Annotated in this window: 54 protein-coding genes, 1 tRNA gene and 1 riboswitch (1 of these 56 running past the window's edge); of the genes, 17 read left to right on the top strand and 38 right to left on the bottom strand. The window is 26.6% G+C overall.

What is annotated here, in order from left to right:
• On the bottom strand, nt 1-444 hold the 5' end (the start) of the coding sequence (locus Q0J69_RS07825) for a hypothetical protein (protein ID WP_297205848.1). It extends 972 nt beyond the left edge of the window; 444 of the gene's 1,416 nt are visible here — the first part of the coding sequence; it begins with the start codon at nt 442-444; the stop codon falls past the left edge of the window.
• A gap of 15 nt (nt 445-459) precedes the next feature.
• Nucleotides 460-1,935, bottom strand: a complete 1,476-nt coding sequence (locus tag Q0J69_RS07820) for an MBOAT family O-acyltransferase (protein WP_297205845.1) — start codon at nt 1,933-1,935, stop codon at nt 460-462.
• 210 nt (nt 1,936-2,145) lie between these two features.
• On the opposite strand from Q0J69_RS07820, the gene Q0J69_RS07815 reads away from it, so the two are divergent.
• The 3 genes from Q0J69_RS07815 (at nt 2,146) to Q0J69_RS07805 (ending at nt 5,278) form a co-directional block, all read left to right on the top strand.
• Nucleotides 2,146-2,655, top strand: coding sequence for a hypothetical protein (locus Q0J69_RS07815; protein ID WP_297205842.1), 510 nt, complete (start codon nt 2,146-2,148; stop codon nt 2,653-2,655).
• A 57-nt stretch (nt 2,656-2,712) separates the two neighbouring features.
• Nucleotides 2,713-2,834: riboswitch (TPP riboswitch) on the top strand.
• 133 nt (nt 2,835-2,967) lie between these two features.
• A complete protein-coding gene (locus Q0J69_RS07810) occupies nt 2,968-4,575 on the top strand; it encodes a peptide ABC transporter substrate-binding protein (RefSeq protein ID WP_297205839.1) in 1,608 nt (535 codons plus the stop codon).
• A 40-nt stretch (nt 4,576-4,615) separates the two neighbouring features.
• Nucleotides 4,616-5,278: a TenA family protein gene (locus Q0J69_RS07805; protein WP_297205836.1), complete on the top strand. Its 663-nt coding sequence runs from the start codon at nt 4,616-4,618 to the stop codon at nt 5,276-5,278.
• A 56-nt stretch (nt 5,279-5,334) separates the two neighbouring features.
• Here Q0J69_RS07805 and murB read toward each other — a convergent pair whose 3' ends face one another.
• The 3 genes from murB to Q0J69_RS07790 all read right to left on the bottom strand — a co-directional run bounded on the left by murB (nt 5,335) and on the right by Q0J69_RS07790 (nt 7,784).
• Entirely contained in the window at nt 5,335-6,240 is a 906-nt protein-coding gene (murB, locus tag Q0J69_RS07800) for a UDP-N-acetylmuramate dehydrogenase (RefSeq protein ID WP_297205833.1), read from the bottom strand.
• Nucleotides 6,241-6,388: 148 nt separating this feature from the next.
• Complete coding sequence (locus tag Q0J69_RS07795) at nt 6,389-6,904, bottom strand: BspA family leucine-rich repeat surface protein (protein ID WP_297205830.1); 516 nt, start codon at nt 6,902-6,904, stop codon at nt 6,389-6,391.
• A 4-nt stretch (nt 6,905-6,908) separates the two neighbouring features.
• Complete coding sequence (locus Q0J69_RS07790; protein ID WP_297205828.1) at nt 6,909-7,784, bottom strand: segregation/condensation protein A; 876 nt, start codon at nt 7,782-7,784, stop codon at nt 6,909-6,911.
• 125 nt (nt 7,785-7,909) lie between these two features.
• Here Q0J69_RS07790 and Q0J69_RS07785 point away from each other — a divergent pair, with 125 nt between their 5' ends.
• Nucleotides 7,910-8,890: a Gfo/Idh/MocA family oxidoreductase gene (locus Q0J69_RS07785; RefSeq protein WP_297205826.1), complete on the top strand. Its 981-nt coding sequence runs from the start codon at nt 7,910-7,912 to the stop codon at nt 8,888-8,890.
• Nucleotides 8,891-8,925: 35 nt separating this feature from the next.
• Here Q0J69_RS07785 and Q0J69_RS07780 read toward each other — a convergent pair whose 3' ends face one another.
• A complete protein-coding gene (locus Q0J69_RS07780; protein ID WP_297205824.1) occupies nt 8,926-10,002 on the bottom strand; it encodes an ankyrin repeat domain-containing protein in 1,077 nt (358 codons plus the stop codon).
• 210 nt (nt 10,003-10,212) lie between these two features.
• Between Q0J69_RS07780 and Q0J69_RS07775 the strand changes: the two genes are divergently transcribed.
• From Q0J69_RS07775 to Q0J69_RS07765, 3 genes are all read left to right on the top strand, one after another.
• The gene (locus Q0J69_RS07775) at nt 10,213-10,650 is read left to right on the top strand and encodes a hypothetical protein (protein ID WP_297205822.1); all 438 of its coding nucleotides are present in this window, start codon (nt 10,213-10,215) and stop codon (nt 10,648-10,650) included.
• Nucleotides 10,651-10,745: 95 nt separating this feature from the next.
• The gene (locus tag Q0J69_RS07770; RefSeq protein ID WP_297205820.1) at nt 10,746-11,213 is read left to right on the top strand and encodes a TspO/MBR family protein; all 468 of its coding nucleotides are present in this window, start codon (nt 10,746-10,748) and stop codon (nt 11,211-11,213) included.
• A 96-nt stretch (nt 11,214-11,309) separates the two neighbouring features.
• The gene (locus tag Q0J69_RS07765; RefSeq protein WP_297205818.1) at nt 11,310-13,538 is read left to right on the top strand and encodes a glycoside hydrolase family 2 TIM barrel-domain containing protein; all 2,229 of its coding nucleotides are present in this window, start codon (nt 11,310-11,312) and stop codon (nt 13,536-13,538) included.
• 50 nt (nt 13,539-13,588) lie between these two features.
• Here the strand turns inward: Q0J69_RS07765 and Q0J69_RS07760 are convergent, their stop codons facing one another.
• The 7 genes from Q0J69_RS07760 to Q0J69_RS07730 form a co-directional block, all read right to left on the bottom strand.
• Entirely contained in the window at nt 13,589-14,542 is a 954-nt protein-coding gene (locus tag Q0J69_RS07760) for a peptidylprolyl isomerase (protein ID WP_297205816.1), read from the bottom strand.
• A 67-nt stretch (nt 14,543-14,609) separates the two neighbouring features.
• Nucleotides 14,610-15,020 carry a rhodanese-like domain-containing protein gene (locus Q0J69_RS07755; protein ID WP_297205814.1) on the bottom strand — a complete coding sequence of 137 codons (411 nt, stop codon included), beginning with the start codon at nt 15,018-15,020 and terminating at the stop codon, nt 14,610-14,612.
• Nucleotides 15,021-15,100: 80 nt separating this feature from the next.
• Complete coding sequence (locus tag Q0J69_RS07750) at nt 15,101-15,607, bottom strand: GNAT family N-acetyltransferase (protein WP_297205812.1); 507 nt, start codon at nt 15,605-15,607, stop codon at nt 15,101-15,103.
• 78 nt (nt 15,608-15,685) lie between these two features.
• A complete protein-coding gene (ruvA, locus tag Q0J69_RS07745) occupies nt 15,686-16,270 on the bottom strand; it encodes a Holliday junction branch migration protein RuvA (protein ID WP_297205810.1) in 585 nt (194 codons plus the stop codon).
• A 3-nt stretch (nt 16,271-16,273) separates the two neighbouring features.
• Nucleotides 16,274-16,483 carry a heavy-metal-associated domain-containing protein gene (locus Q0J69_RS07740; protein ID WP_297205807.1) on the bottom strand — a complete coding sequence of 70 codons (210 nt, stop codon included), beginning with the start codon at nt 16,481-16,483 and terminating at the stop codon, nt 16,274-16,276.
• A 68-nt stretch (nt 16,484-16,551) separates the two neighbouring features.
• Entirely contained in the window at nt 16,552-18,315 is a 1,764-nt protein-coding gene (locus Q0J69_RS07735; protein WP_297205803.1) for a HAMP domain-containing sensor histidine kinase, read from the bottom strand.
• A gap of 15 nt (nt 18,316-18,330) precedes the next feature.
• On the bottom strand, nt 18,331-19,014 hold the full coding sequence (locus Q0J69_RS07730; protein WP_297205799.1) for a response regulator transcription factor: 684 nt from the start codon (nt 19,012-19,014) through the stop codon (nt 18,331-18,333).
• A gap of 236 nt (nt 19,015-19,250) precedes the next feature.
• Between Q0J69_RS07730 and Q0J69_RS07725 the strand changes: the two genes are divergently transcribed.
• Nucleotides 19,251-19,676: a metal-dependent transcriptional regulator gene (locus tag Q0J69_RS07725; protein ID WP_297205796.1), complete on the top strand. Its 426-nt coding sequence runs from the start codon at nt 19,251-19,253 to the stop codon at nt 19,674-19,676.
• Nucleotides 19,677-19,718: 42 nt separating this feature from the next.
• Here Q0J69_RS07725 and lysA read toward each other — a convergent pair whose 3' ends face one another.
• From lysA to Q0J69_RS07685, 8 genes are all read right to left on the bottom strand, one after another.
• The gene (gene lysA, locus Q0J69_RS07720; protein ID WP_297205793.1) at nt 19,719-20,957 is read right to left on the bottom strand and encodes a diaminopimelate decarboxylase; all 1,239 of its coding nucleotides are present in this window, start codon (nt 20,955-20,957) and stop codon (nt 19,719-19,721) included.
• An 18-nt stretch (nt 20,958-20,975) separates the two neighbouring features.
• Entirely contained in the window at nt 20,976-21,884 is a 909-nt protein-coding gene (locus tag Q0J69_RS07715) for a divergent polysaccharide deacetylase family protein (protein ID WP_297205790.1), read from the bottom strand.
• 58 nt (nt 21,885-21,942) lie between these two features.
• Nucleotides 21,943-22,224 (bottom strand): hypothetical protein, encoded by a 282-nt coding sequence (locus Q0J69_RS07710; RefSeq protein WP_297205788.1) that lies wholly within the window; start codon nt 22,222-22,224, stop codon nt 21,943-21,945.
• A gap of 16 nt (nt 22,225-22,240) precedes the next feature.
• Entirely contained in the window at nt 22,241-22,936 is a 696-nt protein-coding gene (locus tag Q0J69_RS07705; protein WP_297205786.1) for a metallophosphoesterase, read from the bottom strand.
• Nucleotides 22,936-24,102, bottom strand: a complete 1,167-nt coding sequence (locus tag Q0J69_RS07700) for an HPr family phosphocarrier protein (RefSeq protein WP_297205784.1) — start codon at nt 24,100-24,102, stop codon at nt 22,936-22,938. Before Q0J69_RS07700 ends, Q0J69_RS07705 begins: the two co-directional genes overlap by 1 nt.
• A 23-nt stretch (nt 24,103-24,125) precedes the next feature.
• On the bottom strand, nt 24,126-25,637 hold the full coding sequence (locus Q0J69_RS07695) for a GTPase (RefSeq protein ID WP_297205782.1): 1,512 nt from the start codon (nt 25,635-25,637) through the stop codon (nt 24,126-24,128).
• 294 nt (nt 25,638-25,931) lie between these two features.
• Complete coding sequence (locus tag Q0J69_RS07690; RefSeq protein WP_297205779.1) at nt 25,932-27,035, bottom strand: DUF697 domain-containing protein; 1,104 nt, start codon at nt 27,033-27,035, stop codon at nt 25,932-25,934.
• 98 nt (nt 27,036-27,133) lie between these two features.
• The gene (locus tag Q0J69_RS07685; protein ID WP_297205776.1) at nt 27,134-28,270 is read right to left on the bottom strand and encodes an HPr family phosphocarrier protein; all 1,137 of its coding nucleotides are present in this window, start codon (nt 28,268-28,270) and stop codon (nt 27,134-27,136) included.
• 433 nt (nt 28,271-28,703) lie between these two features.
• On the opposite strand from Q0J69_RS07685, the gene Q0J69_RS07680 reads away from it, so the two are divergent.
• Complete coding sequence (locus Q0J69_RS07680) at nt 28,704-30,302, top strand: helix-turn-helix domain-containing protein (protein WP_297205773.1); 1,599 nt, start codon at nt 28,704-28,706, stop codon at nt 30,300-30,302.
• 62 nt (nt 30,303-30,364) lie between these two features.
• Here the strand turns inward: Q0J69_RS07680 and Q0J69_RS07675 are convergent, their stop codons facing one another.
• The 3 genes from Q0J69_RS07675 to Q0J69_RS07665 form a co-directional block, all read right to left on the bottom strand.
• A complete protein-coding gene (locus Q0J69_RS07675; RefSeq protein ID WP_297205770.1) occupies nt 30,365-30,976 on the bottom strand; it encodes a DUF1318 domain-containing protein in 612 nt (203 codons plus the stop codon).
• A 21-nt stretch (nt 30,977-30,997) separates the two neighbouring features.
• Nucleotides 30,998-34,264 carry an AsmA family protein gene (locus Q0J69_RS07670; RefSeq protein ID WP_297205767.1) on the bottom strand — a complete coding sequence of 1,089 codons (3,267 nt, stop codon included), beginning with the start codon at nt 34,262-34,264 and terminating at the stop codon, nt 30,998-31,000.
• Nucleotides 34,265-34,354: 90 nt separating this feature from the next.
• Nucleotides 34,355-35,992, bottom strand: coding sequence for a peptidase (locus tag Q0J69_RS07665; RefSeq protein ID WP_297205765.1), 1,638 nt, complete (start codon nt 35,990-35,992; stop codon nt 34,355-34,357).
• A 149-nt stretch (nt 35,993-36,141) separates the two neighbouring features.
• On the opposite strand from Q0J69_RS07665, the gene Q0J69_RS07660 reads away from it, so the two are divergent.
• Nucleotides 36,142-36,224, top strand: a tRNA-Tyr gene (locus tag Q0J69_RS07660).
• A gap of 41 nt (nt 36,225-36,265) precedes the next feature.
• Nucleotides 36,266-36,589, top strand: a complete 324-nt coding sequence (locus Q0J69_RS07655) for an STAS domain-containing protein (RefSeq protein ID WP_297205762.1) — start codon at nt 36,266-36,268, stop codon at nt 36,587-36,589.
• Here the strand turns inward: Q0J69_RS07655 and Q0J69_RS07650 are convergent.
• The 8 genes from Q0J69_RS07650 to Q0J69_RS07615 form a co-directional block, all read right to left on the bottom strand.
• A complete protein-coding gene (locus tag Q0J69_RS07650; protein ID WP_297205759.1) occupies nt 36,579-37,586 on the bottom strand; it encodes a (Fe-S)-binding protein in 1,008 nt (335 codons plus the stop codon). The two genes, Q0J69_RS07655 and Q0J69_RS07650, sit on opposite strands and share 11 nt — an antisense overlap.
• Nucleotides 37,587-37,595: 9 nt before the next feature.
• Nucleotides 37,596-38,276 carry a TIGR04283 family arsenosugar biosynthesis glycosyltransferase gene (locus Q0J69_RS07645; protein ID WP_297205756.1) on the bottom strand — a complete coding sequence of 227 codons (681 nt, stop codon included), beginning with the start codon at nt 38,274-38,276 and terminating at the stop codon, nt 37,596-37,598.
• 11 nt (nt 38,277-38,287) lie between these two features.
• Nucleotides 38,288-38,953, bottom strand: coding sequence for a TIGR04282 family arsenosugar biosynthesis glycosyltransferase (locus Q0J69_RS07640; RefSeq protein ID WP_297205753.1), 666 nt, complete (start codon nt 38,951-38,953; stop codon nt 38,288-38,290).
• Nucleotides 38,954-38,956: 3 nt separating this feature from the next.
• Nucleotides 38,957-39,358 (bottom strand): hypothetical protein, encoded by a 402-nt coding sequence (locus Q0J69_RS07635; RefSeq protein ID WP_297205750.1) that lies wholly within the window; start codon nt 39,356-39,358, stop codon nt 38,957-38,959.
• 21 nt (nt 39,359-39,379) lie between these two features.
• Nucleotides 39,380-40,081 (bottom strand): YdjY domain-containing protein, encoded by a 702-nt coding sequence (locus Q0J69_RS07630; protein ID WP_297205748.1) that lies wholly within the window; start codon nt 40,079-40,081, stop codon nt 39,380-39,382.
• A gap of 76 nt (nt 40,082-40,157) precedes the next feature.
• Nucleotides 40,158-40,808, bottom strand: coding sequence for a YdjY domain-containing protein (locus Q0J69_RS07625; protein WP_297205746.1), 651 nt, complete (start codon nt 40,806-40,808; stop codon nt 40,158-40,160).
• A 48-nt stretch (nt 40,809-40,856) separates the two neighbouring features.
• Nucleotides 40,857-41,534 (bottom strand): VTT domain-containing protein, encoded by a 678-nt coding sequence (locus tag Q0J69_RS07620; RefSeq protein ID WP_297205743.1) that lies wholly within the window; start codon nt 41,532-41,534, stop codon nt 40,857-40,859.
• Nucleotides 41,518-42,267, bottom strand: a complete 750-nt coding sequence (locus Q0J69_RS07615; protein ID WP_297205740.1) for a TVP38/TMEM64 family protein — start codon at nt 42,265-42,267, stop codon at nt 41,518-41,520. The genes Q0J69_RS07620 and Q0J69_RS07615 overlap by 17 nt, the downstream gene beginning before the upstream one ends.
• A 379-nt stretch (nt 42,268-42,646) precedes the next feature.
• Between Q0J69_RS07615 and Q0J69_RS07610 the strand changes: the two genes are divergently transcribed.
• The 6 genes from Q0J69_RS07610 (at nt 42,647) to mtnK (ending at nt 48,885) form a co-directional block, all read left to right on the top strand.
• Nucleotides 42,647-43,075 (top strand): rhodanese-like domain-containing protein, encoded by a 429-nt coding sequence (locus Q0J69_RS07610; RefSeq protein ID WP_297205738.1) that lies wholly within the window; start codon nt 42,647-42,649, stop codon nt 43,073-43,075.
• Nucleotides 43,076-43,242: 167 nt separating this feature from the next.
• The gene (locus Q0J69_RS07605) at nt 43,243-44,619 is read left to right on the top strand and encodes a sodium:solute symporter (RefSeq protein ID WP_157145092.1); all 1,377 of its coding nucleotides are present in this window, start codon (nt 43,243-43,245) and stop codon (nt 44,617-44,619) included.
• Nucleotides 44,616-45,548, top strand: a complete 933-nt coding sequence (locus Q0J69_RS07600) for a hypothetical protein (RefSeq protein WP_297205729.1) — start codon at nt 44,616-44,618, stop codon at nt 45,546-45,548. The genes Q0J69_RS07605 and Q0J69_RS07600 overlap by 4 nt, the downstream gene beginning before the upstream one ends.
• Nucleotides 45,549-45,567: 19 nt before the next feature.
• Nucleotides 45,568-46,521, top strand: a complete 954-nt coding sequence (gene arsS / locus Q0J69_RS07595; protein WP_297205726.1) for an arsenosugar biosynthesis radical SAM (seleno)protein ArsS — start codon at nt 45,568-45,570, stop codon at nt 46,519-46,521.
• Nucleotides 46,522-46,584: 63 nt separating this feature from the next.
• Nucleotides 46,585-47,619, top strand: a complete 1,035-nt coding sequence (gene mtnA / locus Q0J69_RS07590) for an S-methyl-5-thioribose-1-phosphate isomerase (RefSeq protein WP_297205723.1) — start codon at nt 46,585-46,587, stop codon at nt 47,617-47,619.
• Between the two features lie 3 nt (nt 47,620-47,622).
• Nucleotides 47,623-48,885, top strand: coding sequence for an S-methyl-5-thioribose kinase (gene mtnK / locus Q0J69_RS07585; protein ID WP_297205721.1), 1,263 nt, complete (start codon nt 47,623-47,625; stop codon nt 48,883-48,885).
• Nucleotides 48,886-49,051: 166 nt separating this feature from the next.
• Here the strand turns inward: mtnK and Q0J69_RS07580 are convergent, their stop codons facing one another.
• The 6 genes from Q0J69_RS07580 to Q0J69_RS07555 form a co-directional block, all read right to left on the bottom strand.
• Nucleotides 49,052-49,957: an Rpn family recombination-promoting nuclease/putative transposase gene (locus Q0J69_RS07580; RefSeq protein ID WP_297205719.1), complete on the bottom strand. Its 906-nt coding sequence runs from the start codon at nt 49,955-49,957 to the stop codon at nt 49,052-49,054.
• A 117-nt stretch (nt 49,958-50,074) separates the two neighbouring features.
• Nucleotides 50,075-51,730, bottom strand: coding sequence for an ankyrin repeat domain-containing protein (locus Q0J69_RS07575; protein WP_297205716.1), 1,656 nt, complete (start codon nt 51,728-51,730; stop codon nt 50,075-50,077).
• Nucleotides 51,731-51,858: 128 nt separating this feature from the next.
• The gene (locus Q0J69_RS07570; RefSeq protein ID WP_297205713.1) at nt 51,859-53,790 is read right to left on the bottom strand and encodes a hypothetical protein; all 1,932 of its coding nucleotides are present in this window, start codon (nt 53,788-53,790) and stop codon (nt 51,859-51,861) included.
• A gap of 122 nt (nt 53,791-53,912) precedes the next feature.
• Entirely contained in the window at nt 53,913-55,892 is a 1,980-nt protein-coding gene (locus Q0J69_RS07565; protein ID WP_297205710.1) for a hypothetical protein, read from the bottom strand.
• 134 nt (nt 55,893-56,026) lie between these two features.
• A complete protein-coding gene (locus Q0J69_RS07560) occupies nt 56,027-56,923 on the bottom strand; it encodes an Rpn family recombination-promoting nuclease/putative transposase (RefSeq protein WP_297205707.1) in 897 nt (298 codons plus the stop codon).
• 100 nt (nt 56,924-57,023) lie between these two features.
• On the bottom strand, nt 57,024-57,671 hold a 648-nt coding region (locus tag Q0J69_RS07555), incomplete at its 5' end, for an ankyrin repeat domain-containing protein (protein WP_297205704.1).

The raw sequence follows: 57,671 nt of genomic DNA, 5'->3' as shown, positions 1-57,671 counted from the left end.
AAAGATACATATATTTTTAGGTGAACTTATAATTATGCTATTTATTTTATCAAAAGAAAACTTTAGTTCATAATTATTTTTTATAATTCCTGAATAATCTGCATATTCATCATTAAGTGTTGTTGTTAATGCATCTAAAACTATTAATTTAGGTTTTTGTTTTTTTAAAGCTTCTTTTAAATAAAAATAAGTATTCCATAAAGGCTGTATACTACCTCCAAAATTAAATGAAGATATACCATATAGTTTGTATAAATAAAAAGAATTTATATTTACATAAGAATGACTGCTTCCTAATAATAGAACATCTATAGAATTATTTTTTAATTTATAAAATGAATCAAATAGATAAAAATATTTAAATTTTAATACATTGTTTACAGCATAAAGCAGTACAAAAAATATCAATACAAAAGAAATTATCTTTATAATTTTTATTTTCATAAATAACTCACATTATTAAAATTGGAAATATATAAACTGTTTAGGGTCAAAGCCTGCTCCGTACTTACCGTAAACAATTATGTAAAAAATCAAAAATAACATAACAAACCATCTGAAATATAGATTCTGTTTACTTAGAAATACAAATATGCTTTCTTTTCTTATATAATTTATTAAATCAAAAGATATCAGTATGAATAACGCTATGATTAAAATGTTCATCTCAAAAATATCTAATCCTAAACTATATAAAGTACCGTCAAACAATGTCCATAAATCTATTCTTGTAAATATTCTTTTTATATAATGTATGGCATCATGTATAGTTTCCGCCCTGAAAAATATCCAAGCTAAATCTACTATGATAAAAGTAATTATTATTTCTATTAAGGCAAAACTGAAAGCATTTGTTTTTATTTTGAATCTATTTAAATATTTTTCTTTTATATGTTTTAACTGTTCTTCTATTATGTGAAATATACCATGAATAGCTCCCCAAGCTATGAAGGTAAAATTAGCTCCATGCCATAAACCGCTTACTAGAAATGTTACTAATATATTAAAACTCTTTCTTATATTTGAACATCTATTTCCGCCTAAAGGTATATAAAGGTAATCTCTAAACCAAGTAGATAATGATATATGCCATCTGCCCCAGAACTCCTTTATACTTCTAGAAAAATACGGGGTATTAAAATTCTCCATCAAATTAATGCCCATAACTTTAGCTGTCCCTATTGCTATAAGTGAGTAGCTTCCAAAATCGCAGTATATTTGTATAGCAAAAAATACTGCTGCCAAAATTAAAGCCATACTGTTGTATTCATAATAGCCATTAAAAACAGTATCTACTAATATTGCTGCTCTGTCTGCTATTACCATTTTCTGAAAATAACCGAAAAGTATTAAGGTTAGCCCTTCAGTTATTCTGTCATAATCAAATCTTTTTATTTTTTCTAAATTCTCCATTTGAATAAGCAAATTTTTAGAACGCTCTATAGGTCCAGCAACTAACTGTGGAAAGAATGATACGAACAATGCATACTTAATAATATTTTTTTCAGGTTTTATCTCACCTCTGTAAACATCTATAGTATAACTTAATGCCTGAAAAGTATAAAAAGATATTCCTACTGGAAGTATTATATCAAAAGGCTTATTTATTAATTGTATATTTACTGCTGACAAAACTATATTTATATTCTGAAGCAGAAAATCAAAATATTTGAAGAATATTAGAATTGCTAAGTTGATAATAAAACTAAATGCTACAACAGTTCTTTTATATTTTAATTTCTCTATTAATACACCGCTTAAAAAAGTTACTATAGTAGAAGTACCCATAAGAAGAGCATATTTAGGATTCCAAAACATATAAAATGTATAACTTGCTATAAATAAACAAATATATCTGTACTTTTTTGGAAATATCCAGTATAAAATTAATGTTATTGGAAAAAATATCATAAACTCTGTGGAATTAAATAACATTATTTAACTCCCAGAAAAAAAATGCAAAAGTATTCTATTCTATTTGGTTTGGTTTGGTTTGGTTTGGTTTGGTTTGGTTTGGTTTAAATATACAAATACTCATGATAGAAAGTTATTATATATTATAACAAATAAAAATCAATTAAAAATACTTGATTTTTTTTATTTATCATGTACATTATGATTCAATATCTAAAATGGACTTAATTTATGAAAAATAAAAAAACTATTTTTATGTGCTTGCTTCCACTATTATTTATAGTAATATTATTAATGGTATTGTCATATTTAGGAAGTATTTCTAGAACTGGATATTTAAATAAAATAAAACTAATTGAAAATAATACATATACTTTTAGAATAAGCTATTATGATAAAGTTTTTAGAAATAGTGATATTTATGATGTATATTTAGATATTCAAAAAACCATTAATGATAATAACTTTATAAAAAATATTAAAATTGGTAAAAAAGGAAGCCCTTTCGGTACATTTATAACTGATAAAGCTATAGATACAGAAAAAATTGATAATATAAAATATACTCTAAAAATAAAGGACGCAATGTATTTATATGCTCTTATAATATATTTATTTTATATATTTTTATTTTATTGTATTTCAATAGTAAAAGAAAATAAATTAGTTTTAATATCGGCATCTTTATTAATTATAATACAAGTATTTATGTATTTATCACTATATAGTTATTTTAGATAATTTTATAAATTGTTATATATAAGTATTGATAAAAAAATAAAAATGCTGTATCATTTTCAGCATAAATCGGGGAGCTTGAAAAGGCTGAGAGGAAGTTTACATAATTTTAGCTATTATAAACTTCGACCCTTATAACCTGTTTGGGTAATGCCAGCGTAGGGAATTATCTCTTTTATTATTTTTTTACTTTTCTAAAATTATTAATAAAATGAGACCTTTTCTAAAGTTGGTCTTGTTTTATTAAAAAATATCAAGCAAGACAAAACAAACGGCGTTATAAAAATCTCTATTTGTTAATATAAGGAGCTTTTTATGACTTCAATACAAAAATTTATTATTATATTATTTTTATTTGTATCGTTCATATCTTGTAAAAAACAAACGAAAAATATCAAAGATGAGATCACTGTAAATTTGGGCTATGAACTAAAAACTATAGACCCAGCATTGAATTATGAAACCTATGGATATATTTATATCAATCATGCATTTGAGGGACTTCTTAATAAAGATATAAACGGCAATATTGTAGAAGGAGTTGCTGAAAAATGGGATATAAGTGATGATAAACTGACTTATACATTTTATTTAAGGGATAATGCAAAATGGAGCGATGGTAAAAAAGTAACGGCTGATGATTTTGTATATTCTTATAGAAGGGCGGTTGATCCTAAAACAGCTTCCCCATTGAGCTATTTAATGGAATATATAAAAAATGCCAAAGACATAATAAGAGGCAAACAAAGTGTAGAAAATCTAGGAGTTAAAGCAATAAATGAAAATACGTTGGTAATAGAACTTGAAAAGCCTACAATATATTTTATTGATTTACTTGCATCAGGAGGCGTGTATATGCCTGTGAGAAAAGATATAATAGAAAAATATGGCGACGATTGGACTTGGAATCCTGATACTTATATAGGTAACGGTGCTTATAGAATGACAAAAAGAAAACCAGACGAGATTCTAGTTTTTGAAATTAATACTAATTATTGGAATTATACAAATCAGGTAGCTAAAAAAATTAATTTTGTTTTGATAGCCGATGAATATATTTCACTTAATGCTGTAAGAACAGGAGATGTTGACTTCTCTATAAATGCTCCGCCTATTGGAGAGATAGAAAACCTTATAAAAGAAAATCTAATGGCAGTAAGCGATATTATAGGCACTTATTATATAGACTTAAATACTAAAGATAAAACACTATCTGATAAAAGAGTAAGAAAAGCATTATCACTAGCAATAGATAGAAACTATATAGTATCGAATATAGGATATGGAAAACTAATAGCAGCAGAAGCATTTGTTCCTCCAGCAGTGAAAGGACTTGAAAAATCATTCAGAGAAGAAAGCAGCAACTATATTATAGCCAATAATTATAATCAAAATGTTGAAGAGGCAAGAAGATTATTAGCTGAAGCAGGATATCCAAATGGAGAAAACTTCCCTATATTAGAGCTAAAAGTATCATCAGGGTTTTATACTACTGTTATGGAAGCAGTACAGCAAATGTGGAAAGAAGCACTTAATATAGAAACAGCTGTGAGAACAGAAGAATCAAAAATCACTCTTCCTTTTAGAGAATCTGGAAATTATCAAATGGCTAGAACTAGCTGGACAGGTGATTATAATGATCCACTTACTATGCTTCAAATTATGATAAGTGATAGCGATATAAATTACGGAGGCTTTTCTAATGAAAGGTATGATTATTTAATAGATTTTGCCATTACTGCCACAAATGCAAATAAACGAATGGAGGCATTGAAAGAAGCAGAATCTATACTTTTTGAAGAAGTGCCTATTATACCTTTTATATACAGGACTGACTTTTTGGTAGTAAACCCTAAATTAAAAAATTATATTGATGAGCCTTTGGGAAGATATAAGTTTAACTATGCATATATAGAAAAATAATATTTAAAAATTTAATAATTTATAACAAGAGGAGAATAAAATGAAATTTTCGGAAATGGTTTGGAAAAAAAATGAAGGGCTATATAAAAAAATAATTAATATGCCATTTAACAAAGAGCTTATGGAAGGCTCTTTGGATAAAGAAAAATTTGCCTATTATATAGAACAGGACAGCATATATTTAAAATACTATTCTAAAGTATTAGCCACGATATCTTCAAAAATAAATAATAATGCAGACTATGCTATGGCTTTTTTAAAATCATCTATGAATGCATATATAGTAGAAGAGGAAATTGTACATAAATATTTTAGAGATACTTTTAAATTAAAAAATACAAATAAAATTACAACTTCAAACCTAGGTTATACAAGTTTTTTAATTAATACAGTTCACACAGAATCTTTTGAGGCAGCTGCTTCTTCAATACTTCCATGCTTTTGGATATATAATGAAGTAGGTAAACACATAAAAGAAAATGCAAAAATAGAAAATAATCCATACAAAAACTGGATTGATGCTTATGCTGATGAAGAGTTTTCAAAATCAACAGAAAATATGATTAAAATTATTGATGATTTGTATAATAATGCTTCCAATTATGTTAAAGAAAAAATGATAATTTCTTTTGACATAGCTTTTGTTTGGGAGTACAGATTTTGGAATGACGCTTATAATTTAGATGATTTTTATAATGTATAAAAATAATTTTAAATAAATTGATTAAATACGCCTCTATGTGTTGTTATACATAGAGGTTATAATTTTTCATTTTCATCATTTGATACTATTCTAACTTCAGCATTCAAAAGAATACCTTTTTGATTATAAACTTCTTCTCTTACTTTTCTCATAAGATTTAGTATATCTTTTCCTGAAGCATTATTATAATTAACTATAAAATTGGCATGATAAGGTGAAACCATAGCACCTCCTAATTTAACTCCTTTCATATTGACAGAGTCTATAACTTTTCCAGCTATCATATTTGTTTCGTAATCATTTAAAAATGTACTTCCTGCTGAAGGGTATTTAAATTGATTCTTAGTTTTTCTGTCTTTTAAATATTTATTCATTTCTGGCTTAATCAATTTTTTAGAACCTTTATTTAATTTAAATCTTACATCCAATATAATATATTTTTTATCTTGAAAAATACTTTTTTTATAAGCGTATTTGCACTCATCAATACCAATATGCATATATTCTATGTTATCATCTATTATTCCAACACTGTCTATGAATTCAGATACCGAATGTTCATAGCATCTTGCATTCATATAAGCTGCTCCTCCTATGCTTCCAGGGAGTCCGTATAAAAACTCTAATCCTGTAAAAGCATTTTTATAAGCATATTTTACAACATCAATAACATCAGCTCCAGAATATGCTAAAATATTATGAGATGTATGCTCTATTCTGCTGAAGAAACCTGTATAAATAATAGGAAACTTTATTACTTTATCTAAAAATAATGTATTGCTTCCGCCTCCTAAGATGATATATCTTTTATTATTATCATTTAAATATTTAATCAAATCTATAAAGCCGTTAATAGTTTCTGGTATATAAAATTCCAAAGCCTTGGCATTAACTCTGAATGTATTATACTTTTTTAATGAAACATTCTTTCTGCTTAAAACACCCTTAATAGATTTTCCCATATACAAAATTCCTGTATTATTTATTTTTCATAATAATAACAAATTTTATAAAACATTACAATATAGATTGATTATATATATTTTTTAGTTTTTCTAATTTAAATATTATCATTCATTATTATTTTGTTATTTAAAATAATAATTAGCTTTAATTAAATTTCCCGTACCATATAGGAAATTTTTTAAGAGATGTATTAATAAAAATATCTTTAATATCAGCTTCTTTATTTATTTTCCAAGCATTCAAATCCTGATTGAAATTTACAGCATTTTTAAACATGCATATCATAGATTTTACATTGCATACATTCCATTTATCTAAAGACCGATTAAAATTTTCAGCTCCATAAAACATATAGCTCATATCTATTACATTAGAAACGTCCCAATCATTAATATTTATATTGAAATTTTTTATACTATGAAACATTGATTTCATTGTTAAAACCTTGGAAGTATTCCATTTCTCTATACCTGAAAAATCTAATCTTATAATATAATTTTCATATTCACTGTAAGAACCTTCAAAACATGCAAAATTAGGCTTATCAAAAAGCATAGACATATCAGTTATTAAAGAAGTATCAATATCGCCTAAATATATATTATTGTTTTCTATCAAACTTCTTAATTCTATTTTGTTTTTTGGTATATATTTTATCATTGTGTTAATTATTTTCTTTTTTATTATCAGACATATTATTTATTTCTTGTGTTTCATTATCATTTTTTTCATCTTCTTTTTTAGGCATGAAACGCTCATCTCTTTTAAATACATAAATTTCTTTGAATTTCATTTCTTGTTTAAGCAGAATTTCTTTTTCTTTTACAAGTTCAAGCATAGCTAAAAAGAATGTAACAAGCTGTCTTTTAGTAACTCCGTCTTTAAATAATACTATAAAAGGAAAAAAAGCTGTTTCTGATAATTTTATGCGTATCATATCAATTGCATTATCTATATGGAAATTTGACATCCCTGAAAGTACAGCTAAATCTGTTTCAGGTACAAACTGCACTTTTGTAAAAGCATAAACTAAATCATAAAGAGTAATATCCTTCCAAGCAACTTCATTGTCTTCAATAGATTCGATATTTTGGAAAAATTTAACCCTTTCTGTATCCTTACGCTCAAATATAGAGTCCGATACATCCTGAAGCCTGTCAAGTTCTTCCGAAACCATCTTGTATCTTTGAAACTCAAGCATCTGTTCTACTATTTCAAATTTAAGTCTGTCTGTAAACTTATCATCATCCATATCATGGGGAAGAAGCATTTTTGATTTATATAAATGGAACTCTGAAGCTACAACTAAAAAATCTCCTGTGGAATCTAAGTTTAATGCTGCCTGTGTTTTTAAATATTCTACGAATTGATCTATAATTTCTAGTATGGACACTTCATATATATTTTTTTCGCTTCTTTTGAGCATATCAAAAAGTATAGAGAGAGGTCCTTCATAATCTATACTGGATAATGAAACAGTAAATTCCTTATAATCAGGCTTATTATTTTCTTGTTTAGTTTCGTTTATATTCTCTTCCATAATAGGATATAATATATTATTAAAAAGATAAAAATTCAAGTATATGTTTTTTAATAATATTGACAATAAATCAAATTCTAATATTATTTTAATAATAAAAATGTATTCTAGTAAGGGGTAATAAAATGAAAAAAATAAATATAGGCTTTATAGGAGCAGGGCATATAGCAGAATCTATGGCTAAAACTATTTCAAAAATCAAAGAAGTAGAATCTTATGCCGTAAGTGCTAGAGATTTAAAAAGAAGCAAGGCATTTGCCAAAAAGTACGGATTTAAAAAATTTTACGGCTCTTATGAAGAAATGCTTAAAGATGAAAAGATTGATTTAGTTTATATAGCAACACCACATTCACATCATTATGAACATATAAAACTATGCTTAAACAATAATAAAAATGTAATATGTGAAAAAGCATTCACAGTTAATACTAAACAGGCAAGGGAAGTTTTGATACTTGCTAAAAAGAAAAAACTTTTACTTGCTGAAGCTATTTGGACTAGATACATGCCTAGCAGAAAAATCATTAATGACACTATAAAAATCGGAATTATAGGAAAAGTATCATCTCTTACAGCTAATTTAGGTTATGTTATTAATAAAGTTCCAAGATTGATAGAGCCTGAATTAGCAGGAGGAGCTTTACTTGATGTAGGAGTTTATACTATTAATTTTGCTTTAATGGTATTTGGAAATAAAATAAAGAAGATAGATTCATCATGCGTAAAAACCAAAAAAGGAGTAGATGAACAGAATTCCATTACATTAACTTTTGATGATGGAAAAATGGCTATACTAAACAGCACAATGTCAGCTTTGACGAATAGGGAAGGAGTTATAAATGGTGATAAAGGCTATATGGTAATAAAAAATATTAATAATCCAGAAAGCATAACAGTTTATTCGCTTGACAGAAAAATTGTAAAAACAATTAAGGTTCCAAAACAAATAACAGGCTATGAATATCAAATATTATCATGTGCAGATGCTATTAATAAAGGCAAATTAGAATGCCCAGAAATGCCGCATGAAGATATTTTAAGAGTTATGAATATAATGGATACTTTACGCAGAAGCTGGAAAATAAAATACCCTTTTGAAAAATAATATTTAATTATTTACCATAATAGAAAATATTTCTGTTATGGTAATTTTTTATTTTCATCAAAAAGTTTAATTATATCATCTCTTTTTTTCTTTGCTGCAATTCTGTATGCTGTATTTCCGTAGCTGTTTCTGGCTGTGGGATCAGCACCCGCTTTTAAAAGTTCCTCTATTATATTTATAGGAGTTCCAATAGTTCTGTAAACTTTTTTATTTAAATTTGTATCCTCAATAGGAGCTTCATATTCATACATAACAGCACGTATTAAAACAGTATTTCCATTTCTATCTCTTGCATTGACATCAGCACCAAGTTCTATAATTTTTTTTATCAATTTAAAATCTAATTGTCTTTTTTCTATTAAATACATAAGCAAAGTTTTACCATCATTCATACTTGCTGAGTTTATATCAGCTCCCAAATCTATGTATTCATTTAATATATCTGTTGAATATGTACTGTCAAAATTTGAGGATATAGTTTCAGCATTATATATAATAGCCTCATTCAAGTTGCTTGCCCCAGCATTTACCAACTCCCTTATTATTTCAATATTAGTAGCAGCTGTTAAAGGGGATTTTCTTTCTGCTCCCTTATAGTTTCTATATGCCTCTATATAAGCCCTAGTATTTACATTGGCTCCTGCATCTATTAAATATCTTACAACCTCTAAGTTATTACCCTCACATGCTGATACTAAGGCAGGATTAAGATCCTTAGCTCCTAAATCTATAAGTTTTTCAACTATTTCTAATTGTCCTCCTATAGCAGCATAGGATAAAGCAATATTATAATTACTGGCTCCCGCTTTCATTATGCTTTCTGCTATATCCCATCTGCCCTCAGAACATGCAACATAAAAAGCAAAGTCAAAATCTTTAGCCCCAAAATCTAATAATTCATTTACTATTTCAATATTTCCAATCTCTGCAGCATACATTAAAGGAGTCATTCCATATCTGATATTGTATAAATCTAAATTTATTCCTTCTCTTAATAATGTTCTTATTTTATTTATATCATTATTCTTTATATTTTCCATTAAATCATCATTTTGAGCAAATAATATTGATGTATTAAATATTATACATAAGAAAATAATTATATTTTTCATTATAAAAATCCAAGCTATAAAATACCGTTTCTATTATCGGAAATAATAAAACTATACTTATAAAATAAAAAATTTGCAAAATTATCAATAAAATTTATTAATTAGTAAACATAACAACGTATATAAGTACAAAATAAGTTGATATTTATTTTTATATGTTTATAATTTTAGTATAGGGGTAGAATTAAATATAATTAAGAGGTATAAATTATGGAAATAAGTATTCGTAATAATGCTCCTTATAGTAATAGTATAAGAAACAATAATATAAGAAATAACAGCAATAATATAGCTAATATTGTTCAGGAAGCTAGAGAAAAAACACCTATAAGCGAAGTAGGCGTATGCAAAACATGTGCTTCAAGAACATATCAGGATGGTTCTAATGATATAGGAGTATCATTTAAAAGTCCTACACGTATAGATCCTTCAAGTGCACCTTCACTTGTAGCTTCACATGAACAGGAACATGTAGCCAACAATCAAAGAGCAGCAGAAAAAAGCGGCGGCGAAGTAATATTTCAGAATGTAACTTTAAAAACTAATATATGTCCTGAATGTAAGAGAGTTTATGTTTCTGGAGGAGTAACTAAAGCTGCAGTAGCAAGTTCATCAAGCAAAGGCAATAATGTTGATGCTTACGCTTAATAAAAGCGGTAATATATAAGAAAATATAAACTATATAATGATTACAAATATTTTATTATAGTGTAGAATTAATAAAAAATATTTAGGATTCTAACATGAATAAAAAATTTATAATTATACTAATAGTTTCTATAGTAGTTTGCCTATCAATCGGAGCCATAGGCGGTTTGAGTGTAAAATCTGATAATTTTGTATGGTATAATTCATTGAATAAGTCGCCTTTAAGTCCTCCAAATATTGCTTTTCCAATAGCTTGGAGTATTTTATATTTATTGATGGCTGTATCTGTTTCTATTATAATAAATCATAATCCTATAGATAAAAAATCTGTTATTGTTTTTGCGGTACAGTTAATATTAAATTTCTTTTGGACTTTTATATTTTTCGGTTTAAAGCAGCCTTTATTTGCTTTAATAGAAATAATTGTTTTAGATATTATGATTATTATAACTATATCAAGATTCAAAAATATTTCTAAACTATCATCCATACTGCTTGTTCCATATTTAATATGGTGTTTATTTGCAAGTTATTTAACTCTTCATGTAGTTATGTTTAATTAAGAAAAATACATAATTATTTTTTGTAAAATCTTAATTGATTTTTTATATGTTCAATATAAAATACTTCATAATAAAATTATGGAGTATGTATAAAAGATGAGAGAAATAATCAACTTTAATACTAATTGGAAATTCTTTAAAGAATGGGATAATAATATAAAAACTGATGCTAATTTAAATGGTGAGAAAATAACATTGCCTCATACAGTACATGAAATACCACTTCACTATTTTGATGAATCAGAAACTTGGCTTATTACAGGGTATCAAAATATTTTCAAATATGATAAGAAAAACCTGCAAAACAAAAGAGTATTGATTAATTTTGAAGGAGCAATGGCAGCATGCGAAGTATTTATTAACAGCATAAGTTTAGGGGAACATAAGGGAGGATATCTTCCTTTTATATATGATATAACAGATCATTTGAAAGACGGAGATAATATTATAGCCGTAAAACTTGACAGTGTAGAACGTGATGATATACCTCCTTTCGGCAATGAAATAGATTATCTATGCTACGGCGGAATATATAGAGAAGTTCAAATAATAATAGCTGATAATATATCTATAGAAAATGTTATGCTTACAGGTCTTGCTAATCAAACTATAACTGGAAAAATCAGAATAAGAAACAGCAAAAAAGAATCAGTAAAAGAAACAATATCTATTAATCTTTATAACAGAGAGTTTCATATATGCGAAATAAAAAAAGATGTATCATTAAAGAATGATGAATTATTTACTGATATTGAAATCAATGAGCGTATAGATTCTGACAGAATAGAGCTTTGGAGCATAAATAATCCAAGACTATATAAACTTGATGCTTCTCTTTCCAATGATGATAATGTTTCTATAAAAATAGGATTCAGAGATGCTGAGTTTAGAGATAATGGTTTTTTCTTAAACGGAGAGAAAATAAAATTAAGAGGATTAAATAGACATCAGAGTTTTCCATATATGGGCTATGCTATGCCTGAGAGAATACAGAAAAAAGATGCTGATATATTAAAATTTGATATGGGACTTAATATTGTGCGTTCTTCTCACTATCCTGCTTCAAGACATTTCTTAGACAGATGCGATGAAATAGGACTTATGGTTTTTGAAGAGATACCTGGATGGCAGCATATAGGAGATAAAGAATGGCAGAAAGTTTCTATAGATAATGTACGCGATATGATAGAGAGAGATTTTCATCATCCTTCAATAATTATATGGGGTGTTAGAATAAATGAGAGTCAGGATAATCATAGCTTTTATAAAGAAACAAATAAAACAGCTCATAAACTTGATAAAACCAGACAAACAGGCGGTGTAAGATATATAATGGGCAGCGAACTTTTAGAAGATGTTTATACTATGAATGATTTTAACTGCGACGGAATTGCTGATCCTATAAGAGCTCAGAAATTTGTAACTAAATTGGATAAAAATATTCCTTATATGATAACGGAATATAATGGACACATGTTCCCTACAAAGATGCAGGACTGTGAAGAGAGATTAATAGAACATACTAAAAGACATTATGATGTAATCAATGCTGTTGCTTTAGATAAAAATATAGCTGGTTCAACAGGATGGTGTGCATTTGATTATCATACTCATTATGATTTTGGTTCTGGGGATAGGATATGCTATCATGGTGTTTACGATATGTTTAGAAATCCTAAATTAGCAGCGAGTGCATATTCTTCTCAAATGGATAAAGACTGTGAAATAGTATTAGAGCCTATAACGATATATGCAAGAGGGGAGAGAGCTATAGGCGGTGTTGCTCCTTTAATGGTATCTACAAACTGTGATTATGTAGAGTTCTATTACAAGGGGGAGCTTTTAGCTAAAGAGTATCCTGCTTCTGGAAAATATCAAGGCTTGGATCATCCTCCTGTAATAATACAACTTGAGAGAAATATTCCTGGTGTAAGTTCTATGAATTGGGAAGATGCTAAACTTATAGGATATATAGACGGAAAAGCTGTTATAGAGAAAAATTACATAAAAAATCCTACTTTTAAAGAATTAGAAGTAAAATCTGATGATGATGAGATTAATTCTATAAATAACGGTTCTTCTTGGGATTGTACTAGAGTAACTGTAAAAGCTGCCGATGCTATAGGAAACAGACTTCCGTATATTAATGAAGCTATAAAAATAACTGTTGAAGGGGCAGGGGAGCTTATAGGAAATGACAATCCTGTGCTTGAAGGCGGTTACTATTCTTTTTGGGTAAAATCAGGAAGCAAAAAAGGAAGCATAAAAATTACTGTTGAAAATAAAAGAGTTGCAGCTAAAACTATAGAAATAAAAGTTAAATAATTAAAAAAATAAACGGACTTGCACTTTTAAAGCGTAAGTCCGTATTTTTATTATTTGTATAATTGAACAGAAACCCTTTTAGTTTCCTCATCAAGCCATTTTATAAATGATTCTCTCATGCGTGATTCACCGAGATAGTTTTTTACTCTAGTTCTAATGCTTTCCATATCCTTTTCTATACCCACTATTTTTACAATATAAAATCCTTTTCCAACCAATTCTCTTACGCTGCTTACTGTACCTACTTTATATCCTCTTTTAGCAAGGTTTAACCCTGCATTTATCTGTGCTGGTAATGATCTTTTTCCAGCATCATATAAAAGATTATATCCTAAATCTCCGCCGTTGTTTTTTGTAGCTTCATCATCACTGTACTTTTCAGCAAGTTCCGCAAAATCCTGTCCTCTTGCTGCCATTCCTCTAACTTTTCCTGCTAATTCCTGCTTTTCGCCTTTTTCTGTGAATGTAGTTGCTTTAAAAAATATCCATGATAGTTTTACTAATGTATCTACTTCAAATGCTGATTTATCTTTTGAATTTTGGTAAAACTCATCTGCTTCTGCATCTGTTATTTCATCATTATTAACTACAAGTCCGTACAAGTTTTCCATAGCTATTTGTTTTTTTATAGAGCTTCTGTATTCTTCATAAGATATTCCCTCTGCTCTAAGCTGTTTAGAAAACTGATCCAATGTCATATTATATTGTTTTGCAATATTTTCTAATCTTCTGCTTACATCATTTTCTTCTATAACATAATTGTATTCTTTAAGCTTTAAATACATTATTCTCTCTTCAACTAAATCCTTATAAACCATATCATCATTTACTTTCTGACCCACAGATCTAGCCTGCAGTGTTAAAAAAGCTTTTCGGCTTATAAAATCTTCGTAAGTTATAGGCATTGATCCTACTATACCTACAATGCTATTAACAACATCATTAAATAAAAGATTATATTGAATCAAAAATACAGATAATATAAAAAATATTGTTTTCTTCATTAAACCCTTATCCTTATTAAATTGTTATAATATACAATATCATTAAAACAATTTATATGCAAGTAAATTATTTCAAGGATGATGAGAGCTGAAAATATCCTGCATGTGTAAGATTATTAATATTTGTAAATCCCATTTTGTACATACGCATACATGCCATACCAGAACGGCTTCCGCTTGCACAATATACTATATATTCCTTATTTTTATCAAGTTTTGACATCTTCTCTTCAAACTTTGAATCATCTAAAGCTATATTTATACTGTTTTTTATATATCCGCTTTGCTGAACTTCACCATAGCTTCTCACATCTATTAACCCTATATTCTTATTATTTTTGTAAATTGAAACTGCATCATTTATATTAATATTCTTGAACTTTCCTTTGCTTCTTATATTAAATATAATTTTTCTTGCTGCACTTAATATTATGAATGTCAGTATTATACCTATTATTAAAGTCATTGTATTATTCATTAATATACCCCTAGTATGTATAATGATTTTATTGTATCATATACTGTTATAAATTTCAATATGTGGGTATAATCGAACTATTAATCTATACTATAAATATAAACTGTTTCTTCTATATCTTCATCATCTATTTTTAATGTATTTTTTTTACCAGAATTTTTAAATCCGTTTTTTTCATAGAATTTTTTAGCGTCTTCATTTTTATCAAAAACGCAAAGGCATATATTGTCGTATCCTGATTCTTTTATATATTCAACAGCATGTTTAAGAAGCATGCTTCCTATTCCTGAACCCTGATATATAGGATGAACGTATAATGATATTATCTCTCCGTAATTTTCCATATTGCATCTGCTTTTGCCATGCGAAACAACAGCTATAGGCTTATCATCTATATAGGCAATATGTGCTTCTCTAGTTTTATTGCTTATTCCGTCTTCAAATTCTTCGCACCAATCATCTAAATATATCTTTTTTAAGTATGATGCTGGTATAATATCTTTATAGGAATCCTTCCAGCATATAGCATGAAGTTTACTAATATCAAAAACATCTTTAATTTCAGCTTTTTTTATTACTATTTCCATTTTTATTATACCTCTAAGTAAAATATATTATAGTTCAATAATTACTTATTTTCAATAATATTAATAAAAAATAAATAATTATATAGAACTCAAATTCCTTAAAGCATGGCTTATTAAATCTTCAGTACTCATATTCTCCTTATTTTCTATGGCAGATAAAGATTTAATAGCTTCATTATTTGAAAATCCCAATGACATTAAAGCCTTTATTACATCGCTTTCATTATCATTATAATTTTTAATCGCAGATGATGAAATATTAATATCTATCTTTTCTATTTTATCTCTTAGTTCAAATAAAAGTTTTTCAGCTTTTTTTAATCCCATTCCAGGAACTTTCTTTAATAAATTAACATCCTTATTAAAAAGTATATGCATTATCTCATCTATTGAATAAGCAGAGAGAATTTCCATAGCAAGTTTAGGACCTACCCCAGAAGCTGCTATCAATGTAGAAAACATCTTTTTTTCCTCTCTTGTTTTAAATCCGTAAAGCATCATAGCATCTTCTTTATGTATAAGATGAGTATATAGCCTTATATTATCATCATTTTGGACATTAAATTTTCTTGATACTATAATCTCATAACCTACACCGCCGCAAAGAAGAGCAATGATGCCTTCAGACATTATTTGAACTTTACCTTCTATAAAAGCAAACATCTATTATAAGCTAGCCTCATATTCTAATTCTTTTATAGCGGAAATCATTTTATCAGTGCTTACTTTTGATTCATCATATTCAACTTCAGCAGATGCATTTTCTAAACTTACATTAACTTTGCTTATTCCGTCCAATGAACTTAATTCTTCAGTAACCGCTTTAACACAGTTCTGACAACCCATTCCATTTATTTTTATAGTTACATTTTTCATTTTGATTACTCCTTTGTTTTAATCCTCTAACAATTATATACTATCTGCGGGTATTTTTCAATATTGTTTCACTGTTTTTCTTTATTTTCTTGTCCAATATCTTTATATAAATTAAAGACAACAGTCATTTCAGTACCTACATTCTCTTCGCTTTTTATATGTATATCAGCATTGTAATAATTGCATATATTTTTTACTATTGTAAGTCCTAAGCCAGTGCCTTGAACTTTTAAATATTTATTATTTTTAACTCTAAAAAATCTTTCAAATATTCTATTTAAATACTGAGGAGCAATACCGCATCCTGTATCTTTTACAGTAAATACAGCTTTAGAATCTTTTTTCTTTAGAGATATTTTTACAGTTCCGCCGTCATCAGTATATTTTATAGCATTATCAACTAAATTATTAACTACTTCTGTAATCTTTTCCTTATTAGCCATTATAACAGCTGATTCTATATCCAAATCAATACTCATATTTCTCTGTTCCGCTTTTATTCTATTGCTTTCAAATACATTGAGTATAACCTCTTTTATATCCAATTCTTCATCAACAGTTTCTTTCCAATTAGCTTCTATTCTGCTTAATGTAAGCATATCTATAACTAAATCTTTCATTCTTAAAGCTTCATTATTTATTCTTTTGATAAAATCAGCTGAGTTTTTACCGCCTCCTGTGGCAAGTAAAAGTTCAGAATATCCTAATATGGATGTAAGAGGCGTTTTTAATTCATGCGAAGCATTTATAAAGAAATCCTGCTTCTCTATTTCTACTTTTCTAATATCTGTAACATCTTCAAATTTTATTAAAGCTGATATATTTTCATTATCAAGTATAGGTATAATACTTATCTCTATATCCATAGTATGTTCTTTTATATCAAACTTAGAAAATCTTTTTAATTCTATAGCATTATTAATTCTCTCTATAACTTCAGAGTTTTTAATAATCTCGCTTAAGTTTTTTACATTATAATCAGATATTTCAAGCAAGTCCATTGTATACTGATTTATAAAAAATATGTCTTTATTTTTATTAACAGCGATAATACCCTGAGCGATATTTTCAAGTACATAATTAAGTTTTTCTTTCTCTGTCTGATATCCAGTTATATTTTCATTCAAACTAACAGCAAGTTCATTAATATCATATAGAATAGTATTTATATCATTATATCCTGTTAGATTTTTAGGTTTAGGAGATTTATTATTATATATATCATCAAGAGTTTCTTTTATAATAAAGAAAGGAATCATTATGTTTCTGCTCATTAAAGGAAGAACCAAAGCCATAATTATAATAATAACTCCTATAACCATAACTGCAGTAAATAAAAAACTTATTAAATATTTATTTACAGAGTCTATTGGTATTGCAATTCTTAATATATAATCTCTGCTGTCATCTGCTTTAATTTTTTTTGAGCCGTATATGTAAGGGGTCTTTTGACTAATAGAAGTACGTATAGAAAAAGCGGGAGTATTTTCCGCACTATGCAAAGCCTCTATAACATCACTTCTATTCGTATGATTTCCCATAGGGTTTTTTGAAGTATCTGTAAGCGTATCAGCAACTACAGTCCCATTTGTTGAGATAACGCTAATTCTTAATTCTTCTTTATCAGACTGAAGTACAAATTTTCTGAAAGCATCTTCTGTCTGTATATCGTATAAGTCTATTTCTTTTTCAAGCATTTCCATGATATTTACTATCATTACTTGGCTGTACATAATATTATTATATTGCACAGTAAATAATATACCTATAAACATTAAAGCACTTGATAAGATAAGTATCAATAATGATTTATAAAATATATTCTTAATCATAGTTTTCTTAAATTATTATATTTCTGTTAATTTGTAACCCATGCCTCTGACAGTTATGATATTTTCTTTCTGCAAATCCAATTTCTGTCTTATGGATTTTATATGCATATCAATGGTTCTAGTTTCCATAGAGTGATCTACGCCCCATACTTCTTCAAGCATAGTATCTCGGTCAACTACATTATTAGCATTTTCCATTAAGAGTTTTAGAAGATCGAATTCTTTTTGAGTTAAAATAACCTGTCTTTCCCCAACAAATACGCTTCTTTTCTTCACTATCAGCTTTATTTCGCCGAAGTTTAATTCCTCAGCATCAAGCCTGACATCTTTCTTCCTTAAATTTGCCTTTATTCTAGCAAGAAGTTCTAATACCGAAAAAGGCTTAGGAATATAATCATCTGCACCTAAATTAAGCCCAGTAACTATATTAATTTCGCTAGCCTTCGCTGTAAGCATTATAACTTTAATAGGAAGATGAGCATAATCTGTTCTTATTACTTTTAATATTTCTGTTCCCTCTATATCAGGAAGCATAATATCAAGTAATACTAAATTTGGGGTGGTCATTTTTAATGCATCAAGCATGTCATTACCGTTTGAAAAGCATTCTATTGTGTAGCCTGCTTCTTCAACTGTGTATTTGATGAGATCCCTTATATTATCATCATCTTCTACAGAGTAAATAAGTTCTTTTTCCATAATAAAAACCACCAAAATAAGATATTTTATTTATATAAAAATTATATATTTCTTTTATGAATATACAACTATTATATCATATAATAGAATATAATAAAAATTAATATTTTGTCAAAAATAATTAATTTTTTTAATAATAAATTAATGTTATTTAATTAACTGATTTAATTCAAATTAGTTAAAAATATTTAATTTAAATATTGACTTATACCATTTTTATATTACAATCAAGTATTATGAAACAAGAAATAACACCTATATTAGAAAACTATTTAGAAACTATCTACAATTTAGAAGTAGAAAAGAATTTTAAAGAGGCTATAAGAATAACAGATATAGCTGATTTAGTGGGAAGATCTAAAGCTAGTGTTAATACAGCAATTAAGAGTCTTGCAAAATTAGGACATATAAAGCATGAGCATTACGGAGATATAGAACTTACCGAATCTGGAAGAGCTATAGGTAAAGATATAGCCGAAAGACATGCTATATTTTACTATTTTTTGACAAAAGTACTTAATGTTGAAGAAAAAATAGCAGATGAAGAGGCATGCCTAATAGAACATGCTATGAGTAAGGATACTGTGCATAAATTTAAAGAATTCTTGTGCGGATATTGTAAAAAAGAAAATATTTTTAATAGAGAAAAAGAAACTAAATAATAAATACTATTTAGTTTCTATTATTCTTTTATTCTTTATATATTATATAATTTCAGAAGATATCATTTCTTCAAAAGTCTGAGCTTTTCTTATTAATTGATGCTTATCTTTATCTATCATAATTTGTGATATTAAAGTTCTTGAATTATAATTGCTTGACATACTAAATCCATAAGCCCCAGAATCAAGTAATGCTACATAATCGCCAGCCTCTATAGTACTGCATTCTCTGTTATTAGCAAAAACATCCGAACTTTCGCATATAGGACCTACAAATTCATATTTTTCTTTTCCGTCTTTTTTTATGATAGGCAATATATCATTATAAGCATCATACATGGCAGCTCTTATATAATCATTCATACCTCCGTTTAGTATTAGGTATTTTCTTCCCCATTCTTCTTTAACATATTCTACTCTCATTATCAAAGCACCTGATTCTGCAATGAAATATCTTCCTGGTTCTGTTGTAATGCTTAGCTTCATATCTTTTAATAAACTTATGCTTTCTCTTTTAAATTTATCAAAATCAAACCCATTAGATTGTTTATCATATCTTACCCCATATCCTCCGCCTATATCAACAGATTTTATATCAAAGCCCATATTTTTAACCTCTTCTATAAGTACCTTCATTACAATTATTGCCTTATTTAATGGAGCAGGGTCTAATATTTGAGAGCCTATATGCATTGAAAGAGAATCTATTTCTATATTGCTTAATCCTTTTAGAAGTTCTGCATTATCTTTTATAGTTTTTATACTTATACCGAATTTATTTCCATGAACTCCTGTTGTTATTTTTTCATGCGTATGAGCATCAACATTAGGATTAACTCTTAGAGAACATTTTACTATCTTTTTAAGTTCTTTGGCTATATTATTTATTCTAACGGCTTCTGGTATAGACTCTATATTAAAACGTCTTATTTCTAATTCTATTGCTTTTTTTATTTCTTCTTCTGTTTTTCCTACACCTGAAAATACTACATTATTGGCATTTCCGCCTGCTTTTATGTATTTTAGAACCTCTCCTATAGATACAACATCTGCACCTATTCCTTCCTTAACCATTAATTTAAGTATGGATAAATTATTCTCTGCCTTAACAGCATAAGCTATTAATAAATCATCAATATCAGAAAAAACCTCTTTAAAAATTTTTATTTTTTTTAGAATATCATTTTTTGAATAAATATAAAAAGGTGTTTTATACTCATTTGCAATATCTATTAATTTTACATCCTCGCACATTAGAATATCATTTTTATAATCAATCATAAATAATCCTTATAAATTTTAATTTAATATTTCATTTATATTAATGCTTACTATACCTTCTTCAGCAAGAATAGGAAGACTATTTTCAAGCATATTCAATGTTTCTATGCTCTGATAATGTCCTATACCTATAGCCCCTCCATGTTCTTTTGATAATCTTATCAATTCTCTCCACTGCTTCATTATCGAATCATAATCCCTTTCATTATCAAGGAATACAGACCTTTTAGCAGTTTTCACCCCATATTCAATAGCCATATCATATATAAGACTTCCAGCAACAGTATAAGAATCAATAAAATATTTATTATTAGAAACAGCGTATTCAATCATATATGAAACAATATCTCTATTTTTGCTTGCTACAGAACCAGTATGATTATTCATTCCATTAGCATAGGGTACTTTTGAATATGAATAATCAAGTAAGTTAAATACTTCATCCTTATTCATATCGGTTCTTACCAATGTCTGTTCTCCGAAATATTCGCTTCCTTCCATAGGTATATGGAGTATAGTATTTATATTATTGCTGTAAGCATAATATGAAAAATCTAAGCTATGAGGAGAATCTGGCAGAACTGCAAATGTTATTCCATATTCACTTGCTAAATAAAAAAATCTATCGACATAATCCAATGTATTTCCGCTGTCATCTATTATAATGCTTATCCAATTGCTTATTTCTACTGGTTTATTTATATTGCTTAATACTGGCTCTACTATTTTTGGCGAGTTAATATCTGCCAAATGAAATTTATCATTTTCTGCAAGCTGCTTTTTTGTTATACTTATATTATTAGTAGAAACATTTGTACTGTCATCATATTTAAAACTAATATTATAATTATTTTTAACTTTAATAAAGGTAAATGAGAATACTGCAATTATAATAATAGAAAGTATAAAAATAAATATATTTTTCATAAAAGTTCATTATTAAATAAAGATATTTAATAATATTACAAATAACAATAAAAGTCAATTATTTATGCCATATATAATTAACACTTACAACGGAATGTTCATTACATTTCGGACATTTTGGACATAATAATCTTTTAGTTATTTTTTTTAATAATGATTCTTTTTTGTTATCTGATTTTATTTCATATACTTCATTTCCATTTTCATCTGTTTTAGCATTATTATCAAAATCTAATGAAACAAATGAAAGACCTGACGGAGCATGCAGATTTTCATCAGAAGTGAAAAAATATCCGCAGTTTCTGCATTTATAGTGAAAAGGGGCTTTATCTGGAAACATATAAACTCCTAAAAAATTATATATCTAACACTAATAATTTACTCTGATCTGTATCAAAATGATCACTCATATAAATAATATAATTATCTTTTTTAATAGCACTGTATGGTTTTATTCTATTATGTCCTACAACCTGATTATATCCAGTCCAAGCATCATCAAACAAATCTTCAGTATCTGACCATAATATGCCTGCAAATCTATTCATTCCTCCTCTTCTAAATGAAGCAATATTGCAGTCTTCTTTATTGTTTTTATAAACTATATTTACAGCATCATATATATTATCAATATTTATATTTTTTATTTCATATTTATTTTTTATATAATCTATCCATCCGTTTGTAATGCCTGCATGAGTGAATATATGATTATTCTCTAAATGTATAGTTTTAAATATATCTGCATTATCATTAAATATTTCATGCATTTCTTTAGCATAAGTTTCTCTGTATCTGCTTGCAGTAGGATAGCCTACTATATACTGAAAGTCATGGTTTCCTATTAAAAGCTCAACCTTATCATTGTGATTTTTTTTGAACTCTATAACATCATTCAAATTATTTACTATCTCTTCATCGCTAAATCTAACCCAGCTGTCATCACTGTAATCACCCATAAATATTATTTTATCAAAGCTATCAAATTTTCCTTCTAATAATTTTTTCCAGCAGCTTTTACCATGCAAATCACCTATAACAGCTATCTTCATTAAAACCTCCTTATAATTCTATTTATATACTTATAATCAATATTTAATTTTTTATCATCATTTTCAAGTATATTAGATATATACAGCTCTTCAAACTCTTTTTGAAAGTAATCTTTAAATGCTTTTATATTATCTAAATACTCTTCATCATGTGAAAAATCATGTGCTTGTTTCTTATCATCATAAATTAGCCTTATTCTCTCAATAATATTATCCGTAATGTTTGAGCTTATTTCGTAAATCTTTCCTATGTTTTGGACAATATTGATAATCCTAAAAATATCCATAGTAAAATTAGGAATATTTCCAATCATATAAATATCAATGGAATAATCAGCCGACTTTCTCTTATCATCAAGAACAAAATCTAAAGTTTTTATAGCTTCTTCTACAAAACCAGTATTAATTTCAATATTATAATCAGTGTTATGTAAACATTCAGCACCAGCTATCTTTTTTATAAATATAGTATCAAATTGAGTATAAAAATATTTTTTAACATTGCTTGAAAATAGATAAATATAAAAGTATTTCATCTCTTTTTCTTTAACAACATTTATTAATTGAGATAAAAAATTCTCTAAATCATTTTCATTTATAGGTATTTCATAATGAGAGGAAAGTTTTTTTACAGCATTGCATATATTATTATTAATAACATCAATAATTGCAGTTTTATCATTATTTTTTATGTATATAATATTACTGTCTAAATTCAAAGGCTCTAAATGAATAGTATCCCTTTTTTCTTTTAATAGCTTTATTTTGTTTTCTATATCATTTTTTACAGCTTCTTTTTTATCTTCAGGTGTTAAATGCAGTATTTCTTCTTCTAATAATTTATTTTCTTCTAGAAGTTCTTTTTTTTCTAATTCTTCTATTTTTTCTAAACTATAAAACTCTTTCTTTTCTAATACTTCCTCAATCCTTTTTAAATTATGTTCTCTGTCATTTCCATAAACATACAATGTAAATTTATATCCGTATTCTAAACCAAGCCCCATCATTTTAACAAAAGATTTAGCATTAACTCTTTTACCGTTTTTATTTTCTATTTCTATTTTGTCATCTATAGTTCTTAAAAAATCAACAATAGAATTAGTTACTTTATTATCAGAGGCAGAACGGTTCCTGCATTCAAATTCTTTAGATATAAACTCTTCCATAGATTTACCCTTATAAATAATGATTATTTTCTTATCAATAAACTATTTTGTTTATCTAATATAATAACATATTTATTTCTCAAAATTTCAAGAACTTTTTTTGCCCCTGAAATACCTCCTCCAAATAATAAAGTTCCAGCCTTTATTATAAGTATTAAAACATTTATGCCCCTAACTCCTAAAGCAGCTGCAATACCAACTCCAAGTATGCCCCCAACTACTATGTTTACCATAGGCATAAGAAGGGCTGGAATAATAAGTGCAAGACTAGATATAAGTATAGCCCATAAATTATTTTTTAAAGTTTTGATTTTATATATATCTTTTGCTAAATCACCATGCATAAATATCAAATTTTCATTATTTGATATTTTTTTTACCAAATCATCAACATTACTGCATTTTATATTTTCTTTGTATTTATTTAAATAATCTTCAAATATATTATCATTATCCGTTTCAATTAATTCTATATTATCATCTTTTGCAATTGCTATAGACAGTCTTTTTATTTCATGTTTTACATAATGTCCAAAGCCAGAAGTAAAGATCATAGAGTCTATAAATTTTTCATCCCCAGCAAAAATAGAAAAAAATCCTGAAGGCTGCAATGAAAATAAAGATATATAACTAAGTGAATATATAATATTCTCAATATATTTTTTATCTATCATATATAAAGAAGATAGCCGTGAAACAATATCTATATTTGTATCATATATAGCTGATACATTATCAGTTTTTGATTCATTTACTGCTTGTAAAATAATATTGTCAGCATCTTTTTCTTTAGATTCTATTAACTTTAATTTATTTTCTATATCTATACGCTGAGCTTCTTCAAATGCTGTTTTATAAGCATCTGGTAATATTTTTAAAGTAAGTTCGTATAATTCTTTTATGCCTTCTCTTCCTGCTTCTATATCAGTTGTACATATTATTTTATTTTCTGGAATGTCGCCTTTATTTATTAAAACATCTTTCATTCCATTTATTATGTTTTGTCTTGCTATATCCTTTTTGCTTATAATCGCTATTTTTGCTTCTTTAGGAAATATTTCCATAATTTTTAAATCTGTAGGAGTAACTTTAGAAATTCCTGCACTTACTACATACCAAAATACATGAATATGATCATCTGCATTTATAGAATTATCCTGAATTTTTCTAATAAACTCTTTTGTTCTTTCTATAAACTCATCTTCACCTTTATCAGGTTCTAAACCTTTAGAATCCCATATTCTAACTAATTCATTTTCATACATTTCATAATCTTGTGTTATAGGCAAACCTGCTCCTATTTTATCAGCAGGAACTAAATCTTTTCCTAATAATGACTGTATTATACTAGTTTTACCTGAACCAGTGTATCCGCATATTAAAATATTTGGTTTCTTTATATTTTTTTTCAATTTTTCTATGTATGAATAAACATCTGCATTATTTTTATTTATTTTATCTGAAGATATTCCGCTAAGGATATTTTTTGAACCTACATAGAAAGAACTTGAATTAAAACCAAAATTCTCACTCATTAAAAATTACCCCTTTTTTATAATATATAATAGTTTATTATTTTTGGTATTGTTTTTAAATTTAAATAAATTCTACTTTTATCTAAATTTACAATAAGAGAAGTTTCCATTCTAATTTTAGCAGCAGCCCTCAATTATTTTTTTCAATTTTTTCTGCACTATACTATCAAATTTTATTTTTATAATTTGTTTGCAATTTTCAAATTTATTAATAAAGTCATTTTCAATACTATGTCTTTAATAAATAAGAATATTCTGTTATGCTGACTTAATTATTATCTTAACAGAATATTCTTATTTATTATTGCTATTATTTTTTTGATATTGTTTAAAAAATGCCATAAATATTTCAGGGTCAAAATTTATAATAGGAGGAGTTTCCCCTTTCACTTTAGCAATAGCTATTTTTTCAAATTGATCCTGCACAAACCAGCCTAAAGCACCTGTTATAACTCCAGCTATACTTGCATTAAGAATGTTTCCAGCCACAGGTATTAATTTAGCTAAACCGCCTGCTGTTATAACTCCAACTGTTCTGGCAACTAAAGGTAAAGCTAAATGTTGTAATTGTTCTTTATTTAGTTTATACAAAGCGGCAAGTCCTGCTATCATTGCAATTTGAATAGGGGTTATTATAGCTGCATCTGACAGAGGTATAGGATTAGCGGCAGCAAGAGCAGCTCCTGTAGTTGCTGTTCCAATAATTCCCAAAGCTGATGCTTTCTTTTCTTTTATTTTTTCTACAGATTTTTCTATATCTATACGCTGAGCTTCTTCAAATGCTGTTTTATAAGCATCTGGTAATATTTTTAAACTAAGTTCATACAATTCTTTTATTCCTTCTCTTCCTGCTTCTATATCAGTTGTGCATATTATTTTATTTTCTGGAATATTGCCATTTATTAAAACATTTTTCATTCCCTTTATTGTGTTTTGTCTTGCTATATCCTTTTTGCTTATGATTACTATTCTTGATTCTCTAGGAAATATTTCCATAATTTTTAAATCTGTAGGAGTAACTTTACTAACTCCTGCACTTACTACATACCAAAATATATGAATATGATCATCTACATTAGGTCTGTTCTGTATTTCGCTTATGAATTTTTTTGTTCTCTCTATGAACTCATATTCACCTTTATCAGGTTCTAAACCTTGAGAATCCCATATTCTTACTAATTCATTTTCATACATTTCATAATCTTGTGTTACAGGCAAACCTGCTCCTATTTTATCAGCAGGAACTAAATCTTCCCCTAATAATGACTGTATTATACTAGTTTTGCCTGAACCAGTGTATCCGCATATTAAAATGTTAGGTCTTTTATATTTTTCCTTCTCTTTTTCATATTGCTTATAAAAATCTTCTTCATAATTATAATTTTCAATATTTTCCATAATTTTTCCTTATTATATTTATTAGTAATAATATCACAAAAAACATGGAAAGTCAATGCTTTATGTATAAAAACATATTAATTATAATTTTGTAAAATTTATATGAATCTTTTTATATAATTAAAATCATATTCTATAATAGGGGAATCTTCTCCAATTATAGAAGATATATAAGCATATTCAAATTGCTTTTGAAAGTAATTTATTATATTTTGTATTAATATATTTCCGCTGCTTCCCATTCCTGATAAAAGGTTTTCCCCTATAGAATTGCTTATTTTTGATGCAAACGATATTAGATCATCATTAATTAATTTATATTCCAATTCATATATTACAGATATATTATTTATAATACTTATAATACTGCTTTTAATATTTGCATAATTAAAATTATTTAAATATATATTAGAAATATTATATGAGAGTTCTCTTTTGTTTTTTAAAATATAGTCTAATGTTTTAACTGATTCTTTTATGATTTTATTAATGTATTCAGTATTATACTTTATTTCATTTGTATAATCTTCATCTATTATCTTTTTTATATATATTTTATCAAATTTATCAATAAAGTATTTTTGCAGGCAGTTAAAAAATATATCTTTATAGAAATATTGTATATCAATTGATTTTAATGCATCTGTTATTTCTATTTTTAAATTTTCTATATAATTATATTCAATATTTATTTCATAATATGAAGATAAATTTTTTATCATTTCTGTAATATCATTTTCAATAAAATTAATTATTTCTATTTTTTTATTATTTTTTATATATATTATATTGTGATTTTCAGAGTATTTGCCGTGTTTTTTACTTCTTTTTTCTTTTAAAAGATTTATTTTGGATTTTATGTTTTTCCTTTTATTATCTGGAGTTACGGATAATATTTCCTCTTCCAATTCTTTATCATAACTATTTATTCTTTCCTGTTCTATATTTTTTATTTCAGGCATTGAACATAAATTATTGTCATATAAAAAGTCTTCTATAGTTTTTAGGTTATCTTCTTTTTTGTTTCCATAGCAATATATATTAATATTGTTATTATTATTAGATAATAAAGCCATAACTTTTAAAAGAGATTTTGCATTTACTTTTTTATCAATACTATATCCGATTTCAACCTTGTCTTCTATATTGTTTTTTATAAAATCTACAATTGAGGCAATAATTGATGTGTTATTTATATATATAAATTCTTTAGATGAAAAATCATTATTCAGCATTAATTAACTTCCTTAAATAAGAAATAAAAAACATTATACACAAATATTTTTATAAATCAATTAACATAGCAGGTATTAAAATTATATCCTACATTTATTAATTGTAATATTTATTTGATTATATTTATATAAAAAATGTAAAATAGGATAATGTGTTATTAATTAATAATACAATAAGAGTATATTAAAAAATATTTATATATATTAATAGTATAATAAATTAATTCTGTATATAAGTAAATAATATCAATTTAAAGAATTATATATTTTAGAATATTTAAACTTAAAAATTCAATTAAAAATGCTATATTCATTTTAAATACAAATAATAGGTAAATAATACAACATATCTTACATAAAAAATCTTGAAAATTTTTTCTTATTATTGTATAATATATATGAAAACAAAAAATTTTATGAACAAAAAAGAAATATGATTGATTTTAATTTAAAAGATATTAGAGAAAAAATATTGAAGCTGACTCAGAGTCAGTTTGCTAAGATGTTGGGTGTGCGTCAGGATTATATTTCCAGACTTGAAAGGAATGCTAATAATATAACCCTTGATTTGTTAGATAAGCTTGCAGAAAATACAGGGCTTAGCATTGATGAATTAACAAAATACAGAAAAAATTCATTTGAAAATGAGAGTTTGGATTTATATGATAATTTTATCGATGTACAAAAGATACTCGATAAAATATCAGAAGAGATTAATTCGGTAGATAAGAAAAATAGCGAAAAGATTAATGAGCTTATGTCTGATATTTATAATCAAGTTAATGATACGCTTGATATAATCGTTTATGGAAGATACAGCTCTGGAAAAACATCTTTTATAAATGCTATTTTTGATAAGAATATAGATACAAATCCATATTCTGAAGATACTGATAATGAAGAATATTATCTTCAAGATGATTCTAAACAATTCAAAATTACAGAATATAAAGATAATGTTCTTGATACAAAAAAATACAGTAATAAAAACATGTTTATATATTTGTGCGATATAAATGCATTTTCACAGGAAGATGTAACAAATATAAATGGGCTTATTAATTTTGTAGATGATTTTTCAAATATATTTATAATATTTTCAAAAGCAAATATTTTTGATGAAAATGAGCTTGAGGGTGTTATAGATAAGAAATTTGAAATACTTAAGAATTTTATCTCTTCAAGTGAGAATATAAACAAGATAGATTATAAATATTTAAGAAGCAGATTCTTCCCATTTTCAATTAATAATACAAATTTTGTTAAAGAAATAAAGAGTAAATTTGTTGATAGCCTTAAATACACTTATTATCATAGACTTCTCACTAATATTAATTTCTATATTGAGATTATTAATGATAAAAATGAATTTCAGGATAATGACAAAATAGATACTAATATACAAAAATTAAAGAATAATGCTAAAGAAATCTTTAATGAAATATATAAAAATACTTTAAATATAGATAATATAATTAAAGCTATTGATGATCATAATGTGTATAGAAAAAAGGATGATATAAAAGTATTATGCAATAGCATCAATTTAGAATTGGATACTAGATTATATAATACATTGGCTATAGTTGAAGAAGATTTCAGCAATAAAGATGTTAATAAAGCCTTGATTACAAAAAATTCCAATAAAATATTTTTGGCAGCTGCTTCAATCGGTGCTGTACCATCATTTAATTTGCTTAAAACAAGCGGAACTAGACAATTAAATATTATAGGAGCATCTTTATACTTCCTTCCTAGTATAGTTTTTATACTTTCAGGATTCATGTCATTTTCAGGAAATTGGAAAAAAACTTTATCAAAAAAAGTAATTAAAGCATACGAAGAAGAGAATGTAATAGCTAAATATAATAAATTTATAGATGAATATTTCAATACATATCTATCAAATGTTAAAGAGATAGATGAAAAGAGAGTAGAGTTCTTAAAATATAATGATGATGCTAAACTTTATAAAAATATGAAAACAATACTTGTTAATATTTCAAATAGTATAGAATCTGCTAATAAATAAAATAAAAATGATAATTAGATTTAAAAGAAAATATAAAAGTTTTTTTATATTTTCTTTTTTTATTATTGATTAGTACTATTAGTATAAACTGTCCAGCTATTGTCTGGAAGCTGATAATAACTATTTTCAACTAATCTTTGAACATTTCTTCTGTATAAAGCACTTTCTACTTCTTTAATATTTGCCATAGTTAGTTTTGGATCTGAAAGAATCAAATATTCTGCTATAGTTCTTCTGTCTGTATTTTCTTTTTCCATTATTCCTTTTATATATTTAACTCTTTCATCGCTATATTGAGTTTTAGGTTTTGAAACATCAAATGCAATATATGATAAATATCCGCCGTTATTTTCACCTATATAATAATTAGTTTTATATAAATTTATTTCATCCTGATTAAACATGCTTCTTATTAATGCTTCTCTGTATTCCTGAGCTAATTCATCCGAAACATTTGTACTAACCATAATGAGGTTTAAATCCTGTTCGCTTGAGAGAGTAGATATTTGATAAGCACTCTCATCTATTTGCCTATATCTTCCTAAAACCTGTGCTTCTATCAGTGTCTTTCCTCCCAAAACACGCATTTCAGGCTCTTGAACTAATATAAGTTTAGAACAGCTTGTAAATAATATTACTGCAAAAGAAATAAATATTATATTATTAATTTTCATTTTATATCATTCTCCTAAATATTAATTGCCTTCCAAATAAGATATTACATCAGAAAAAGGCATAGGTTCAAGTCCGAATTTATCACCTTCAAATGCTATAAGCTGCTGTTTCTGCTGGCTTACTTTATCCAAGTTCTGATCTCTAAAATAGAAAGTCGTATATACTTTATTCGCCGATATGCTAAATTCAACTGAATTAGGATCATATCCGAATTGAACTATATTTTCCACAGTAGATATACCAGGGTTAATAGGTCTTATCATTTCAATTAAGAACTTAGAAAACTCTGTAGACATTTTACTTATACCAACAAAGAATGTAGTAGGTCTTATATTATTTAAAGGACTAACTCCAACGCCTGCAATATCTGCTGTAAGATTAACAAGTAATTTATCATCGTTTATTTTTTCTCTATTTTCAGGGCTTAGTAAGTATTTAAAGTTAATATCGCTTGCTAATACACGCATATCATATTTAATTGTACTTGTATTGAAACTTCCTAAATCCACATTAAGCCATGGCAAATGTATAGCACCTCTTCTAGGAGCGGTATTATTTGAAATAGAAGCCAAGAATAAAGCATCATCAAATTTTTCTCCTCCTATATAAAGCGATGATTTCAAATCCTGTATTGTAAGTCCATGTCCTTGTATTTTTACAGATGAATAAAAATCCATTATTCTTATACTGTCATCTACAAATGGAGGTATTTTTAAATATACTCTAAGCTGTTTAAAATACATGTTAGGAACTTGAGTAATAAGAGGCGTATATCTTGCAGCACTTACAGCTGTTTCATTTTTTGTAGGAGTTAAATCAAAATGATAATCTATATTAGAAGTAAGACCATTTAATACTATAGACATTTTATCTGGAGAATCCATATTAGCAAAAAACTCATCAGTTTTAAATACTCCGTCAGCTATATTATTTTTTAAATTACCATTAACATTGAATAATCCGCCTATCTCTATACCAAAAGGAAGATATAAACTTTCTGTATCCAAACCTACATCATAATTCAAATCAGCATTTTTTATTACAGGGGTAAAATATCCATCAACATATACTTTTAATTTATTAGCAGGGCTTTGTAAATTAAACTCTCTTATATTAGCATAAAGATTTTCTCCGAAATTAACATCAGCATCAACTTTCATTGTAACATCCTGAAGTTTATACTGTTTTTCTGTTACATAGAAAGTGCTGAAATTAGTTACTGTTACAAAAGTATCTTCTAAAGATAAATCATATCCCAAAGCACTGGTTATTTTTAGATCATCTTCAAAAGGCAGACTTTCTAATGCTTCAGCAAATTTAGGAGAAAGCCAATTTTTCATAGCATAAGGGGCTATTCTTAAAGTAGATATATTTACGAAACCTCCTGTTAATCCCATTCCTTCTAAATCAAGATTTGATCTAAAATTAAGAAAATTATCTAAATCTAAATTAAGTTCTGAAACATCTATTTTTTGAGTAAGCAAATCAGCATTGGCAAGAACATTTATTTTAGCAGCAGCAGTTGATGATACTTCTCCTGACAAGTTATAAGAGAAATTGTTGATTATTCCATTAACTTTAGTGTCTATATTATTTATCATCTCTCCAAATACATTAACATCTAAATTTAGAGAACCTCGTGCCAATCCTCCTGAAAAATTAGCTATAGGAAGCGATGTAACCTTTATATTTAAATCTGTAGGATCATCAAATTTAACAGCTCCATTAACAATTATGTCTGAGTTAATATACTTTGTTGATATATTATCTATATAAAGTACTGTATCGCTTTTCTTATTTGAATCACTTATGGCAGGAGCAACGGCTAAAGCACCATTTAAAGATGAAAATGCTCTAAAAGATAAATCAGTGTTGCTAAATCTATATTTTTTTAATGCTGTTACTCTTTCAATGGTGGTCTTATGTTCTAGTTTTATATCCTCACTTGAAATATTATTAGGGTTTAATGTAAATCCCAATTTAGTTTTTGAGTTTAGATTATTTACTGCTATTGTATCACCCATAGATACATTTATTTTATCTAAAGCTATATTTATAGTGTTAGTTAAATTATTGATTGTTCCGCTTGTTTTATCAGCATCTACATTAACCATACCGCTTACATTTAATCCCAAAGAAGGAACAAACATAGGCACTAAAGTATTTATTTTATTTAAATCAAGTCTTGCATATAATGTATCCAAATTAACGCCTATATTATCGCTGAATATGTTATTGGCAGAAGCTATAACTTTTAGTATTTCATCATTTAAAAGTTCAGAAGAAATATTTTCTATAGACAGACTTTGAGTTTTTACATTATATCTTGCAAGCAAATGAGCAGCCGCTTGAATATCATCTCTTCTATTGCCGTTATAACTGAAATCAGGTTCATCTATCTCAAAATCAAATGTTACTATTATTTCATCTTTATCATATCCATCTTCTTTTTTAGGGTAGGATACATCTAAATTGAATAATGGATTATCATAAAAATAAATACTTCTGTCATTATAGGCTAAACTATTGCTTATAAAACTTTTTAAATAAATATCTTTCAAAACTTCAGGGGCTCTTACTCCCATTACTTTTGATAATGAAAATCTTTTACTATGCAAATCCAGATGGAGATTATAATTGCTTAAACTTGCTATAAGTCCGTTATTAGGAATATTGGTTAAAAATGATTTGCTGTCCGCTTTGAATGCTAAATTATTTATTCTTATATTTTCTATATCAGCTTTTAACTTAAGAAAATCTAATTTTTTTATATCAAATGGCTCTTTATTGGTATCTTCTATTTTGGGTTCCGATGGAGGCATGTCTGGCAGATTCCAATTTCCGCTTTCATCAGTAAACATATAAACGTATAAATTATCAATAGAGAGTTCTTTTACATGCAATTTCAAAAAGAATAATGAAAATAATGAAAATCTTAATCTAAAATTATCTATTTTTATATTTTCCTCATTATTAAAATTTGAAGAATTATAAAGTATTACATTGCTCATTTCAACTTTTGGAAATAATAAACCATAGCTGAAATCTCCTATTTCAAGCTTTCTATTCATAGATGAGTATACTATGTTCTGAATAAGATTTTTTACTCTTTCATTATTAAAATATATTCTAGCACATATAACTCCGATTATTAGAACGAAAAGAATTATTAAAGGTATATATCTTTTTTTAAACCTTCTTTTATTTTTATTATTTTCTGTATTATCTGATGCAGGTTCAGAAATATTTTTTTCTTTTTTCTTAAAAAATGTTAAAAACTTTTTCATAATTTTAAATCTTTTACTTTATTATTATATAAACAAATATATCCCTATAAAGTAGTATATTATATAATATTTTCTTTATCAAGGGCTTTATTAATTATAATAGTAATCATTATTATTTTCTTCATCATATCTATATATATTATCCTGCTGATTATTATAGTTTTCTTCATTAGTTTCGTTAGTTTCATTGCTGTAGTAATAATAGTCAGATTTGTAATCTTCAGGTCTTATGATGATAATATTATTAGTATTATTGAAATTGCTTTCTAAATTTTCTTCCTGAGTATAATTATCTTCCGTATTCAAATAATTATTACTGTAATTATAATAATCCATTTCGTATGTATTAGATTCATTATAATATCCATAATTATAATCACCGCTTATTTCATTAGATATGCTCATACTGAATTCATAATTTCTAGCTTTTGATATTCCTTTCTGCCATTTTTCTTTAGTTAAATCTCTTTCAAATATAAGATAGTATCTTCCCTGATCCAAACTTATAATCTGTTCATCATCAGTCTGAGGCATTGCAGCAATTTTTCCCAATATATCATTTGATATGCTTATATTAACAGCCTGAGAATCTATTAAAAAATATGAAAGTTTAACACTGGATTTTATAGGTATATTAAAATTATAATAATCCTTATCATAAGAATAATCTATAGCACCTTTATATGTTTGATTAAACTCTATAGTCTGAGCTTCTGATGGTTTATTGTTAGGTTCATGTTCTGTGTATTTATCATAAGGTTTTGCTATAATGCTTACTCTGTATGGTATATTGGCAACTGTATTGCTTGCTGTCAGTATAAAATAATATGACATATACGGATATAATATAAGTTTATCTACAGTTTCTCCATCTCCTGTATTATTAATATCTTTCATAGTTATCCAATTGCCTTTCTGATCATAAAGTCTTATGCTGGCATCTATTGCTGGTACTCCAGAAAGTTCTATAGATATTGAATATGTATTAAAAGAGCTGTTTGTTATTTTATATGAATCTATTTCCATATTTTTTAAATCCCCAGTCTTTAATAGCGGATTATATGTCTGACTGTAATATCCGTCTATAGTATATAGTCTGTTTTCACTATTAACATCTATAATCTGAGAAGATGATATTTTGTCATTAGGCTCTTTCTCATCGCTTTCTTTATAATCCCTTTTTTGAAGTATTAGAATATAGTCAATATTTTCTTTAACGTCATCTTTAGGCGATATTGAAATATAATATTTATTTTCATTGTTTCCGCTGTCAAAATATATGCCTTTCATAATTTGAATAGAGCATTCAAAATTATTATTTTGATTATCGTTTTTTCTTAGATCATTTATATCATTAACATCATCAGGATTTATTTCTTCATCTATAGCAATATCAGCAGCATTATTTGTATTATTAGCAGCAGTAATCTCAGGTTCGCTTATAACTTTTATTACATTAGTTTGAGAATCATATAAAGTCATAGTAACAGGCATATATGTGGAATTAGAAATATAGAAATCTATTATCTGTGATTTATCATCAGCCGTAAAATAATAATAGTCTGTATTTGTACCTTCTAATTGACCTATTATGCCGTCTTTATTTATATATTGTGCGGTTTCAAAAGTATTATTATTTTCAGATTTATTTTCTAATTTGTATTGTCCTCCTTTGCATGATAATACTAAAAAAGTAAATATAAATACAACAGCTAATTTTTTTTTCATATTACTATCACCTAAAAATTATAAACTATCTTTTATTATACATCATTATTGAATAAAAAGATATAAAAATATGTTTTAAAAAATCGAAGTTGTCTATTGACATTTTATATATAATATGGTATTATGCTTTTACGTTTTCAAATTAATATGGGTAGGTGGCCGAGCAGTCAATGGCAGCAGACTGTAAATCTGCCGACGTGAGTCTACGGGGGTGCGAATCCCTCCCTGCCCACATTCTTTTTTACGCCATCTTTTTTAATAAAGGATTGTATTTTGGCTATAGAGTTTTTTAATGAATACGTATCCATCGTTATGGAAGCTAATTTGAGTTCTCCTGAGGAAATAAGTAAATTTCTTGAAGATTCTGAAGAAGCATGCAATATCAGAATGCCTGTAGTCGTTCTTGATATGAAAAATGTAAGAGAAATAAACAGTGCTGGAATTGCTAAAATGCTTAAATTATATAAAAATCTGCAATCGTTAAAAGTTAAGCTCTTTATGACTAATTTGCATGAATCTGTTTCACCTATATTAAAAAGTCTTATGATATTCAGTTTAATAAAATATTTTGATGACCCTAAAGATTTTATAGTTTAAAAAACTTAAACATAGCTCTGCTTAATAAAGAAGTTTTATTCTTTATTTTTAAACTGTCCATATTAAGAATATCAACCAAAATATGATGAATATTATTTATATTGTTTCTATTAAAATTACCAGCACATGTAGCACAGTAAACATATAGATTTTCTAAGTTTTTATTTTTTAATTTATCTATAAAGCCTTCTGCCAATTCTTTCTCATTAACAATGGCACATCCCCCAAGTCCGCAGCAATTAACATCTTTTACTTCTTTGATATTATTCTCATCTAAATCTATAATTTTTAATATAGCATTTTTTATATGTTTTGATTCTTTATCAGGACAAGGTATAAAAAGATTTATTTGTTCATCATCATTATTTAATTTAAATTTCAAACCCAATTCATACATTTTTTCATATATAGTGATAATTTTAATATTGATTCTTGGTTTTAAGAAATAGTAGCAATTAGGACATAAAGTTATTATTTCTTTTATTCCATTAGATATCATACTATTTTCTAATTTTTTTATTATTTCATTTTCATAATCCTCTATGCCTAATTCAGCTATAGGTTTTCCGCAGCAGTCAAATACAGCACCGATATTATATTCATTTTTAAATTTATATAATATATTTTTTAATGCATCAGGATAAAATGATGAAAAATTGCATCCTGGGAATATTACAGATTCGCTAATTATGTTATTATAATTCTTAAAAATATAATCTTTTTTTTCAAACAGCAGAAATTTATATTTTTCTTCAATTTCTTTTCTGTTTTTTATGTCAGACTCAACTTTGCTGCTTCTTAAAGATAAAGATATTTTATGTCCGTCTATATCTTTAGGACAAACAATCTTGCAGTCATTGCATAAAAAACAATTATAAGCTAAATCTTCGTGCTTTGAAAATTCATGCAAATCCATATTGTATTTAGTTAAAAAACTGCATTTTTTTACACATCTATTGCAATGTATACAATCCTCTACATTATCAGGCATTTTCATAAAAAGTCCTTATTTCATATTATTATATATATTTGCTATTTTTTCTATATCCTCGCCATTTCTAAACATATACTGAAGTTTCTGCATATAAATCATAGTTTTTATAATTCCGTTTTTTTCAAAACGTCTTGCAGAAGAAATTATATATGAATCAACAGCATTAATAGGGCATACATCTTTCAGTTTTATGGATAATTTATAATCTTCCATAAGAGGCATATCATCAAACATTCCTATATCAAAAAATAGTTTTTTTTCTATAAATATTCCCTGATCCCCAAATGCTATATGTCTTAGTGCCGCTCTTACATTAGATAAAAATCCGCATATACGCATTAATATTTTTTTGCTGTCAAATTTTATTTTTAAGCATCCTGCTTTTTTATTATTTTTTATAAAATTTTCTATCTTTATTAATACGCCTTTTTCTATAATACTGTCAGCATGCAGAAATAAAAGTATATCATATTTACTTTCTTTAGCCCCAGTATTTAATTGTTTAGCCCTGCCTTTATCAGAATACACTATCTTGTAATTGCAGGTATTTTTTATTATATCAAGCGTTTTGTCTTTGCTTCCTCCGTCGGAGAATATTACCTCAAATTCTCCTTCTAATTCATTCAAATTTTTTATTAATCTTTCTATTACATTTTCTTCATTCAATATTGGTATAATTATAGAAACAGACAAATTTAAAAATCCTAATCTAAATTTATGCTATTTAAAAAATTCTTTGTATTCTCAAGTATTATATTATTATTATTTATTCTATTATTTAATTCAATCAAATCATTATACTCATCAATATCGTATCTATTTTCTATAGCAGAGTATTTCAAATTAATATTTTCTACAGCACTTAAAATATTTTTAAGATTTCCGCTATTAGTATTAACTATTACATCATTATACTTATTCATTCCAACTAAATAATATCCTCCGTCATAGCTAGGACCGAATACAAAATCATTATCATCTAATAAATTAAAAGAATCAATTATATTCTCTTTGCTTATTTCTGGTATATCAGTTCCTATTAGAATACATTTTTTATATCCTAAATCAAATACTTCCTTCATAGAATTGTATATTTTTTCATTTTCATTATTGCTGTTTATTTTCTGCTTTATATATTTATTTTCATCATAAAATATTTCTTTTAATATATTTAAATCCCCTTCAGGATTATAAGATATTATTATATCAATATCATCATGCTTTAGTTCTTTCATTTTTTTATATATATCTTTTAAAAAGCATTTATGTATACTTGCACATTCTTCAGGTGATAATTTTGTTTGTAATCTAGTTTTGGTTTTACCTGCTATTGGTATTCTTGTGAATATTATTAAAGCATTGGATTTCATATATTATGCTCTTTTCTTTATTAGTGATGGAATGAGCATAATTAGTATGCTTGCTGTTATGAATACGGATATAGCAATATTTATTGTATTCAATTTAAATTTTCTTAAAGCGTATATACCATCTCTTATAATTGAAGACGGAGTATATGCCATAGCAGATGGAGATAATATTATTAAGGCAATTACAAAGCATAAAATTAGATTGATAAGCGAAAATATTGTATATCTTTTGAAAATATTTTTTTTATTATTTATAAAAACGAATATAACAAATAGTAAAGCCCATATTATAAAAAAACATAGTCCTATATTAACACGCATTTCAAGCCATACATTTTTGAACATCATAAAAGCAATGATCATAGCCCATAAAAAAGTATTATATAGTACAGCAAAATATTTCACTTATCAATCCTTTTATTTTTATTAATTGTTTGTAGCTATTCTAAATATAACAGAAACTCTAGTTCCGTCAGCAGGAAGTACATCTTCTCTTCCATATCTGCCTATTTTTTTAATTTCAACAGCACCAGTTTCATAAGCAGCATCGCTTGTTATACCTACCGCACAGCTGTCAAGACATAGTATGCATCCTGTTCTTTTATCTTTAGCATTTTCTAAGTTACCTCCGAATCTTATGTCCATAGGTCTTTCATCATCTGATCTTATTATATCAGCAAAAGGTATTTCTTTTCCTAATCCGTCCCAAGTAACAAATACATCAAGTTTTTGACCATCAACAGTTTTTTCTAATTTCATATCTTCCATAGTCAAATTATTTCCAGGTACTGCTCCTATATCTATTAATGCCTGATAAAATTCTCTCTCATCAGCTAATCCTCTTAATACAGATTTATCCCCATTAGAACCTCTGTCAAATACAACTCCATGTCTTGTTGGTGAATTAAAATATTTGCCATTTACTTCTGCAGGGACTATAACCTCTTTTTTTTCTATGTCTATTATAACAGGCTCAGCTCCTTCATCTCTTAATATTACACTGCCCATAGAATTAGTTAATTCTGTATTGGAGGCAGCAGATGATGAAGAAGATTGTTTATTACATGATACCATTAATGATACAAATAATAAACATACAAATAAAGTTAAAATAAATTTTTTGTTCATACTTTTCTCCTTTTTATTTACAGTTATTTATAAAAATTGCATACATGAAATTCATATACTAGCAATTCTTAGTTTATTATTCAGCTATTCTAAATATAACAGAAACTCTAGTTCCGTCAGCAGGCAGTACATCTTCTCTTCCATATCTGCCTATTTTTTTGATTTCAACAGCACCAGCCTCATAAGCGGCATCACTCGTTATAGCCATAGCACAACTGTCAAGACATAATATACATCCTGTTCTATTGGATTTAGCAGCCTCAAAATTGCCTCCGAATCTAACTATCATCATTCTATTTTCAGATGATTTTATTATATCTTCAAAAGGTATTTCTTTTCCTAAGCCATCCCAAGTAACAAATATATCCAAAGGTTCTCCTTTAACCGCTTTTGATAATATCATATCTTCCATAGTTAAATTATTTCCTTCAACACGTCCTATATCTTTTAAAGCCTGATAAAATTCTCTTTCATCTGTAAGCGATATTAATACACCCATCTCTCCATATTTTCCGCCTTTGAATACTATGCCATGATGTCTTGAAGGCGTATTAAAATATTTGCCGTTTACTACAGCTTCTATTATAACTTCTTTCTTATCATTATCTATAACAGCAGGCACAGCTCCTTCATCCCTTAAAATTACACTTCCCATAGAATTTTTTAGTTCATTACTGCATGATATTGACAATATAAATAACAAAAATAAAATAATTTTTTTTATCATATATAACCCCATAAAATATAATCTTATATAACCCCATAAAATATAATCTTAAACCGATTTATTATTAACATATTTTTTCTTTAATAAAAAAGATATAACTAATACAAATACCAATATAACAGCAGCAATCAAAAAATATAAAGATCTATTATTTTCAGCGACTATTCCTACAGATGCTATAGTAAATAAAGATATTCCAGGAAGCATAAACAAAAATGTATATAAAGAATACTGCATAAAACTAACATCTGTTATACCATAAGCAAAGTTCTGTATATTGTATGGAAATAGAGGAACCAATCTTGTAATCATTAAAAGAAGCATTGCATTTTTATTTCCATCTTGGAACAATAGCTTATTTAAGCATTTATTTTTTTCTATGAGAGGCTTTATAGTATCTTTTAGGAAAAATCTTGATACCAAAAAAGAAATTATAGCAGCCAATGTAGAAGATACAGAGCATAATATTATTCCAAGTATAGGTCCGAATAATATACCTGAAAATAAAGCAAAAGTAACACCAGGAAGTGCCAGTATAGAACTTCCAATAGCTGTTATAACAATATATATTATTGATGCTTTAACTATATTATCACCTATCATATATTTGAAATCATCAAGATTATGAATTTTATCATGCAGTTTGTAATGATGATTAATGATAATAACAGCAATGATGGCTATTATAAATATTATTAATTTAATATATTTAGTTTGTACTTTCATTGTTTTCTGTGTTATTAACCGATTTTGTTTTATCTTTTCTATTTTTATATATTTGTCTTAATAAAATTATCAATGCAGATAAGGCAAATAATATTAAAAGTCCTGTAACAAATAATTTGGCTCCTCCTGTAAGCATTCCTCCTACATAAGAATAAACTATAGTAGCAGGAAGCTGACCTATTCCAGTTGCTATAAAGAAACTTAAAAAATTCATAGATGTTAATCCAGCAGCATAGCTCACTATATCAAAAGAAATAAAAGGAAGAAGTCTTGCTATAAGCACGCTTTGTTTTCCATATTTCTCAAAAAAATCATCTATTTGTTTTAATCCTGTTTTACTTGTTAGTTTTTCAACAAAATCTCTTCCAAGTATTCTAGCAATATAAAAACATACAGCAGCACCAGCCATAGCACTAGACCAAGATAATAATGCTCCCGCTTTCCATCCGAATAGATTAGCATTTGCAAATGTAAGTAAGAATGCAGGCAAAGGGGCTACTACAGATTGAAGAACCATAAGTATAAATGAAACAGCCATAGCATAATGTCCGTAAGATGCCACGAATTCTTTTACAACATTAAAATCTCCAGTAGCAAACATTTTAAATATATTATTGAGCTGTTTATTTACTGCAGGTACAAAAAAATAAGATAACACACATAGTACAATTATTAGTAATAGAATAATTTTTTTTATTATTGATTTTTTATTAAAAGTGCCAGATTCATTCATAATAGATAAACTCCCGATTTTATAAAATAATTTAGATTTTATAATTATATATTTATGAAATAAGTCTCACGGACTATATGATTTTATTTAAGAGGAAATTTGTAATTATTAAAAAATATAAGTAAATTGTTAATAGAATATTTATTAAACATAATCCTTCCAAAAAAATTACTCTATTGCTAATAATAACAAAAAGAATAAAAATATCAAGTAAAATATATGATAAAAGCTATACATTCTATAAAAAATTATTTTTATAATGAGGTTTTATATTTTAAATTAAAAAAACAATAATTTAAAAGTATTTATATAATTTTTTATTGACTATAATTCTTTGTATGTTATTATAAACTAAATTTCTAATTAGGAGAATTTTACTATGAAAAAAAATATTATAATCTCTTTTGTAGTTTTATTATCATTGATAATAAGCTGCAGTAATTCATCATCATCTTCTTCATCTTCTCAGCAGCAGACTAATACTGCAGCAAGTTATAAGAACTTAACTGTTGATGAAGTTATAACATTATGGAAATCAAATACTAACATCATATTAATAGATGTAAGAACACCAGATGAAATTAAAGAAACAGGTACTATAGAAGGTGCTACTAATATAGATTTTAAAGCAGCTGATTTTAAAGACAATGTATCTGCTTTAGATAAAAGTAAAGAGTATATAGTATTCTGCAGAACAGGTAACCGTTCAGGACAGGCTTCTCAAATAATGGCTGATTTAGGTTTTACTAATGTTAATAACCTCAATAATGCAGGATATGATGAGTTTTCTAAAGCATTGGCTGAGTAATAAAAATTAAATTTATGAACTTTCATTTTTTTATTTACTATAAGAATAAAATCCCTCTCATTTTTTCAATTTAATTAGATCGTGAATCTATAGTTTTAATAAAAAATAATTCATTATTTATAAAAGCCCGCACAGATTTATGCGGGCTTAAATGGGGTAAATATTTTATGGAATTTACATCTATATTTTTTTGGGGATTTTTATCTCTATATGGAATTACAATGACATTTTTATCTCCGAAAGCCTTGACAATTAAAAGTTTTTTTAACGGTGAAGATAAATATGGAAATAAACCTTCTACTTTTATATTAACATCAAGTATTTTTATAAGTTGGATATTTGCAAAATCAGTTACAAATGCAGCTAATTTAGGGGCAGATTATGGAATTGTAGGAGGGATCGCTTATGCATTATATTGGTTATGCATACCTATATCTGGAATAGTTATATACAGATTAAGAAAAAAGTATAACGCTAAAGGACTTGTCAGCTTTTTAAAAGATAATTATGGAAATGCCGCTGCTTTATCATTTTCTGCTGCAATACTTATAAGATTATTCAATGAAATTTGGAGCAACTCTTCTGTTATAGGGGGGTATTATGGAGCAAGCGGAAGTATTAATTTTATAATAGCAGCCTCAATATTTACTATAATAACATTAATATATTCTATGAAGGGAGGCTTATTAAGTTCTATTATTACAGATGCAATACAAACTGTACTATTTGTTATAATATTTATTTTTATTGCGGTGTGGATAATACCTAAACATTCCTTAAATGAATATGCTTCATCAGGAACTTGGACTTTGTCAGGAGGAGTTGATTTAATTCTTGTAACTTTTATACAAATTTTTAGTTACCCTTTTCATGATCCTGTATTAACTGATAGAGGATTTATATCCGAAGAGAAAGAAATGCTTAAAGCGTTTATAGTATCAGGCATATTGGGTTTTATTGTTATACTCATATTTAGCTTTATAGGAATACATGCAAAATTGGAAAATATAGTTTTAAGCGGAAACGTTCCAGCTGATGTAGCTAAAAATATGTCTGTATTTGCGTTCCTTTTAATGGCAGTATTAATGATATTTGCTGCTGGTTCAACTTTGGATTCTACATTTTCAAGTTTATCTAAATTGGCTGCTCAAGATTTACCTCATATAAAAGGCATAGATTTAGGAAATAAAGCAAGAATAATAGGTATGCTTGTTATGGTTTTGTTTGCTGTAGTAGGAAATTTGCCAATGATAGCAGGAACTAATATACTGGCAGCAACAACAATAAGCGGCACTATGGTAATAGGACTTTCTCCTATATTTTTACTTCATGGTATTTTTAAGCCTACTAAGATAGGATTTCATTTGAGTTTTTGGATAGGTATTTTTTTAGGAATAGCTTATACTATAGGTGTTATTCCAAAAATATTTAGTATAGGCGATGGTAAAAGTGCTTTATTATTAGGTGTTAATTTATATGGAAGCATATTATGTTTCTTGGCTTATATTATACCAAGCATAATAATGAAAAAGGATAAAGTATGAGAGCAGAAACATGTCCGTCTGATTATGCATTGGATAAAGATTCATTTAAAAAAGTAATAAACATAAATAATTCGACATTGTATATAGTTGGAGGATTATACGGAAATATTGAGTCTTTAAAAGAAATAAATAAGATGATTGAAAATGAAAAAGATAAAGATATTTTGCTTATATTTAATGGAGATATGCATTGGTTTGACAAGAGTGCAGATGATTTTAAAAAGATAGAGGATATGTCTGAAAATTCTCAAAAGCTTTTAGGAAATGTTGAAAAAGAGCTTTTTAGAGAAGGAGATTATAATGGGTGCGGATGTTCATATCCAAGCTATGTATCTGATGATATAGTTAATAGATCCAATATTATACATAAAGAATTGAAGAAAGTTATGGATATTTTGACTAAATATAAAAATATATTATCTGGCAGAAAGAAAAATATTACATTGGAAATGATGGGGCAGAAAATAGCTATAACACATGGTGATGAAAAGTCATTAAGCGGATGGGAATGTTCTAATGAATCTTTAGAAAGATATGAAAGACAGAATGAGCTTGATAATTGGTTTATAGAAAATGATATAGATATTTTGGCATCTACACATACATGCTTTCCTGCTGCAGCTAAACTTAAAAATGGAATTGTTATAAATAATGGTGCTGCAGGCATGCCGAATTTTAAGGGAAAGCTTTATGGCTTAATAACTAGAATATCAAATTCTGTAAATGAGAATGCTGTTTACAGAGATAGAATTAATAATTTGTATGCAGAGGCTGTTCCAGTTAGGTACAATAACGATAGATTTTTAAAATGGTTTGATAATTTATGGCCTTTAGGAAGCGAAGCATCTGTATCATACAGAGATAGAATAATCAATGGAACTGAATATGGTATAGAAAAAGCTGTAATAAAAGGTTTTCAAATACTATAAAAAATTAAGGAGTATATAAATGATGCATTTTTCAGAAACTTTAAAAAAATATGATATTGAATTGAAGAAAAAAGAAATAGAAACTGTGCAGATTAACACAGGTTATAGTTGTAATTTACATTGTGCTCATTGCCATGTTGATGCTGGTTCTAATAGAAAAGAAACTATAAGCAGAGAAGTATTGAATGACTGTTTAAAGTTTATAAAAAATTCTAATAAACAAATAGATGTTGATATAACAGGAGGTGCTCCTGAAAATTGTGATTTATTACCTAAATTCATAGAAGATGTTAGAAAGTTAAAAAATGTTAATAGAATTATATTAAGAACTAATTTAACCATATTAGAAAATAAAAAAGAACTTATAGATATTTTTAAAAATAATAGGGTAGAGTTGGTAGCTTCTCTTCCTTGCTATACAAAAGAAAATGTTGATGAACAAAGAGGAAATGGAACTTATGAGAAATCTATAAAAATGCTTAAATATTTAAACTCTGTAGGGTACGGCATTGATAAAGATTTAATTATAAATTTGGTTTATAATCCATTGGATGATTATCTGCCTGCTTCTCAAGCAGAATTAGAAAAGGATTATAAAGAGCATTTAAAAAATGAACATGGCATAGTGTTTAATAATTTATATACTATTGCCAATATACCTATAGGAAGATTTGAAGAGAAACTTAAAAAGAATAATAAGTATGAGCAATATATGCAGCTTCTTGAGGATAATTTTAATGTATCAAATGCTTATAAAGTTATGTGTTTAAATACGATTAATATAGGTTATGACGGAAAAGTGTACGATTGCGACTTTAATCAAATGAAAAATTTAATATCTGCAAATAATAAATCTTCATATATAGGTGATTTAACCATTGATGATTTTAGGGACAATTCTATAGTAATAGAAGATTATTGTTACGGATGTACTGCTGGAGAGGGAAGCAGCTGTCAGGGAAATTTGCAGTAGTTTCTATTGAAATTTAGCGGTCATTTTATTATACTTATTCTAGTAAAAATTAGGAGGGTATCAATGCCGAATATACCTACTGTAAGATGGACTGGAGATGAGCTTTATATACTTGATCAAACATTAATACCTGTAACTGTAAAAGAAGTAAAGTTATCAACTATTGAAGATGCTTATAATGCTATAAAGGAATTGAAAGTTAGGGGAGCTCCTGCTATAGGAGTTGCTGCTGCCTATTCTATGCTTATAGATTTAAAAAGTAAGACTGATTTATCTGCCAGCGATTTTGAGAGCAGGGCTAAATATTTGAACTCTTCAAGACCTACAGCTGTTAATTTAAGTTATGCTTTAAATAGAATGTTTAATGCTGTAAATAATAAGAAAGATAAAACTTCATTAGAATTATATAATATGCTTGAAGATGAGGCTAAGAAAATACACTCTGAAGACATAGATATATGTCAGAAAATAGGCGAGAATGGTGCTGAACTTTTAAAAGATAATTTTGGAGTACTTACACATTGCAATGCTGGAAGATTGGCGGTAAGCGGAATAGGTACGGCACTTGCTCCTATGTATACAGCATATGAAAGAGGTATGAAGATAAGAGTATATGCTGATGAAACAAGACCATTGCTTCAAGGTGCAAGATTAACTAGTTTTGAATTAAGCGAGGCTGGTATAGATGTTACTTTGATATGTGATAATATGGCTGCTTTTATAATGTCTAAAGGGCTTATAGATTTGGTTATAGTAGGATGCGATAGAGTTGCTGAAAATGGAGATGCTGCAAATAAGATAGGTACAATGGGAGTCGCTATTTTAGCTAAATATTTTAATATACCTTTTTACATAGCATGTCCTTCAACTACTTTTGATTTGAATACAAAAACTGGACATGATATAGTTATAGAAGAGAGAGATGCTAAAGAAGTAATAAATTTTGCTGGGGTACAAACGGCACCATTGAATATTAAAGTAAGAAATCCAGCTTTTGATGTTACGCCTAATGAGCTTATAACAGGGTTTATTACAAAAAAAGGGATAATAAAACCTCCGTATATAGAAAATTTAAAAAAGGCTTTCAAGGAGTTTTAAATTATGGCTTATAAACAACTAAGTATAGATACTATAATAGACTATTTAAAAACCATAGATGAAATGAAAAATATATTCTCCAGCTTTGATGACTTAATAATAACTGAAATTGGAGATGGTAATTTAAATTTTGTATACAGCATTACAAATAAAAATAATGATAAAGAAACTGTAATTTTAAAACAGTCTGTACCCTTTTTAAGATGCGTTGGAGAAAGTTATCCTTTGGAAAAAGACAGGATGAAAATAGAGATAAAAACCCTTAAGGAGCAATACAGGTTATGTCCTAATCTTGTTCCTAAGATATATTATGATTCTGATGATATGTGCCTTGTTATAATGCAGAATTTAAATAATCATAAGGTTTTAAGGGGAGAAATAATAGAAGGAAAAAAATTCCCTAAAGCTGCAGAACATTTAACAGATTTCCTATCTAATACTTTATTTTTTACTTCTGATTATTATTTGGATACTAAATCTAAAAAAGTTCTAGTTATAGAATATATGAATGCTGAACTATGTAGTTTAACAGAAGATTTTATTTTTACTCATCCTTTTGAAGATAATGATACTAATGTATTTTATGATGAATTAAATATAGATGAAGTTAAAAAATTTCAAAGAGATTCAAAACTTAAAACAGCAGCGGCAGAGATGAAATATGCATTTATGACTAAGACAGAAGCATTATTGCATGGAGATTTTCATTTGGGAAGTTTTATGGGTAATGAAGAAGAAACATATATTATAGACCCAGAGTTTGCATTTTACGGTCCTATAGGGTTTGATATTGGAAAGGCTATAGCTAATTTCTTTATGGCTTATATTTCGCATGAGTATCATCAAAAAAGATTAGGTACAAATTCTATAGAGTATAGAAAATGGCTTTTTGATACAGCTAAATATATGCTTACAGGAACTTTAAGTAAATTTGAATCTCTATGGAAAAAACATTTAGAAGAAACTAACCCTTTATATTGGCAGTACCCAGAAGGAAAAAAACATTCAGAGGATTATATTAAAACTGTTTTAAATAGAATATTCAAAGATTCTGTAGGTTTTGCAGGATGTGTGCTTATAAGAAGAACTTTAGGGCTTGCAAAAAATAAAGATATTTCAGGCATTCAGGATTTAAAAGAGAGGGCTAGACTTGATTGGATATGTTTAAACATAGGAAGAGAGTTTTTGATAAATAGAGAAAGTATTGATACTATAGATAAAGTTGCTGAGATTGTAAATAGATATTCCAATATTGATAAACTGTAATTATTAAAACTACTATTTTATATAAAATATTTTTGACAATAAAAAATTGCATGCATATAAAAAATATGCATGCAATTAAAAGATTATTCTATATAATTAGAATTTTTTTATTTCTTATATCGTTTATAAAAAATTTGTTCGTTAATAGGCTTCTGCCATCAGGAACTCACAATTTTTTTATTTCTTCTATACTTAATCCTGTTATTTTGCTTATAATATTAATATCCATATTTTCTTTTTTCATATTTTTAGCCGTTAATATTTGATTTTCCTTAATACCTTCTTTAATACCTTCTTCTCTAGATCTTTTTAAATCTAATTCCATACTTTTATTAAAAAAATAAGTATCTACTTCTCGTTTTTTATACTTATCCATTACTGGACTGTCATTAACAAATGTACGGCATTTTTTTTCTACTTCTTCAAATATAGTATTTTCTTTCATTAAGATAGACATATTTTCCCCCTTAAAAAATTTTATCCAAGAAATGAATTCTTTATGTATATTATCTAAATCTTCTATTTCATTAATATCTTTTAAATTGAATTTAGGAAGTTCAAGGAAATGCAATTGACAATGATCTGTTAGAATTTTATTATTGTTTAATTCTTTTAAAATATAACAGCTATGTACTTTATCTTCATCTGTTAATATAAAATTTGTAATATTAATACTTACAGTAGCTTTTAATTCATCATAAAAAGAACCTCTATTTAAACTAGAACTGTAATTATAAGCCCAATAATACAAAGCTCTTTTTATAAAATCTTCATTTCCTCTTGATTGTATTTCTATTAAAACAGTGATACCTGTTTCCGTAGTAGCTTTTATATCAACTATTGATTCTTTTTCATCATAGTTTTCTGATATATTAAAAGGATTAAGTATTTCTATTTTATTAAAAGTTTCAAAGTCTAAATCTTTAAATACTGCATTAATGAAATTTAAAGCTATATTTTCATTGCCCTCATGCGAAAATAAATAGCGTACAAAATAATCATTAATTCTATTTAAATTATTTATTGTAACAGGTTCATTCAGTATTTGTTTTAATTTATCAAAATCTTTCATAATATTATTATACAAAAAATAATGGTAAAAGTAAAGTTTATTAAATTTATATATTTTTCACAATAAAAAAGTGCATACATATAAATAATATGCATGCTCTTTTTATTTTATTATTTTTTATATACTAAGATAGTATTCTAAACTGTCTGGATTATTTAAATGATGAAGTGCTGCTTTGTCATCTTCTTCTATAACAATATCAATTGCAGTTTGTCCTTCTTTGTTTTTAATATTATAATCAGCCCCCATATTTATAATAACTCCTAACATACCATAACTTCCAACAACATTTTCTACGGCAACTATTAATGGAGTATCTCCGTTATCATTTTTTTTATTTACATCAGCACCGTTTTTTATCATATAGTAACAAAGATCTGTTCCAAACCAAACTTCACGTGCTAAATATGTTAAAGGAGTATCTCCTGTTGCTGAACATATAGCATTTAAATCAGGCTTTAAATCAATAATATCTTTAGCTAAACCAATATTACGATACTTCATTGCTATTATTAATGGAGTATATCCGTATCCGTCTTCTAAATTTATATCAGCACCTTTCTCTACTAAAAATTTAACCATTTCCTTATCATTTCTAGCAGCAGCTAAGCCAAGAGGTGTAATATTATCATATTGTTTATTTAAATCAGTATCATCTTTTATAAGTTTTTCTAATGCTTTCATATCGCCTTTAGATACAGCATTCATCAATTCATCATATCCGTCTATATTATTTGAATCTTCACTTGATAATAATTTTTCTATTTCATAATATTTGCCGTCTTTTACTAATTTTATAGCTTCTTCTCTAGTTGTATTAGTATTAAGATTAAAAACATCATTATCTACTAATAATTTAGTTATATCATAATTATTATAGGCATAAAGCATATAATCATCAGCTGAGTTTAAATTTGCTCCTTTATCAATTAAAAATTTAGCCATTTCTACATATCCGTTTTCTGCAGCTACTTTCAAAGGAGAATTAACCCAAAATCCGTCATAAAATATTTGAGCATCTATATCTTGTCCTATAGATAATAAATATTTAACCATTTCTATATTATTTTCTCTTACTGCATCAGGAATTAAAGTTTCTTTTGAATCTCCTCTTTTTACAAGAAGTTTAAGTACATCAAGATTGTTGTTGTCAATAGCAATATCTGTTAAATAATAAGAATATTCATAACCATAATCTCTATTTTTATCAAGTCCTTTATCAATTAAGATTTTAGTCATTTCAGGATTATTATTTCTAACAGCATGATAAAGCATATCAATACCGCCTTCTGTTTCCATATTATCTACTCTAGCATTAACATCAGCACCTTCTTTTATAAGCTCTTTTGCTAAATCATTGTATCCGAATTGTACTGCCAAAAATAAAGGAGTAGAATCTTTAAATATGTATTTATCACCAAAATTTGTCATTTCAGTAATTTTTCCTTCTAGTCCCTCCTCTGCTAATAATTTTGATATTTCGTATATTGGTGCTTTATATTTATGTTCATTAAGTATTTCATCTATTTTTTTATATCCTGTAGGCATAGGGTCTAATTTTGTGCCTTGAATATATTCATTAGTATATTTAGTTTCGTCAAAATTAATATCAATATCTGTATTATTATTTGTAGTTGTTGGATTAATATATACTTTATTAGTTTCTGTTTGATTGGTTTGAGTATTTTCTGTTTGTTCAGTATTACCGCCGCCGCATGAAATTATCGAAACCATTAAAATAAAAATAGAAATAATGGAAATAAAATTTTTCATATTTTTACCCTCTGTATGTATTATTATTTTTTATAATAAATTAAAATAATTAAAATTTCAATTACAAAATATTAATAAAAAAGTGCATACATATATAATGCATACACTTTTTATTGAAACTATTAAAATTATTGTATATTCAAAATTTTAAGCATCTCAGCTTCTATTGCTTTAATATCGCCTTTTGCTTCCTGAATAGTTTTTATCTCTGCCCTTCTTTGCTCTAGTAACTCTTCCTGACCTTGTTTATCCAAAGCAGCTTTTTTGGCAAAATAGGCATCGCTTATAAGTCTGTCAGCCATTCTCAAAGTTCTGTCGGATACTATTGCTTTGTCTGATGCATTTTCTGCCTTAGACATATCAAAGCTAGCATCAGTTTTTAAAGCTCCTTCAGGTACTCCGTCAAGTATGCTTCCTTTCCATTCCAATTTTGGCTGATAACTATACGTAACATAATCAAAATAATCTGCATTCTTTATTTCATTATTATCAATGAATATATCAAGTGCTTTATTATAACTTGTATCTAATAAAAACATTTTATTTTTACCGTCTTCAGTATATATTTTTTGAATACAGTTTAAATCTTGAAAATCTTTGTTATTAATAAGCTGTCCTATTTCTGAATCAAAATCTACTTCCAAATTCTCTTTCAAAAGTAAAGTAAAATTCACTGTACCGCCTCTTCCTCCGCCATAATCATAATCCCCTGAAAGCATTAATTCTTCTTTGCCGTCATTATTGATGTCGCATAAAAAGAAAGAAGGAAAATATATACGCCAACCCATTGTTTCATCTATATACTCCAAATATTTTTCTTCATCAAATTTACCGAAACTTATAAATTTAGAGCCTTTAGTATAATCTTTCAAATCATTTGTAGAGATTGAATTAATTTCAGCAGATTCTACTTTATCTATATCTCCAAGTCTGAAATTATAAGTTTTTATCTCTTCAAATGAAGCATATATATGATCATTCATAAACTCAGGATTATAATAATGCATATTTACTCTTGATTCAATTAAAAATGTATTTTTCTTAAACTCAAGAAAACTAAGTCCATTCCATCCATCATAATACTCCATAAAATCAATTCCGTAATAATTTCTAAAATACTCCGCATCATCAAAATATAATTTATCATTGCTGAGTCTATTTTCAACATAAGTTTTTAAATATTTATTTATTATATTTGTATTAACTATTTCTGGTACTATATTTACTGAAGCTATATGAGCTGTACCTTCCAATTCAATTGAACTTAAAGAATAATTATTTTCATTAAATAAATCTATATATCCAGTATTTTTTGTAATATATCTAGCGAAACCATTGTTATAAGCATCAGCAGCTAATTTTTCTGCCCTTAAAGAATCATTGGCTTCTATTATATAATCAACTAATTTCATTTTACTACTGTAAGCATCATCATCATCATACTTTGATATCATCATAGATATATTAGTGCCGCCTGATTTTTTCCATTCTGTTAAATACTTTTTTTCTTCTTCAAAATAATAAAGCGAATCGCAAGCAAAATGAGATAAAAACAAAGCTAAATAAACATTAGCATCTTTTTTATTTAATTTTAATAATTCTTCTCTTGCCTTTTTTAATGCTAAATTCTGATCAACATATAAATATTCATCAGCATAATAATCTGTCAAATCTTCATTATATCTATCCCAACTACTGAAAGTTTCACTAAATGGATCATAATTAACATTTGATATAAACTCTATAGAATATTTTTTTCTTTCATCATCATTGGCAAATTTCCTATTAAGAAAATCAAAATTCCTTTTTGCATATTCATTATTTTCTCTTGCTTTTTTAAGTTCTTCATCAAATTTAGCTTTATCTACTCTAATGCCTTTATAAACATATTTCATATCAAAGAATTCTTTTTGATTATCTGTTTGTTTGCTTTGATTGTCTGATGAAGTTTGAGAATTATTATTTTGTGATGTTTGATTTGTGTCTTTATTACCGCCTCCGCAGGAAATAACTGTCATTATTAAAGTAAGTATCATAATGATAGAAATAAGTTTTTTCATATTAAACCGTCCATAAGTATTTTTATGTATCATAAATTAAAATGATTGAAATTGCAATTAAAAAATATTTTTAACAAAAAAAGTGCATTATAGTACACACACTTTTATTTAAACCATTAAAATTATTGCATATTCAAAATTTTAAGCATTTCATCTTCTATTAATTTAATATCTCCTTTTGCTTCCTGAATAGTTTTGATTTCTGCTCTTCTTTGCTCCAACAATTCTTCCTGACCTTGTTTATCCAAAGCTGCCTTTTTAGCAAAGTATGCATCACTTATAAGTTTGTCAGCTACTCTCAAAGTTCTGTCTGATACTATTGCTTTGTCTGATGCATTTTCTGCTTTAGACATATCGAAACTTGCATCAGTTTTTAAAGCTCCTTCAGGTACTCCATTAAGTATGCTTCCTTTCCATTCTAATTTGGGCTGATAACTATATGTAATATAATCAAAAACTTCTGCATTCTTTATTTCATTATTATCAACGAATATATCACATGCTTCATTATTAAGAGTATCCAATAAAAGAATTTTGTTTTTTCCATTTTCTGTGTATATTTTTTGAGTACATCCCAAATGTTGAAAATCAGGATTATTAATAAGCCGTCCTGTTTCTGAATCAAAATTTATTTCTAAATTATCTTTTAAAAGTAAAGTATAATGTGCTATACCCCCTCTTCCTGCAGAACTAGTATATTCGCCTGAAAGCATTAATTCTTCTTTACCGTCATTATTGATATCACATAAGAAGAAAGATACTTCATGCAGAGGATAATACATGTTGCTAGCTATATAAGATGAATATTGTTTTCTATCAAAGCTGCCTGAATCTATAAATTTGGAGTCTTTAGTATAATCTTTCAAATCATTTGTAGAAATTAAATTAATTTTGGCAGATTCTACATTATCTATATCTCCAAGTCTGAAATTATAATTTTTTATCTCTTTAAATGAAGCATATAAATTATCTTTTATGAACTCAGGATTATAATAATGCATATTTACTAATCCGTTCATAGTACTTTCAATTAAAAATGTATTCTTTTTAAATTCAAGTAAATTAAGGTTGTTCCAACCATCATAACAATAAACGGCATTAATATTGTAATAATTTTGATGATATTCTAAATAGTCTTCTATATCATCATTAGCTAATCTATTATTTATATAAGTTTTTATATATTTGTTCATTATATTTGTATTGCCTATTTCTTCTGCTATTTCTACTGAAGATAAACGGGCTGTACCTTCCAATTCAATTGAAATTAAAGAATAATTATTTTCATTGAATAAATCTATATATCCATTATTTTTTACAATGTATCTATAGAAATTATCTTTATAAGCATCAGCAACTAATTTTTCTGCTCTTAAAGAATCAGGAGCTTCTATTATATAATTAATTAAATTCATCTTTTGTATATAAGTATTATCATTATCATTTTTTCTCATCATCATAGCAATATTACTTCCGCCTGCTTTTTTCCATTCTGTTAAATATTTTTTCTCTTCTTCAAAATAATAAAGCGAATCGCAGGCAAAATGAGATAAGAATAAGGCTAAATAAACATCAGCATCTTTTTTATTTAATTTTAATAATTCTTCTCTTGCTTTTTTTAATGCTAAATTTTGATCAACATATAAATATCCAACAGCATAATAATCTTCAACTTCACTATATACACCCCAGTCCCCCCAGCTTATTAAGAATTTTAGATTTAATGTAGCATAATTAACATTTGATATAAACTCTATAGAATATTTTTTTCTTTCATCATCATTTGCAAATTTTATATTAAGAAAATCAAAATTCCTTTTTGCATATTCATTATTTTCTCTTAATTTTTTAAGCTTCTCATCAAATTTTGTTTTATCTGCTCTAATACCTTTATATACATATTTCATATCAAAGAATTCTTTTTGATTATTTGTTTGTGAAGTATTAGTTTGAATATTTTGAGATTGTGTATTGTTGTTTTGTGATGTTTGATTAGTTTGAGTATTTTGTTCTGATTGATTTGCTTCTTTGTTTCTGCCTCCACAGGAAATTACAGCAATTATTAAAATAAATGCTGCAATTATAGAAATAATATTTTTCATATAGTACCCTCTGTATGTATTGTTGTTTTCGCATTATAAATTAAAATGATTGAAATTTCAATTAAAAAATATTTTTAATAAAAAAAGAGCATACATATAATGTATACACTTTTTTATTGTAACCTTTATATTTATTATAGATTTTCTATTTCTTGTATACTTAATCCTGTTATTTTACTTATAATATTAACATCTATATTTTCTTTTTTCATATTTTTCGCTGTTAATATTTGATTTTCTTTAATACCTTCTTTAATACCTTCTTCTTTTCCTTTTTTAATTCCTTCTTCAATTCCTAATCTTCTTTCTTCATCAAGCATTATTTGATTACCATATAAATAAGCCTCTTTTTTTTCATATTCCATCATCATTAATTTACTTTTGACAAAATTATTATATTTTTTCTGTACTTCTTCCATTATAGGTTTTTCTTTTACTATTTCAGACATAGATGCCTCCAAATTTTTACTTGTAAATATTCTTAGCCAATAATTTAAATCTTTAGATAATGCATTTTTCTTAAACTTTTTTAATTCTATTATATGTATTTGTAAATGATCAGTTAGCAGCTTTTTATTATTCATCTCATAAAGCATATAGCAGGAATGTATATTTTTATTTTTATCCAAATTGAAATTAAGTAAATTAATACTTATTACTGGTGTAAGCTCATCGTATCTTTCTCCATGTTTTAATAACTTACTATAATTAGCTGCCCAATAATATAAGATACGTTCTGGGAATCTTGAATTACCTTGTAACTGTATTTCTATTATGACTACTGAACCGTTTTGAGTAATACATTTTACATCTACTATTGTCTCCTTTAAATTTTTATTTTTCTTCAAATTAAATGGAGTTAAAATTTCTACTGAACGGAAAATCTTCATATTAGCATTAAGCATTATAGAATTGATAAAGTCCAAAAGTATAGACTCACTGCTTCCCTTATCAGTAAAAAGGTAGCGTATAAAATAATCATTCAAAGGATTGAAATATTTGATTTTTTTAATATTTGATTTTTTCTCCATAAAATATATTATACTAAAATAAACATAAATTGTCAAAATTTGAAAAACTGCAAATAATAAAGTGCATACATATATAAAGCATGCACTTTTTTATTATTTATTAATAACTAAGATAATTTTCTAAATCGATTGGATTAGTCATGTGATGAAGTGCTGATGTATCATCTCTAGCTGAAGCAATATCAATGGCTGTTTGTCCTTCTTTGTTTTTAATATTATAATCGGCACCCATATTTACAAGAACTCCAACAATACCATAATTATAACTTGCAGCTGCAATCATTAATGGAGTATTTCCTTCTTTATTCTTTTTATTTATATCAGCACCATTTTTTATCATATAATAACAAAGATCCGCTCCGCCGCCGTACTTCTTGGCATTTACTAAATATGTTAAAGAAGTATCGCCTGTTGCTGAACATACAGCATTTAAATCAGGCTTCAAATCAATAATATTTTTAGCTAAACCAATATTATAATAATCTATTGCTTTCATTAAAGGAGTATATCCGTATCCATCTTCTAAATTTATATCAGCACCTTTCTCTACTAAAAATTTGACCATTTCTTTATCATTTCTAGCGGTAGCTAAATTAAGGGGTGTAATATTATCATATTGTTTATTTAAATCAGTATCATCTTTTATAAGTTTTTCTAATGCTTTCATATCTCCTTTAGATACAGCATTCATTAATTCATCATATCCGTCTATATTGTTTGAATCTTCGCTTGATAATAATTTTTCCAT

The sequence above is a fragment of the uncultured Brachyspira sp. genome (assembly GCF_944388875.1).
Lineage (GTDB): Bacteria > Spirochaetota > Brachyspiria > Brachyspirales > Brachyspiraceae > Brachyspira.
The sequence above is the reverse complement of the archived record's forward strand: the minus strand, read 5'-3'. Positions and strand labels throughout refer to the sequence as shown.

Coding starts and splice junctions, on each gene's coding strand:
- Q0J69_RS07755 (WP_297205814.1), bottom strand. CDS start 15,020: ATGAATAATACAATGACTTTAATAATAGGTATAATACTGACATTCATA.
- arsS (WP_297205726.1), top strand. CDS start 45,568: ATGATGCATTTTTCAGAAACTTTAAAAAAATATGATATTGAATTGAAG.
- Q0J69_RS07730 (WP_297205799.1), bottom strand. CDS start 19,014: ATGGAAAAAGAACTTATTTACTCTGTAGAAGATGATGATAATATAAGG.
- Q0J69_RS07570 (WP_297205713.1), bottom strand. CDS start 53,790: ATGAAAAAACTTATTTCTATCATTATGATACTTACTTTAATAATGACA.
- Q0J69_RS07780 (WP_297205824.1), bottom strand. CDS start 10,002: ATGAAAAATATAATTATTTTCTTATGTATAATATTTAATACATCAATA.
- Q0J69_RS07765 (WP_297205818.1), top strand. CDS start 11,310: ATGAGAGAAATAATCAACTTTAATACTAATTGGAAATTCTTTAAAGAA.
- Q0J69_RS07605 (WP_157145092.1), top strand. CDS start 43,243: ATGGAATTTACATCTATATTTTTTTGGGGATTTTTATCTCTATATGGA.
- mtnA (WP_297205723.1), top strand. CDS start 46,585: ATGCCGAATATACCTACTGTAAGATGGACTGGAGATGAGCTTTATATA.
- Q0J69_RS07560 (WP_297205707.1), bottom strand. CDS start 56,923: ATGGAGAAAAAATCAAATATTAAAAAAATCAAATATTTCAATCCTTTG.
- Q0J69_RS07690 (WP_297205779.1), bottom strand. CDS start 27,035: ATGGAAAATATTGAAAATTATAATTATGAAGAAGATTTTTATAAGCAA.
- Q0J69_RS07680 (WP_297205773.1), top strand. CDS start 28,704: ATGATTGATTTTAATTTAAAAGATATTAGAGAAAAAATATTGAAGCTG.
- Q0J69_RS07760 (WP_297205816.1), bottom strand. CDS start 14,542: ATGAAGAAAACAATATTTTTTATATTATCTGTATTTTTGATTCAATAT.
- Q0J69_RS07740 (WP_297205807.1), bottom strand. CDS start 16,483: ATGAAAAATGTAACTATAAAAATAAATGGAATGGGTTGTCAGAACTGT.
- Q0J69_RS07735 (WP_297205803.1), bottom strand. CDS start 18,315: ATGATTAAGAATATATTTTATAAATCATTATTGATACTTATCTTATCA.
- Q0J69_RS07710 (WP_297205788.1), bottom strand. CDS start 22,224: ATGTTTCCAGATAAAGCCCCTTTTCACTATAAATGCAGAAACTGCGGA.
- Q0J69_RS07685 (WP_297205776.1), bottom strand. CDS start 28,270: ATGCTGAATAATGATTTTTCATCTAAAGAATTTATATATATAAATAAC.
- lysA (WP_297205793.1), bottom strand. CDS start 20,957: ATGATTGATTATAAAAATGATATTCTAATGTGCGAGGATGTAAAATTA.
- Q0J69_RS07820 (WP_297205845.1), bottom strand. CDS start 1,935: ATGTTATTTAATTCCACAGAGTTTATGATATTTTTTCCAATAACATTA.
- Q0J69_RS07565 (WP_297205710.1), bottom strand. CDS start 55,892: ATGAAAAATATTATTTCTATAATTGCAGCATTTATTTTAATAATTGCT.
- Q0J69_RS07670 (WP_297205767.1), bottom strand. CDS start 34,264: ATGAAAAAGTTTTTAACATTTTTTAAGAAAAAAGAAAAAAATATTTCT.
- Q0J69_RS07580 (WP_297205719.1), bottom strand. CDS start 49,957: ATGAAAGATTTTGATAAATTAAAACAAATACTGAATGAACCTGTTACA.
- murB (WP_297205833.1), bottom strand. CDS start 6,240: ATGGGAAAATCTATTAAGGGTGTTTTAAGCAGAAAGAATGTTTCATTA.
- Q0J69_RS07715 (WP_297205790.1), bottom strand. CDS start 21,884: ATGAAAAATATATTTATTTTTATACTTTCTATTATTATAATTGCAGTA.
- ruvA (WP_297205810.1), bottom strand. CDS start 16,270: ATGTTTGCTTTTATAGAAGGTAAAGTTCAAATAATGTCTGAAGGCATC.
- Q0J69_RS07575 (WP_297205716.1), bottom strand. CDS start 51,730: ATGAAAAATTTTATTTCCATTATTTCTATTTTTATTTTAATGGTTTCG.
- mtnK (WP_297205721.1), top strand. CDS start 47,623: ATGGCTTATAAACAACTAAGTATAGATACTATAATAGACTATTTAAAA.
- Q0J69_RS07775 (WP_297205822.1), top strand. CDS start 10,213: ATGGAAATAAGTATTCGTAATAATGCTCCTTATAGTAATAGTATAAGA.
- Q0J69_RS07675 (WP_297205770.1), bottom strand. CDS start 30,976: ATGAAAATTAATAATATAATATTTATTTCTTTTGCAGTAATATTATTT.
- Q0J69_RS07600 (WP_297205729.1), top strand. CDS start 44,616: ATGAGAGCAGAAACATGTCCGTCTGATTATGCATTGGATAAAGATTCA.
- Q0J69_RS07815 (WP_297205842.1), top strand. CDS start 2,146: ATGAAAAATAAAAAAACTATTTTTATGTGCTTGCTTCCACTATTATTT.
- Q0J69_RS07790 (WP_297205828.1), bottom strand. CDS start 7,784: ATGGAAGAGAATATAAACGAAACTAAACAAGAAAATAATAAGCCTGAT.
- Q0J69_RS07625 (WP_297205746.1), bottom strand. CDS start 40,808: ATGATAAAAAAAATTATTTTATTTTTGTTATTTATATTGTCAATATCA.
- Q0J69_RS07695 (WP_297205782.1), bottom strand. CDS start 25,637: ATGAGTGAGAATTTTGGTTTTAATTCAAGTTCTTTCTATGTAGGTTCA.
- Q0J69_RS07725 (WP_297205796.1), top strand. CDS start 19,251: ATGAAACAAGAAATAACACCTATATTAGAAAACTATTTAGAAACTATC.
- Q0J69_RS07785 (WP_297205826.1), top strand. CDS start 7,910: ATGAAAAAAATAAATATAGGCTTTATAGGAGCAGGGCATATAGCAGAA.
- Q0J69_RS07770 (WP_297205820.1), top strand. CDS start 10,746: ATGAATAAAAAATTTATAATTATACTAATAGTTTCTATAGTAGTTTGC.
- Q0J69_RS07650 (WP_297205759.1), bottom strand. CDS start 37,586: ATGAAAATGCCTGATAATGTAGAGGATTGTATACATTGCAATAGATGT.
- Q0J69_RS07700 (WP_297205784.1), bottom strand. CDS start 24,102: ATGGAAGAGTTTATATCTAAAGAATTTGAATGCAGGAACCGTTCTGCC.
- Q0J69_RS07795 (WP_297205830.1), bottom strand. CDS start 6,904: ATGATAAAATATATACCAAAAAACAAAATAGAATTAAGAAGTTTGATA.
- Q0J69_RS07805 (WP_297205836.1), top strand. CDS start 4,616: ATGAAATTTTCGGAAATGGTTTGGAAAAAAAATGAAGGGCTATATAAA.
- Q0J69_RS07640 (WP_297205753.1), bottom strand. CDS start 38,953: ATGAAATCCAATGCTTTAATAATATTCACAAGAATACCAATAGCAGGT.
- Q0J69_RS07705 (WP_297205786.1), bottom strand. CDS start 22,936: ATGAAGATAGCTGTTATAGGTGATTTGCATGGTAAAAGCTGCTGGAAA.
- Q0J69_RS07630 (WP_297205748.1), bottom strand. CDS start 40,081: ATGAACAAAAAATTTATTTTAACTTTATTTGTATGTTTATTATTTGTA.
- Q0J69_RS07615 (WP_297205740.1), bottom strand. CDS start 42,267: ATGAATGAATCTGGCACTTTTAATAAAAAATCAATAATAAAAAAAATT.
- Q0J69_RS07750 (WP_297205812.1), bottom strand. CDS start 15,607: ATGGAAATAGTAATAAAAAAAGCTGAAATTAAAGATGTTTTTGATATT.
- Q0J69_RS07810 (WP_297205839.1), top strand. CDS start 2,968: ATGACTTCAATACAAAAATTTATTATTATATTATTTTTATTTGTATCG.
- Q0J69_RS07610 (WP_297205738.1), top strand. CDS start 42,647: ATGAAAAAAAATATTATAATCTCTTTTGTAGTTTTATTATCATTGATA.
- Q0J69_RS07665 (WP_297205765.1), bottom strand. CDS start 35,992: ATGAAAAAAAAATTAGCTGTTGTATTTATATTTACTTTTTTAGTATTA.
- Q0J69_RS07620 (WP_297205743.1), bottom strand. CDS start 41,534: ATGAAAGTACAAACTAAATATATTAAATTAATAATATTTATAATAGCC.